Source organism: Streptomyces sp. NPDC034043 (assembly GCF_055575675.1).
Genome location: NZ_JBVISF010000009.1, coordinates 230,178 through 285,128, shown reverse-complemented (window position 1 = coordinate 285,128; position 54,951 = coordinate 230,178). Strand labels below are relative to the sequence as shown.

Sequence of the window (54,951 nt, the reverse complement as noted above, 5' to 3'; positions counted from 1 at the left end):
CCTACCTGACCGACGCCGACGGGCGCGAGTACGTCGACCTGGTCTGCTCGTGGGGGCCGATGATCCTCGGCCACTCCCACCCCGAGGTGATCGAGGCGGTGCAGGCGGCGGTCGCCCGCGGCACCTCCTTCGGCACGCCCGGCGAGGGCGAGGTCGCCCTCGCCGAGGAGATCGTCGCCCGCATCGAGCCCGTCGAGCAGGTGCGCCTGGTGTCCTCCGGCACCGAGGCGACCATGTCGGCGATCCGGCTGGCCCGCGGCTTCACCGGTCGCGCCAAGGTCGTCAAGTTCGCCGGCTGCTACCACGGACACGTCGACGCGCTGCTGGCCGCCGCCGGTTCCGGCCTGGCCACCTTCGCGCTGCCCGACACCCCCGGTGTCACGGGCGCGCAGGCCGGCGACACGATCGTGCTCCCCTACAACGACCTCGACGCGGTCCGGGCGGCCTTCGCCGCGCACCCGGGCGAGATCGCCTGCGTGATCACGGAGGCAGCGCCCGGCAACATGGGCGTCGTCACCCCGGGCGAGGGCTTCAACCAGGGCCTCGCCGACCTGTGCCGCGAGAACGGCGCGCTGTACGTCTCCGACGAGGTAATGACCGGATTCCGTACCTCCCGCGCCGGCTGGTACGGGGTGGACGGGGTCAAGCCCGACCTGATGACCTTCGGCAAGGTCATGGGCGGCGGCTTCCCGGCGGCGGCGTTCGGCGGCCGCGCCGACGTCATGGGCCACCTGGCCCCGGCCGGCCCGGTCTACCAGGCGGGCACGCTCTCCGGTAACCCGATCGCCACCGCCGCCGGCCTCGCGCAGCTGCGGCTGCTGGACGAGGCGGCGTACGACAAGGTCGACGCGGTCTCGAAGGAGATCCAGGACCTGGTGACGGCGGCGCTGAGCAAGGAGGGCGTGGTGCACCGGCTGCAGACCGCGTCCAACATGTTCTCGGTGTTCTTCACCGCGGACCCGGTCCGCGACTACGACGACGCGAAGAAGCAGGAAGGGTTCCGCTTCAACGCGTTCTTCCACTCGATGCTGGCGCAGGGCGTCTACCTGCCGCCGTCGGCGTTCGAGTCGTGGTTCGTGTCCACGGCCCACGACGAGCGGGCGGTCGAGCGGATCGCGGCCGCGCTGCCGGCCGCCGCGCGGGCCGCCGCGGAGGCGACGGCATGAGCGACATCACCGTCGTCCACGTGGTGCGGCACGGCGAGGTGGAGAACCCGGAGGGCGTTCTGTACGGACGCCGGGCCGGCTACCACCTCTCCGAACTGGGCCGGCGGATGGCCGACCGGGTCGCCGAGCACCTCCAGGAGCGGGACGTCACCTACGTGGTGGCCTCGCCGCTGGAGCGGGCACAGGAGACGGCCGCGCCGATCGCGAAGGTGCACGGCCTGGAGCTGAGCACCGACGGCCGGCTGATCGAGGCGGGCAACGTCTTCGAGGGCAAGACCTTCGGCGTCGGCGACGGCGCGCTGCGCAGGCCGGGCAACTGGAAGCACCTGACGAACCCGTTCAAGCCGTCGTGGGGCGAGCCGTACGTCGAGCAGGTCGTACGGATGATGAGCGCGATCGAGTCGGCGCGGGACGCGGCGCGCGGGCACGAGGCGGTGGCGGTCAGCCACCAGCTGCCGATCTGGATCGTACGGAGCTTCGCGGAACGGCGCCGGCTGTGGCACGACCCGCGGCGGCGGCAGTGCACGCTCGCCTCGCTGACGTCGTTCACGTACCAGGGCGACAAGCTGGTGTCGGTGGGCTACAGCGAGCCGGCGCGCGACCTGGTCCCGGCGCATCTCCTCGCGGGGGCGAAGCCGGTGAAGGGCAAGTCGAAGGCCTTCGGCGCCTGACCCCTCCGGGGGGTGGGGGCGCCGCTGCGCGGAGCGGCTCCCCTCCCCACCCTTCGCCCGTTCCCCGGGGCTGTGCCCCGACCCCCTCGGGGCTGCGCCCCGAACCGCCCCCCGGGCTGTGCCCCGGACTGCCTCGGGGCTGCGCCCCGGTCCCGTCCTCGGGGCTCGGCCCCGGCCCCCGCGCCCGGGGGCTCGGGTCGCCGGGGCGCCGCTGCGCGGGGCGGATCCCCTACCCACCCTTCGCCCGTTCCCCGGGGCTGTGCCCCGAACCCCGTCCGGGGCTGCGCCCCGACCCCCTCGGGGCTGTGCCCCGAACCCCGTCCGGGGCTGCGCCCCGGCCCCCTCGGGGCTGTGCCCCGAACCCCGTCCGGGGCTGCGCCCCGGCCCCCTCGGGGCTGTGCCCCGAACCCCGCGGGGCTGCGCCCCGAACCCCGCCCGGGGTTGCGCCCCGAACCCCGCCCGGGGTTGCGCCCCGAACCCCGCCCGGGGTTGCGCCCCGAACCCTTCGGGGCTGCGCCCCGAACCCTTCGGGGCTGCGCCCCGAACCCTTCGGGGCTGCGCCCCGAACCCCGTCCCGGACGCGGGCCGGCCTGGCTTCGCCGTCGGGTGCGCAGCGCCCGTAAGGGATCGAGCCCGTCCGGGGGCTCCGCCCCCGCGCCGGTCCTCGTCGCCCGGCGGGCAGCGCGCGTGCGGGGTCCGGGGCGGAGCCCCGGGGAACGGTGGAAGGGTGGGGAGGGGACGGCCCCGCAGGGCGCCGCTCACGCGCAGCCCCCCGCCCCGGTCACCGTTGAGGTGGTTTCGGGCCGTCCCCCGTGTCGGGGCACCGGTAGCCCTGGGATGTCCGTTTATATGACATTTCATGAGCGATGTACCCGACGCCAGCAGGCGGACCGCGCTCGGCCTCGGGCTCGGCGCCGTCGCCGCCACCGTCGCGGCCGCCGCCGCCTCTCCGTTCACCCTCGCCGGCTGCGGCGCCGGCCACGGCCCCGCCGTGCAGGGCCCCATGGCCTCCGGCGGAGCCCCCGGCGGCAAGCCCATCGGCGACGGCTCCACCGCCGACGCCGGTCCGCAGCCGCACCAGCCGCCCCCGCCCGTGCCGCTCCAGCCCGGCGAGACGCCGCCGCAGTTCGTCGTGTTCAGCTGGGACGGCGCCGGCGAGATCGGCAACGGCCTCTTCCCGCGCTTCCTCAAGCTCGCCAAGGACCACGGCGCGGCCATGACGTTCTTCCTCTCCGGCCTCTACCTCCTCCCCGAGTCGAAGCGGGACCTCTACCGCCCCCCGAACAACCCCGTCGGCGCCTCCGACATCGGCTACCTCAAGGACGAGAACGTCCGCAACACCCTGCGCCACGTCCGCCAGGCCTGGCTCGACGGCCATGAGATCGGCACCCACTTCAACGGCCACTTCTGCTCCGGCCCCGGCTCCGTCGCCCACTGGACCCCCGAGGACTGGCGCGCCGAGATCGACCAGGCGGTCTCCTTCGTCACCCGCTGGCGGACCAACACCGGCTTCGCCGACCTCGAACCGCTGCCCTTCGACTACCGCAAGGAGCTCACCGGCGCCCGCACCCCCTGCCTCCTCGGGCAGGACGCGCTGCTCCCCACCGCCCGGGACCTCGGCTGGCGCTACGACTCCAGCTCGCCCGGCGGCCTCCAGCGCTGGCCGGTGAAGAAGGGGGGCGTCTGGGACCTGCCGCTGCAGTCGCTGCCCTTCCCGGGGCACTCCTTCGAGGTGCTGTCCATGGACTACAACATCCTCGCCAACCAGTCGCGGAACAGTACGAGGGGAATGCCGGGCAACTACCCGAACTGGCGCGCCCAGGCCACCGCCACCTACCTCGGCGGTTTCCGGCGGGCGTACGAGACCAACCGCGCCCCCCTCTTCATCGGGAACCACTTCGAGGAGTGGAACGGCGGGATCTACATGGACGCCGTCGAGGAGGCCCTCAAGGCCATGGCGGACAAAAAGGACGTACGCCTCGTATCCTTCCGGCAGTTCACCGACTGGCTGGACGTCCAGGACCCCCAGGTGCTGGCCGCACTGCGCACCCTCGGGCCGGGGCAGTCCCCCTCCGGCGGCTGGCGCGGGCTGTTCTCCGCCGCCTGAGCGGGCCTGACCAGGGCCTTAACACCCCGTCGGGGGGTGCGGAAGATCCGCAAATCGGTCATGCGAAACTTTTCACATGAGCCTTAGCCGCGCGCGTGTCCGTCGAAGTAACCGCCGCTCTGCCAGCGGCCGCGCCGTCCTGCTGACCGCGATCACCGTCGCGAGTGCCCTGACCCTGTCCGCGTGCGGCGATTCCGGCAGCGGCGGCAAGCCGGCCGGTTCCGCCGGCGGCAACTACGTCACCGGCCCCAGCGGCATCTCCACCGTCGCCAAGGCCGACCGCGTCGACGCCCCGAAGCTCGACGGGGAGACCGTCGACAGCAAGACGCTCGACACCACCACCCTCAAGGGCAAGGTCGTCGTCCTCAACGTCTGGGGCTCCTGGTGCCCGCCCTGCCGCGCCGAGGCCCCGTACTTCGCGAAGGTCTCCAAGGAGATGGCCGAGGGCGGCAAGGACGTCGCCTTCGTCGGCATCAACACCCGCGACAACACCAAGCAGAACGCCGCCGCCTTCGAGGAGAACTTCGGGATCACCTACCCGAGCCTCTACGACCCGGACGGCAAGCTGATGCTCCGCTTCCCCAAGGGCACGCTGAACGCGCAGTCCATTCCCTCCACGATCGTCCTCGACAAGCAGGGCAAGATCGCCGCCCGCACCCTCGTCGCGGTCAACGAGGAGCAGCTGCGCTCGATGATCGACCCGCTCCTCGCGGAGCAGTGACCTCGTGACCCCGCACCTCCTGCTGGCCGCCGGGGCGACCGGCGTGAACACCACGGTCCTCAACGGCGCGCTGCTGCTGGCCCTGCCGATCGCGCTGCTCGCCGGGCTGGTCTCCTTCTTCTCCCCGTGCGTGCTCCCGCTGGTCCCCGGCTACCTCTCCTACGTGACCGGCGTGAGCGGTGCCGACCTCGCCGAGGCCCGGCGCGGACGGATGCTGGCGGGCGCGAGCCTGTTCGTCCTCGGCTTCTCCGCCGTCTTCATCTCGACCGGCGCGCTCTTCGGCCAGTTCGGCGACGTCTTCCAGGGCGAGAACAAGGAGATCATCACCCGCGTCATGGGCGGCCTGGTGATCCTCCTCGGCCTCTTCTTCATGGGGGCGATCCCGGGCCTGACCATGCGGGAGTTCCGCTTCCACAAGAAGCCGACGGCCGGTCTGATCGGCGCGCCCGTGCTGGGCGTGCTCTTCGGCGTCGGCTGGACGCCGTGCATGGGTCCCACCCTCGCCGCCGTCCAGACGCTCTCCATCGACCAGGCCACCGCCGGGCGCGGCGCCCTCCTGACGGCCGTCTACTGCCTCGGGCTCGGCCTGCCCTTCATCCTCGCCGCGCTCGCCTTCCGCAAGGCGCTCGGTGCTTTCGGCTGGGTGAAGAAGCACTATGCATGGGTGATGCGGATCGGCGGCGCCATGCTGATCCTGACCGGCCTGCTGCTCGTCACGGGGATGTGGGCCGGCATCGTGAACGAGATGCAGAGCTGGACCGACGGTTTCACGGTGGGGATCTGAGGACTACACGGACATGAGTACGACCGACAAGGCGCCCGCCGAGGCGCCGCACGACCCCGCCGCCCGGGCGGGCGCGGACCCCGCCTCCCGGGCGGACTCCGACGCCGTCACCGACGCCGCCGCCGGAGCGCAGCTCTCCACCGCCCCCGTCGAGGACGGCGCCGCCGGCCCCGTCGGCATCGGGGTGATCGGCTGGGCCCGCTGGTTCTGGCGCCAGCTCACCTCCATGCGGGTGGCGCTGATCCTGCTGTTCCTGCTCTCCCTCGGCTCCATCCCCGGTTCCCTGGTCCCCCAGACGCAGGTCGACCCGATGAAGGTCGCCCAGTGGAAGAAGGACCACGCGTTCTGGGTGCCGGCCGCCGAGAAGCTCCAGCTCTTCGACGTCTACAGCTCGGTGTGGTTCTCCGCGATCTACATCCTGCTGTTCCTGTCGCTGATCGGCTGCATCATCCCGCGCACCTGGCAGTTCGTCGGCCAGCTCACCGGCCGTCCGCCGGGCGCGCCGCGCCGCCTGAAGCGGCTGCCGGCGTACGCGACGTGGCGTACGGAGGCCTCCCCCGAGGAGGTGCTCTCCCAGGCGAGGAACCTGCTCGGCAAGCGGCGCTTCCGCACGGAGTCGGCCGGTGACGCCGTCGCCGCCGAGAAGGGTTATCTGCGCGAGGCCGGGAATCTGGCCTTCCACATCGCCCTGATCGTGCTGCTCGTCGCCTTCGCGGCGGGCCAGCTCTTCAAGTCCGAGGGCGGCAAGCTCGTCCTGCGCGGCAAGGGCTTCGCGAACACGCTCACCCAGTACGACGACTTCAAGTCCGGCAGCCTCTTCTCCTCCGACGACCTGCCGCCGTTCTCGTTCACCCTCGACAGGTTCGACGCGAGCTACGAGAAGACCGGCCCGCAGAAGGGCACCCCGCGCGACTTCAAGGCGTACGTCACCTACAGCGAGGGCGCGCACGGGGAGCCGAAGAAGGCCGAGATCGAGGTCAACAAGCCGCTGGAGATCGACGGTTCCAAGGTCTTCCTGCTGGGCCACGGCTACGCGCCGGTCATCTCGGTGGCCGATCCCACCGGCAAGGTGGTCTACAAGGACGCCGTGCCGATGCTGCCCTTCGACGCCAACCTGAGCTCCTCGGGCGCGGTCAAGGTCCCGGACGGCTACCGCGACAAGAACGGCAAGAAGGAGCAGCTCGGCTTCAACGCCATGTTCGTGCCGACCTTCGCGGGCGAGGGCAAGGGCACGATGCTCTCGCAGTTCCCGGCCCTGGACTTCCCCGTCCTCGCCCTCAGCGCCTACCACGGCAGCCTGGGCGTGGACGCGGGCCTGCCGCAGAACGTGTACCAGCTGAACACCTCCAAGATGCAGGAGTTCAAGAACCCCGAGGGCGAGCTCTTCAAGCAGCGGCTGCTGCCGGGCGAGACGATGACGCTGCCCGACGGCGCGGGCACCGTGAAGTTCGAGGGCATCGAGCGCTGGGCCACCTTCTCGGTCACCCAGCAGCCCGGCAACGGGCTGGCCCTCGCGGGCGCGGTCATCGCCATCGGCGGTCTCGCCGCGTCCCTGTTCATCCAGCGCCGCCGGATCTGGGTCCGCGCGGTCCGGGGCGAGGACGGCCTGACCGTCGTGGAGCTGGCGGGTCTGGGCCGCAGCGAGTCGGCGAAGCTGCCGGAGGAGCTGTCGGTGCTCTGCGCCGCCCTGTACGAACGGGCGCCGAGTCCGGCGCAAGCACTGACCACAGAGGAAGAAGAGGGGGAGCGCGCATGACGACGCTGCTCGCGGCGGCGGCGAACGAGAGCCTCGCCGATCTCAGCAACAAGCTGGTCTACGCGTCGATGGCGGTCTACACGCTCGCCTTCCTCGCGCACATCACCGAGTGGGTCTTCGGCAGCCGCAGCAAGGTGGGCCGTACGGCCGCCGCGCTGACGGCGCAGAAGGCGGCGGCCGGCGCGGCTCCCGCCGTCCAGGTGCGCACCAAGGGCGGGGGCACGGCCGTCCTCGACAAGCCGGAGGTGGTCACCCGCTCCGCGTCGGGCACCCGGGACGTCCCGGACGGTCCCGGCGCGGCGGGCGGCACCGAGCAGGGCGACCTGTACGGGCGGATCGCGGTCTCGCTGACCGTGCTCGGCTTCCTCATCGAGGCGGCGGGCGTGGTCGCCCGCGCGCTGTCGGTGCAGCGGGCCCCCTGGGGCAACATGTACGAGTTCTCGGTGACCTTCTCCACGGTCGCGGTCGGCGCGTACCTGCTGCTGCTGGCGCTGAAGAAGAACGTCCGCTGGCTCGGGCTGATCCTGGTCACGACGGTCCTGCTGGACCTGGGCATCGCCACCACCTGGCTCTACACCGAGAGCGACCAGCTGGTCCCGGCCCTGCACTCGTACTGGCTGTGGATCCACGTCTCCACCGCCATCTTCTGCGGCGCCGTCTTCTACATCGGCGCGGCGGGCGCGGTGCTCTACCTGTTCCGCGACAGCTACGAGAGCCACCTGGAGGCCGGCCGCACCCCGGGCCGGTTCCGCACCTCGGTGCTGGAGCGGCTGCCCTCGGCGGCCTCCCTCGACAAGTTCTCCTACCGGATCAACGCGGCGGTCTTCCCGCTGTGGACCTTCACCATCGTCGCGGGCGCCATCTGGGCGGGCGACGCGTGGGGCCGCTACTGGGGCTGGGACCCCAAGGAGGTCTGGTCGTTCGTCACCTGGGTGGCGTACGCCTGCTACCTGCACGCGCGGGCCACGGCGGGCTGGAAGGGCCGCAAGGCCGCCTACCTGGCGCTCTTCGCCTTCGCCTGCTGGATCTGGAACTACTACGGCGTGAACATCCTGCTCAGCGGCAAGCACTCGTACGCGGGCGTCTGACCCCGCGGAGTGGGACGCTGGTGGTATGTCTCCTGTGAGCCATGCCACCAGCGAGCCGCGCGGCCCCGGCCGCTGGACCATCCGCTTCGAGATGCACCTGCCGTACGGGTACGAGGCCCTGTGGCCCGCCCTGACCACGGCCGAGGGGCTGCTCGGCTGGCTGGCGGCGGCGGAGGTGCTGGAACGCCGTCTCGGCGGTGCCGTCACGCTGCGCTGGCCGAACACCGGCACCACCGCGTCCGGGCAGGTCACGGCCTGGGACACGGAGCGGGTCGCCGAATACACGCTCTCGGGGCAGGGGCGGATCCGCTTCCACCTGGAGGCGGTGGGCACCGACTCGACGGTGATCCGCTTCCTGAACGAGCGCGCCGGCTCCGAGGAGGAGCGCCTGGACTGCCTGGCCGGCTGGCACGACCACTTCGAGCGGCTGGAGGCCGCGATGGCCGGGCACCCGACCGACTGGGCGGCCTGGACGGACGCCCGCCGGTCGGAGCTGCGCGCCTCCTACGCGTCCTTCTCCCGGACGTAGGCGCGCTCGTCCCTCACAGCAGCGGCCCGTCCCTCACGGCAGCCCCCGTCCCTCCCTCACTCACCACACCGGCCGCAGCGGCGGCAGGCCCTCGCCTCCGTGCAGGGCGCGGATGACGTGCGCCAGCTCCCCGCGCAGCACGCCGAGGTCGGCCCGCTCGGCCAGCTCCGCCTCCAGCGCGTGCAGGACGCGTCCGGCGGTGGCGAGGTGCTCGACCGCGGCCGGGGTCAGGACGACCAGCTTGCGGCGCCCGCCGCCGGGGTGCGGCTCGCGCCGGACGTAGCCGCGCTTCTCCAGGTCGTCGACGATCTGCCCGGCGGCCTGTTTGGTCACCCCGAGCCGCTCGGCCAGCTCGCTGGCGGTGGCGCCGGGGCCCTTGAGGGCCTGGAAGGCCATGCCGTGCAGGGGGCGCAGGTCGGCGTAGCCCGCGTCGGCGAGGCGCCGGGTGAACTCGCCGAGCATCAGCTGGAAGCCGATCCCGAGGAGGAAGGTCAGCTCGACGCCGGAGGTCTCTTCGTGGGAAGTCACGCGGACCATGGTGGCACAGGCGAGTAAAGCCCCTTGACTCACTTGAGTAAAGAAGCTTTACTCATGCGAGTCGCCGCGCACCCCAACCCGAAGAAGAGGACCCGCCTTGCACGTGATCAGCGTTTCCCCCGAGAACGTCACCGCCTCGCCCAACGCCACCATGACGGGCCTCGCCGCCCCCAGCCGCGGCAGCCGCGAACTCTCCACCTGGCACGTGGACATGCCCGCCGGATCCACCGGCCCCGAGCACTCCGTCAGCCGCGAACAGGTCTGGCAGCTCACCGCCGGCTCCCTGGAGGTCACCTGCGACGGCCGTACCGAGAAGGTGTCCGCCGGCCAGACGCTCGTCCTGCCGCCGGACGTCCCGCGCCGGATCCACGCCCCCGAGACCTTCGAGGCGTACGTGGTCATGCGCGCGGACGGCGTCGCCTCGGTGCCCGGCACCGAGGGCACCCGGGTCCTGCCCTGGGCGCAGTGACCCGTACGCGCTACTCCTTGCCCGGCCCGCCCTTGCCCTGGTCGCCCTCGGCGTCGCCCTGGTCGTTCCCGTCCGTCTTCTTGTTCCGTTCCTGCTCCTCGCGCAGGGACTTCAGGAACTCCGGGTTGTCGTCGGGCGCCACCCACTGCTGCCGGCGCGCCCGGCCGCCGCCACCACCGCCGACGGCGGAGCGCTGACGGCCCGCGAAGAGCCACACCACCGGGCCGACGATCGAGAACAGCAGGATGATCAGCACCCAGATCGTCTTCGGCAGGTGCTTGACCTCCTCCTCCGGGGTGTTCAGGCAGTCGATGAAGGCGTAGATGGTCAGCGCCAGGATCAGCAGGAACGGCAGATAGCGCAGCACGGTGTGGGACCGACTCCCAGGCAGTGGCGGCAGGGCCTCACAGGGCCCCGGTGACACTCCCAGCGTAGTTGGTGGCGGATACTGGGCCCCATGGCTTACGACGATCTCCGCTCGCTGCTCCGGGCTCTGGAGCGGGAGGGCGACCTCAAGCGCATCAAGGCCGAAGTCGACCCGTATCTGGAAATCGGGGAGATCGTCGACAGAGTGAACAAGGCGGGGGGCCCGGCGCTCCTCTTCGAGAACGTCAAGGGCTCGGCGATGCCGCTGGCCATGAACGTCTTCGGCACCGACCGCCGCCTGCTGAAGGCCCTCGGCCTGAAGTCCTACGGCGAGATCAGCGAGAAGATCGGCGGCCTGCTCAAGCCCGAACTGCCGCAGGGCTTCATCGGCGTCCGCGAGGCCTTCGGCAAGCTCGGCTCGATGGTCCACGTGCCGCCGAAGAAGGTGAAGGGCGACTCCGCGCCCGTCCAGGAGGTCGTCCTCACCGGCGACGACGTCGACCTCGACCAGCTCCCGGCCCTCTTCACCTGGCCCAAGGACGGCGGCTCCTTCTTCAACCTGGGCCTCACCCACACGAAGCACCCCGAGACCGGCGTCCGCAACCTCGGCCTCTACCGCCTCCAGCGCCACGACAAGCGCACCATCGGCATGCACTGGCAGATCCACAAGGACAGCCGCAACCACTACGCCGTCGCCGCCGCGCGCGGCGAGCGGCTGCCGGTCGCGATCGCCTTCGGCTGCCCGCCCGCCGTCACCTACGCCTCCACCGCGCCGCTGCCGGGCGACATCGACGAGTACCTCTTCGCCGGGTTCGTCGCGGGCAAGCGGATCGAGATGGTCGACTGCAAGACGGTCCCGCTCCAGGTCCCGGCCAACGCCGAGGTCGTCATCGAGGGCTGGCTGGAGCCGGGGGAGATGCTCCCCGAGGGCCCCTTCGGCGACCACACCGGCTTCTACACCCCGCAGGAGCCCTTCCCCGCGCTGAAGATCGACTGTGTGACGATGCGCAAGCGTCCGCTGCTCCAGTCGATCGTGGTCGGCCGCCCCCCGACGGAGGACGGCCCGCTGGGCCGCGCGACGGAACGCTTCTTCCTGCCCCTCCTCAAGATCATCGTGCCGGACATCGTGGACTACCACCTCCCCGAGTCGGGCGGCTTCCACAACTGCGCGATCGTCTCGATCGACAAGAAGTACCCCAAGCACGCGCAGAAGGTCATGCACGCCATCTGGGGCGCGCACATGATGTCGCTGACCAAGCTGATCATCGTGGTCGACAAGGACTGCGACGTCCACGACCTGCACGAGGTCTCCTGGCGGGCCCTCGGCAACACCGACTACTCCCGCGACCTGACCGTGGTCGAGGGACCGGTGGACCACCTGGACCACGCCTCGTACCAGCAGTTCTGGGGCGGCAAGGCGGGCATCGACGCGACCAAGAAGCTGCCGGAGGAGGGCTACACCCGCGACGGCGGCTGGCCCGACATGGTCGAGTCCGACCCGGCGACCGCCGCCCTCGTGGACCGGCGCTGGAAGGAGTACGGACTGTGAGCCCGATCGCAGTGGAAGGCCCGGAGCTCTTCCTCGGCACCGAGGCGGCGTACGTGGCCCTGGCGCGCCCCGAGATCGACCCGACGCAGCCCGGTGTGGTCATCGCCGCCCGGGAGGCGGGCGTGAGCCCCGAGGAGTTCGCGGGCGCCGGCGACACCTGGGCCGTCATGTTCGACGGGGACTTCGACGGGGACGACGAGGGCGGCGGCTTCGAACTGCCCGGCGCGCGGGACGTGGAGGCGGACGACTTCGCCGAGCGGCTCCAGCACGCCCTGGCGGCCGGTGAGCCGTTCACGGTGGAGGCCGGGAACTTCCTGCGCCTCGACGGCCGCCCGTCCGGCGGGGCCTGGGTGGTCACCGCCCACGTCACCCCGCCGGAAGAGGGCGCCGCGGAGCGGACCCTGGAGCTGGGCGCGCTCCCGGCGGCGGAGTTGCTGGCCGGCCTCGAAGCGTTCCGCGGGAGCCTCGCATGATGACCACCGCCGACGACGTCGTGGGACCCGGCTCCGGCCCCGCGCCGCAGGCCACCGGCAAGGTCAAGGCCTTCCTGCGCCTGGTGATGATCGAGCACTCGGTCTTCGCGCTGCCCTTCGCCTACATCGCCGCGCTGACGGCCATGTACCGGCTCGACGGGCGCATGCACTGGACCGAGCTGCTGCTCGTCACCGTCTGCATGGTGGGCCTGCGGACCTTCGCGATGGCCGCCAACCGGATCATCGACCGGGAGATCGACGCCCGTAACCCGCGCACCGCCGGGCGCGAGCTCGTCACCGGCGCGGTCTCGGTGCGCTCCGCCTGGACCGGCGCGGGGATCGCGCTGGTGGTCTTCCTCGGCGCCGCCGCCCTGCTGAACCCGCTGTGCCTGATGCTGGCGCCGGTCGCCGTCGTCCCGATGGTGGTCTACCCGTACGGCAAGCGCTTCACGGACTTCCCGCACGCCATCCTGGGCCTGGCCCAGGCGATGGGCCCGGTCGGGGCCTGGCTGGCGGTCACGGGGGAGTGGTCCTGGGAGGCGGTCGTCCTGGGCCTGGCCGTGGGCGTGTGGATCGGCGGCTTCGACCTGATCTTCGCCTGCCAGGACGTGGCGGCCGACCGCGCGGAGGGCGTCCGCTCTGTCCCGGCCCGCTTCGGCGTCCCGGCGGCCCTGTGGGGGGCCCGCGGCGCGCACGTCGTCACCACCGGCCTGCTGGCCTGGTACGGCGTGATGACGGAGGCGGGCGCGCTGTTCTGGTGCGGCCTGCTGGTGGTCGTGGCGGCGTTCCTCTACGAACACACCATCGTCAAGCCGCACGACCTGTCCCGCCTGAACCGGGCGTTCTTCACGGTCAACGGCTTCATCGGAATCGCCCTTTTCGTGTGCGCGCTGGCGGATCTGGCGGTGCGGGGTCTGACGGTCTAGTCACCGTGCGGCCTTGATCTTCGACCCCTACAAGGCGCACCGCTTCACCCTGTGGAACCCGGGCCCCGACGGCTACCGCGGCCGGGACGTGATCCCGTACGGGGACGAGGTCGCGGTGGAGACCGGGATCGGCAAGCTGACCGTCGACACCTCGGGCCTGCCCGTGGACCCCGGTTCGGCCGTCAGCTGAGCAGGGCCGCCCGCCGGGGCGCCGGACGGCGGAAGTACAGCGCCGTCAGGACCCCGCCCACCAGCCCGCACAGGTGGCCCTGCCAGCTGATGGTCGGGTCCAGCGGCAGCAGGCCGAGGAAGAACCCGCCGCCCCAGTACGCGGCGACGGCCACGCCCACCAGGGCGCCGAGCACCTTCCGCTCGACGAACCCGCGCACCACCACGTAGCCGAAGAGTCCGTAGACGACGCCCGAGGCACCCAGGGTCATGCCGTCCGACGGGGCGATCAGCCAGGTGCCGATGCCGTCCACCAGGACGATCAGCGCGCACACCGCCAGGAAGCGCCGGATCCCGGACAGGGCGGCCACGAAGCCGAGGACCAGCAGGGGGACGCTGTTGGAGGCCACGTGGTCGAAGCCGAAGTGCAGGAAGGACCCGGTGAGCACACCGGTGAGGCTGTCCGGGTCGCGGCCGACGATCCCGTACGCGTCCAGCGCGTGGCCCATGGCGTGGTCGACGACCTCGATCAGCCACAGCAGGGCCACCCAGCCCAGCATCAGCTTGGCGGCGGCCTTCGCACGGTCCGTCCGGCTCCGGGCCGGCTCGGCCGTCGTCGTCGTCGTCGCGCTCATGGTGTTCCCCCTCGTGCTGTCCCACCCCCTGGGACGTGCGGACACCTTACCGAGTGCCGCCGCGCCGTGGCCGGATAGTCTCGGAGGTATGACTGACGGCAAGCGCACCCCGTGGGTGGTCGGGGTTTCCGGGGCGTCCGGGACGCCGTACGCGGCGGCGGTGGTCCGGGGGCTGCTGGCGGCGGGCGAGAGTGTGGACCTGGTGGTCAGCCGGGCCTCGCGGCTCACCCTGCTGGACGAGACCGGGATCGCGTTCCGCGACGCGCACTGGCGCGCGGACCTGGAGGAGTGGCTGGGGCGCGGCGCCGACGGCAAGCCGGGGACCTTCGCTGGGTTCGACCTCGACGGGGTGCGGTACTGGGGTGCCGGGGACCTGGCGGCCGGGCCGAGTTCGGGTTCGTACCCCGTCAAGGGGATGCTGATCGTCCCGGCGTCCACCGCCTGCGTGGCGGGCGTGGCGCTCGGGCTGTCGAAGGACCTGCTCCAACGCGTCGCGAGCGTGACGCTCAAGGAGCGGCGCAGGCTGGTGGTCGCGGTGCGGGAGACCCCGCTGAACGGACAGACGCTGAGGCATCTGGTGGCGCTGGACGAAGCGGGCGCGGTCGTGCTGCCCGCCTCTCCGGCGTTCTACGCGGGCGCGACGCACATCCAGGACCTGGTGGACTTCGTCGCGGGGCGGGTGCTCGACGCCGCAGGGGTGCCGCACCGGCTGTACCGCCGTTGGGAGGGGGAGCTTGGCAGCGCCCGCCCCCGTGACTAGCGCTTCTTCTGGGTGCGCGGCTTGCGGGTCCGGTCCACGCGGTGGGCGGCGGCGGGCTGGTCGGTGCGGGATCGGTTGGCCAGCTCCTGGAGCTGTCGCATGTGCGCGTAGGCCGCCTCGATCGTGTACACGGTGAACCACTCCTGAAGATCGTCATTGATCTGTTGAAAGATTCACAGGGTGTTGACCCTGTGTGCCTTTGATTCTATACCTAAACTTGCAGGATCGCCGAATAATGGAAGGCTCCACGTAATGGACACGGTGGACAGGCAGCTCATCCAGGCACTCCGTGAGAACGGTCGTGCCTCGTACGCGGAGCTGGGCCGTCTCGTGGGCCTCTCCGGCCCCAGCGTCACCGACCGCATCAACCGGCTGGAGACGGCCGGCGTCATCACCGGCTACCGCGCGACGGTGGCCGCCGCCGAGCTCGGCCTCGGCGTCACCGCGCTGATCGGCATCTCCCTCTCCGACGCCGCCGACCACGAGGACGTGGCGCGCCGGCTGCGCGACCTCGCGGAGATCGAGGACTGCTGGTTCATCGCCGGCGACGACTCCTTCATGCTCAAGGTCCGCGCCAGCGACGTCGACGGCCTGGAGAAGATCATCCGCAAGCTCTCCGGCACCAAGGGCGTCTCGCGCACCCGCACCACCATCGTGCTCTCCACCAAGTGGGAGAACCGGGTCGGCGAGCTGCCCGAGGACGCCTGAGAGTACGGTGGGTGGCGGTTGCAGACAGGTCTGGACAGGGACAGGTAGAGGAGACACCGGCATGGACGCGGGGCTCAAGCGCGAGCTGGAGGAGAAGGTCCGCTCCGGCGAGCGGCTGACGCGTGAGGACGGCATCGCCCTCTACGCATCGGACGACCTGGCCTGGCTGGGCGGTCTCGCCCACGAGGTGCGCACGCGCAAGAACGGCGACGTGGTCCACTTCAACGTCAACCGCCACCTCAACATGACGAACGTGTGCACCGCCTCCTGCGCGTACTGCTCGTTCCAGCGCAAGCCGGGCGAGAAGGACGCGTACACGATGCGCATCGAGGAGGCCGTCCGCCTGGCCAAGGCCATGGAGAACGAGAACCTCACCGAGCTGCACATCGTCAACGGCCTGCACCCCACCCTCCCGTGGCGGTACTACCCGCGCTCCCTGTCCGCCCTCAAGGAGGCGCTGCCGAACGTCTCGCTGAAGGCGTTCACGGCCACCGAGATCCACCACTTCGAGAAGATCTCCGGCCTCACGGCCTCCGAGATCCTCGACGAGCTGATCGAGGCCGGTCTCGAATCGCTCACCGGCGGCGGCGCGGAGATCTTCGACTGGGAGGTCCGCCAGCACATCGTCGACCACGACACCCACTGGGAGGACTGGTCGCGCATCCACCGCCTGGCGCACGCGAAGGGCCTCAAGACCCCGAGCACCATGCTCTACGGGCACATCGAGGAGCCGCGCCACCGGGTGGACCACGTGCTGCGGCTGCGCGAGCTCCAGGACGAGACCGGCGGCTTCCAGGTCTTCATCCCGCTGCGCTACCAGCACGACTTCGTGGACATGAAGGACGGCAAGGTCCGCAACCGGCTCCAGGCGCGCACCACGATGGCCACGGGCGCCGAGGCCCTGAAGACCTTCGCGGTCTCGCGCCTCCTGTTCGACAACGTGCCGCACGTGAAGGTCTTCTGGGTGATGCACGGCGTCCAGACCGCCCAGCTCGCGCTCCAGCACGGCGCGGACGACATGGACGGCTCGGTCGTCGAGTACAAGATCACGCACGACGCGGACAACTACGGCACCCCGAACAAGCTGGGCCGCGACGACCTCCTGGAGCTCATCCGCGAGGCGGGCTTCCGCCCGGTCGAGCGCAACACGCGCTACGAGATCATCCGCGAGTACCCCGGCCCGGACGCCTCCCTGCGCGAGTCCCCGCAGGCGATGCGCGTCTGACCGAGCGACGCCGCGCCGACGGGAGCCCCGGTCCCCACCGGACCGGGGCTCCCGCGCGTCCGGAGGCCTCCGGAAACCCGTTGCCCACCGCCTTCGGTAATAGATATTCTGCATCAATGACCCTTACCTTCACCTTCGATCCGGTCGTGGACCCCGCCCTGCGCGAAGGCGTCGCGCAGCTGTGGACCGAGGTCACCAACGCCGACGGCGCGGTCGGCTTCGTCCCGCCCGTCACCGTCGACGACATCCGGCCCGCGCTGGTCAAGCACCTCGTCGCGCTGGCCGAGGGCCGTCACCGGCTGCTGGTCGGGCAGGACGCCGAGGGGGCGGTCCAGGCCGTCGCGTTCCTCGCCTTCGAGGCGCACCCGTTGCGGAAGCACTGGGTCTGGGCTTTCACGGTGATGGTCGCCCCCGCCCTCCAGGGCCGGGGCGCGGGACGGGAGCTGATGGCCGCCCTCGCGGACGCGGCGCGCTCGCTGGAGGGGATCGAGGCCATCCGCCTGGAGTGCCGCGGCGGGGTGGGCCTGGAGCACTTCTACGCGGCCTGCGGCTACAAGGAGGTCGGCCGGGTGCCCGGCGCCATCCGCGTGGCCCCCGGCGACGACCGCGACGACATCACGATGCTGCTGCCCTTGCACTGACCCCACCGGGCCGCAGCCGGGCCCCGGCGTGCTTCACTGGACGGGCACGTGCCGACGTAGAAGAGAGGGAGGGGTCACCGTGGCCCTCAAGCCGAGCGCGACGATCCGCTACACCGCGATGCGCCTGGGCATCTTCGTCGGGTGCCTGGTGATCGTGGCCGTCCTGGTCAACCTGGGCTGGGTGCCCGCCGGTCTGGGCGACGCCAACTTCGCCTGGGTCGTGCTGCTCGCCCTGGTGATCTCCGCCCCGCTCTCCTTCGTCCTGCTGCGCAAGCAGCGCGACGAGATGTCCGCGCAGATCTCCGGCCGCGTCGCGGATGCGAAGCAGAAGCTCGCCGCGAACCGCAGCCAGGAGGACGCGGCCGACGACGCCGCACGCGCGTGAGCCGAGCTCGGCGGAGTCCGAGCTGAACTGAGCTGAGCTGAACTGAGCTGAGCTGAGCTGACGCCGGGCCGGCGCGGAGCCGGTTGGCTTCGTCACAGCCGCGCCGCGGTCTTCCGTCCGCCGATGCGCCCCAGCGCCGGGAACTCCCCCCGCCACGCTGGGGCTTCGTCGTTCCCGGGGTCCGGCGCTCCCCGGCGGGCCCACTGCCGCACGATCAGTTCTCAAAGCATCTCTTTGAGATTCTCAAAGCAGGGGTGTTAGCGTGTTCACCATGTTGACCGCAGCCGCGCACCCGATGAGCCAGAGCGTCCTGCTCGTGGCGCGCCTGCACGTCGACTTCTGCCGCCGCGTGTCCGCGGCCTGTTGCTGTTGCCGCTGAGGCTCCGCCAGCAGCGGTCCCCGGCCGGCCCGGCCCCTTTTCCGGCTGCCGCCGTACCGCACCCCTTGCAGAAACCTTCCGCCGTACGTCCGTGCGTCCCCCGGAGAGTGTCGTGTCCGCGTCCCCCCAGGCCCAGGCTCCCGCCAAGGCCCCCTCCACGTCCTTCAAGTTCCCCTTCTGGGCCCAGATCGTCACCGGCCTCGTGCTCGGCGTCCTCTTCGGCTGGCTCGCCCGCAGCCAGGACGTCGGCTGGCTGAAGACCACGCTGGAGCAGGTCGGCGACATCTTCATCCAGCTCCTCAAGCTGGCCGTCGCCCCGCTCGTCTTCTTCGCCATCCTGGTGTCCATCACCAACCTCCGGAAGGTGAACAACGCCGCGCGGCTCGCCTCCCGCACCCTGCTCTGGTTCATGATCACCTCGCTGATCTCGGTCGGCATCGGCCTCGCGATAGGCCTGCTGACCAACCCGGGCGCCGGCACCGGCCTCACCCCGGCCGACGGCAAGGAGCCCAAGCGGCACGGCTCCTGGATCGACTTCCTGACCGGCATCGTGCCGAAGGACATCGTCACGCCCTTCACCGAGCTGAACGTCCTCCAGATCGTCTTCCTGGCCGCCGTCGCCGGTATCGCCGCCCTCCAGCTCGGCAGCAAGGCCCAGCCCGTGCTGAACCTCGCCGAGTCCGTCCTGGAGCTCCTCCAGAAGGCCCTGTGGTGGGTCATCCGCCTCGCCCCCGTCGGCACCGTCGGCCTCATCGGCACCGCCATCGCCAGCTACGGCTGGGACCTCATCGGCAAGTACGCCACCTTCACCGCCGACATCTACATCGGCTCGGCGCTCGTCATGTTCGGCGTGTACCCGCTGCTCCTCGCGACCGTCGCCAAGGTCAACCCGGTCCAGTTCTTCAAGGGCGCCTGGCCCGCGATCCAGCTGGCCTTCGTCTCCCGCTCCTCCGTCGGCACCATGCCGGTCACCCAGAAGGTCACCGAGCGCCTCGGCGTCCCGAAGGAGTACGCCTCCTTCGCCGTCCCGTTCGGCGCCACCACCAAGATGGACGGCTGCGCCGCGATCTACCCGGCACTCGCCGCGATCTTCATCGCGAACATCTTCGACGTGCAGCTCGGCATCAAGGAGTACCTGCTCATCGCCTTCGTCTCGGTGGTCGGCTCCGCCGCCACCGCCGGTCTGACCGGCGCGACCGTGATGCTGACGCTGACCCTCTCCACGCTCGGCCTGCCGCTGGCCGGCGTCGGCCTGCTGATGGCGATCGACCCGATCCTGGACATGATGCGCACGGCCACCAACGTGGCCGGCCAGGCCGTCGTCCCGGTGATCGTCTCCGCCCGCGAGGGGATCCTCGACAAGGAGGCCTACGCCTCCGCCTCGTCCTCCCCGCTGGACGAGCCGGCCGCCGCCTCCGCCGCGGCCCCGGTGCCCGTCGCCGCCTGAGCCGGCGCACGAGGCGCGACGCACGCCGAACGGGCGGGGGCGCCCCGGATCATCGAGATCCGGGGCGCCCCCGCGCATGCCGCGGCCGGGGGACCGTGCCGCCTTACGCTTCCCGGCCGCCGGGGCCGGTCGCGAACGCCAGCGGTGGCGCTATCGCCTGCGCGTCCGCTCCCTCGCCCACCCACAGACCGATGAACAGCGCGGCCGTCGCCTCCAGGAGCCCCGCCCGGTCGAGACCGCCGCCGGACACCGGTTCACAGCCCACGTCCCGCACCAGCCCGTGTACGAGCGCGAGGGCCGCCTCGTCGTCCCCGCAGACCGGTACGGCCAGCGGCCGCGTGCCGAAGACGGGCGGCCGCATCCGCCACACGTCCTCGTGGCAGAGGTTGAAGGCCTTGACCACGTGGGCCCCCGGAGCCGCCGCGGCCAGTCGCCGCGCGGCCGAGGGGCCCTCCCCGGTCAGCAGCCGGAAACCCGCCCCGATCGGGTTGGAGCAGTCCAGCAGCACCTTCCCCTCCAGGACCCCGCTCAGCTCCCGCACCACCTCGGCCCCCGCCCCGAAGGGCAGCGCGGCCAGCACCACCCGACCGGACCCGGCCGCCGTACGCAGGTCCGCGGACCGCGCTCCGCCCCCGATGCGCGCCGCGAGCCGCTCCGCCTTGTGCGCGTCCCGTCCCCCGATGACCACCTCGTGCCCGGCCCGCACCCAGTGGGTGGCGAGCGCGTCGGCCATGTTGCCCGTGCCCAGTACGCCGATTCTCATCACGTGTTGCCCTTCGTGCCTGTTCGGACCGTTCGCATCGACGCTAGAAGGCCGTTCGGGCACCATTCGGTACGTGACGACCGAAGCCTTCCTCGCCGACTGCCGCGCCCGCCTCGGCTTCGACCTGCTCTCCAACACCTGGAACGCCGTGGTGATCTGGGGACTGCGCGACGGCCCGAGCCGGCACGGCGACCTGCGGGAGCGGATCGGGGGCATCAGCTCCAAGGTCCTCACCGAGACCCTGCGGCGGCTGCAGTCCAACGGACTGGTCGACCGGCGGGTGCGCCCCGACGCCGGCTCACGGGTCGAGTACCGGCTCACCGACCTGGGCCGCACCCTGCTGGCGCCCATCGAAGCGGTCGGCGCCTGGGGGTTCGCCTACGGCGACGAGGTCATGGCCGCCCAGCACCCCGCCACGGACCCCGACTGACCCCCGGATTCGCTCCGTCAGGCCAGTTTCCACACCCGGACGGTGGCGTCCTCGCTGCCGCTGGCCAGGGTCGTGCCGTTCGGGCTGAACCCGACCGAGCCCACGGCGGCCGCGTGTCCGTTGAGGGTCGCCCGGTGGGCGCGGGTGGCGACGTCCCACAGCCGGACGGTACGGCCACCGCCGCTGGCCAGTGTCCTGCCGTCCGGACTGAACACCACCGACCGGACGGCGCTGTTGTGGCCGCTGAGGGTGGCGGCGGCGCTGCCGGTGCGGATGACCGGGTCCCAGAGGCGGATCGTGCCGTCGGCGCTGCCGCTGGCCAGGAGCCCGCCGTCGGGGCTGAAGGCCACCGAGGCCACGGGTTGGGTGTGACCGGTGAGGGTGGCGGTGGCTTTGCGGCTCGGGAGGTTCCACAAACGGATGGTGCCGTCCTCGCTGCCGCTGGCGATGGTCTTCGCGTCGGGGCTGAACACGACCGAGGTGACCGGCCGGGGGTGACCGGCGAGGGTCACGGCCGGCTGCAAGCGGTCCACGAAGTCCCAGAGGCGGATGGTGCCGTCCTCTCCCGCACTGGCCAAGGTGGTGCCGTCCACGCTGAACGCCACCGCCCGGACCGGGGCCGTGTGGCCGGTCAGGACGCCCGCTTCGGCGAGGCCGCCGACGTCGTAGAGGTGCAGGAGACGGTCGCTCCCGGCCACCAGGGTGGTGCCGTCGTTGCTGAAGGCCAGGCAGGCGACGGGCTTCTCGAAGCCGGGGAAGGGGTCGCTGCCCCGCCAGCTGAGGGCGTCCCACAACCGCAGGCTGCGGTCGCCGCCGCCACTGGCCAGGATCCTGTTGTCGGGGCTGAACGCCACCGCCCCCACGGGACCGGTGTGGCCGGTGAGGCTGCGCGCCAGCCGCACCCCGCCCGCGCCGGGCGCGCCCGCGTCCTCGCCGCCGCCGGTCAGCCGGAGCAGGGCGTACGTCCCGCCGCCCGCCCCCGCCAGCAGCCCGAGCCCGAGCCCGCCGAACAGGACGCTCCGGCGGCCCGGCCGGGCGCCCGGGGGCCGCAGGTCCAGGGTGGGTACGTCGGGCACCCCGGCGGGGGCGGCCGTGCCCCTCAGCATCGCGCGCAGCCGCTCGGCGACGGCCGGGGCGTCCGGCCGGTCGGCGGGCTCCTTGGCCAGCAGCGAGGCCGCCAGCTCCACGAGCGCGGGCGGCACGTCCGCCCGTACGGAGTCCAGGGGCGGGGGTTCCTCTTCCAGGTGCATCCGCATCAGCACCCAGGCGTGGTCGGTGCCGGAGAACGGCGGCGCACCGGTCAGCAGCGCGTACAGCACGCACCCGAGGGCGTACACGTCGCAGCGCCCGTCGGCCTGCTCGCCCCGCCACTGCTCCGGGGCCATGTAGTGCGGCGTCCCGAACACCTTGCCGGTCGTGGTCAGCCCGCTCGTGGTGTCGGCGGTGCGGGCGATGCCGAAGTCGCAGATCTTGAGCCGGCCGTCGCTGAGGAGGAAGAGGTTCCCGGGCTTCAGGTCCCGGTGCACCACCTTCTGCGCGTGCGCGGCGGCCAGCGCCTCCGCCGTCTGGAGCGCGAGATCGAGCGCCTCGGCGAGGGCGAGGCCTTCGCCGGGCGAGGCGGCCAGGCGGTGGGCGAGGTCCTGGCCGTCGAGCAGCTCCATCACGAGGAAGAGCCGGTCGTCGTGGTGGCCGATGTCGTGCACGACGGTGATGCCGGGATGCTGGAGCCGCGCCCCGATGGCCGCCTCGCGGCGGAACCGGCCCAGCTGCTGCTCGGACGCGTCGAAGGCCAGCAGCACCTTCACCGCCACGGCCCGGCCCAGCTCGACGTCGAAGGCCCGCCAGACCTCGCCGAAGCCGCCCTGCCCGAGCGGCACGTCCAGCCGGTACCGCCCGGCCAACTGCTCCCCCGGCTGCATCCCGCCCCCTGGGCCCCGTTCAGCTACTGCGCGTGCGAGGGGTCATTGTGCCGCAAGGAACCCCGCCCAGGCGGTGGCGCCGAAGGTGAGGTGGGGGAGGGCGGTGTCCTTGGAGTCGCGGACGTGGATGGCGGCGGCAGTGGTGGCCACCTCGACGCAGTCGTCGCCCTCGCTGCTGTCGCTGTAGCTGCTCTTGAACCAGTCGTGGGCCACCTCGACGCAGTCGTTGATGTCACCGCTGTCGCTGTAGCTGCTCTTGAACCAGTCCAGGTCGGCATTGCGGGTCATGTCTCTCCTAGCAGTTCCTCGATGAACGCCATCGACTCTCGCGGAGTGAGCGCCTGAGCTCGGATGATGCCATAGCGCAGTTCGAGGATCCTGAGCTGCTTCGGGTCTGAGACGGGACGCCCGTGAAATGCCCCGTCCGACCGGCCGACTGCGCTGCCGTCCGGGAACTTCAGCACCTGGATACGTCCGCCCATACCGGCGTGCTCCTCGACGTCGGTCGGCATGATCTGGAAATCCACGTTCGGCAAGTGGCTGACCGCAAGCATGTGTTCGAGCTGTCGACGCAGAACCATTGTGCCCCCGATGCGACGGCGAAGGGTGACCTCTTCCTGGACGAAGCTGAGAGTCGGTCCGGGGCTGCGGTCGTATATCGAATGGCGTGCCATGCGGGCGGTCAGGATCTGATCCATCTCGTCTGGCGAATAGGCCGGCCGTCGCATCCCGAACAGCGCCGACGCGTACTCGGATGTCTGAAGCAGCCCGTGGATGTTGTGGCTGCTGTACACGTTGATCTCGACCGCCTTGGCCTCCAGCTTGGCCAGATCCCGCACCTTCTTCGGGTAGCGGACCTGCTCCATGTCCGCCTTCATCGCGGCGATCTGGCCGCCCGCGCTCAGGACCTCGTCCGCCCTGTCCAGGTACTCCGAGCGCGGGATCCGCTTGCCCGACTCGACCTTGCGGACCAGGTCCTCCCCGTACCCGATCTCCACCCCGAAGGCGGCGGCCTTCATTCCCGCCTTCTCCCGCCAGGTCCGCAGCTGGCGGCCAAGCGCCGCCAGGACCGCCGCTCCCTGTTCGTCCTCGGGGTCGACCTCCCAGCCCGCGTCTTCCGTACCGTCGTTGTCCACCGTCATGCGTGCCCCACCTCCGACGCACCGAATACCTCAACGCCCCCTGCCCAAGCGGCCGTCAGGACAGCCGGGACAGCGCCGGACAAGCGCGGGACAAACCCCGGACGCACCGGCGGTACCGCTTCTCACGGTAGTCACGGCGGCCCACGCTGGGTGATGTGACGACTCAAATCTGGTGCTCTGCACATCAGTTCGGTGTCCGGCTGCCCGCCACGCCCCGGGGTGCCCGACAGGCGCGGCAGCTCGTGGTGGAGATGCTGCACGGGTGGGGGCTGCCCACGGAGGATCCCGGGCTGATCGTGGCCGAGCTGGCGGCCAACGCCGTGACCCACGGGCGGGTGCCGGGGCGGGACTTCATGGTGGTGCTCAGCCTGGAGGGCGGGACCCTCCGGATCGCGGTGGCGGACACCTGCCGCGACCGGATCCCGGTTCTCCGGGAGGCGGACGCGAGCGCTGAGGGCGGCCGGGGTCTGGCCGTGGTGGAGGCGCTGGCCGACCGGTGGGGGGTGGAGCAGGGGCCGCCACCGCGCAAGGCGGTGTGGGCGGAGGTGGACCTGCCTACAGGCGGCACGCCAGCAGGATCGTGACCGGAGCCGGGATCACCGCGATCCAGCCCGCCCAGCGTCCGGCGGCGGCCAGCGCCGGGCGCCGGCGGAGCAGCAGGCCGGCGAGGGCGAGCAGCGGGGCGGCCGTCCAGGAGGCCAGCCAGAACACCTTGACGACCGCCACGGTCCCGGGGTGGACCTGCTCGGCCATCCCGGCCAGGGCCCCGAAGAGGAACGCCACCGGGATCAGGGCCATGGCCAGGGCCGTGGCCCACGCCAGTGCCGTGCCGGACGCGGGGGAGCCGGGGGTCTGGGTCTCGTGCATGGGGTCCAGCCAAGCGGCCGCGGGGGGCGGGGCGCCTGCGCCCGCGTACTCAGGATCCGTGGTCCGCGTACTCATCCGGGACGCGGCCCGACGGGACCCGGCGACCCTCGACGTAACCACCTAAGTACCGGGTAAATCCACCCAACCCCCCCTCCGGCCCCCCGCTCACTCACTCGGGTGAACTCTGCCAACTCGGCTGGCTTTCGGGACGGTTGGCGGGCATATGCTCGCCGCACAACAACAGACATGAGACGGCCCCCGCCGGGACTGGCATCCCGGGCGAGGGCCTGACCAACTAGGAAGAAGCCCCTTCCCGATGGTGTTCAAGAAGCCTAACGCGCCTGTGCGCGCGTCGTCCCGCGTTCGCGCCGGGACCGTCCCATCGGGTGTCGTCCACGTCAACGTGCGGCACACCGAGAACTACGTCGTGATCGGCAATCACCTCGCCCAGCACGGCGCCCTGTCGCTGGTGGCGATCGGACTCGCGGTGTACATCCAGTCGCTGCCCGCCGGTACCAGGATCGGCATCAAGGAGCTCGCGGCGCGCTTCCCGGAGGGGGAGGTGCGGATCGCCGCCGCGCTGCGGGAGCTGGAAGCCGCCGGGTACCTGGAACGGACAGCCGTACGGACACCCGAGGGCAGGCTCGTGACCCGGACCGTGTCCTACAACCACCCGCGCGGCACCGTCCCGCCGCAGGACGATCCGCCGCCCCCGCCGCCGGCCGGACGGGCCCCCGAGCCGGATCCGGAGCCGGAGCCAGTGGCCGCGACGGCCGCCGAACCGGAGCCGGAGCCCGCCCCCGCGCCCGTACCCGTACCGGACCCGGAGCCGGCACCCGCGCCGCCCCCGGCGGCGACGGCCCACCGGGACGCCGCCGACCTGCTCGCCCGGCTGCGCGATGACGACCCCCGGCTGCTGCTCTCCGAGCGCGACGTACAGCGGCTCGCGCCCGACCTGGCCGCCTGGCTGGAACGGGGCGCCGAACCGCAGGCCGTACGCCTCGCCCTGGCCGCCGACCTGCCCCACGACCTCCGCAGCGCGGCCGCGCTCATCGCGTACCGGCTCAAGGCGGGGATCCCGCCGCACCTGCCGGTCGCACCGCCGCCCACCCTCCAGGCCGTCCGGCGGCCCGACCCGATGCAGAACTGCGACGGCTGCGACCGCGGCTTCCGCGCCCCCGCCCCCGGCCGGTGCCGGGACTGCCCGCCGGAAGCGGCCCTCGCCGCGTAGCGGCCCGCGCGCCGCGTCAACCCAGCGCTGTCGTAGGCGCGTTGAGGTGCGAGGATGGCGGCAGGTTCCGAACGGTGGGAGGCGGCATGGCCAAGGAATTCCAGGTGACGTACGACTGCGCCGACCCGGGCGCCCAGGCGGTGTTCTGGGCCGAGGCGCTGGGCTACCGCGTCCAGCCGCCGCCCGAGGGGTTCGCCGACTGGCCGGAGGCGCTGACGGCGTGGGGCGTGCCGCCCGAGCGGCACAACGACCGGTCCGCGATCACCGACCCGGAGGGCAAGGGGCCGCGGGTGTTCTTCCAGAAGGTCCCGGAGGGAAAGACGGTCAAGAACCGCATGCACCTGGACGTCCGCGCCGCCCCCGGCCTGACCGGCGCCGAGCGGATGGACGTGCTGGAGGTGGAGGCCACCCGGCTGGAGGGGCTGGGGGCGAAGCGGCTGTACCGGCTCGAACCCAACGGCGTGGACGAAGGGATGATCGCCATGGCCGACCCGGAGGGCAACGAATTCTGCCTGGACTGAGGGGCAGCGGCTGACCCTCCGGGCCGGCCCGGCCCGGGGGATCAGCCGTTCCCGTCCCGGGGCGGCGCGTAGTCGAGGGAGCGCCAGATCCGCTGGGCCCAGGCCAGGTCGGCGGCGTCCTCGTGGGTGCAGAAGACCCGGGCCGCGCTGCCGGAGGCGTGGACGGCGAAGCCGTAGAACTCGTGGCGCTCGCGGCCGTGGTCCTGCGGGGTCATCCAGAACGCGTACCGGACGCCGTCGGCCGTCGCCTCGCGGGCGCGCTGGACGGGCCGGGTGTCGGGGGCGCCCGAGAGCAGGGCGGTCAGGAAGTCCTCCGGGGCGCGGCCCGGGACGTCGTCCAGCATCAGGTTGACGGCCGCGGTGCGGTGCGGGCCGGTGAAACGGTCCGTGCCGTCGGCGAAGGAGGCGGTGAGCCCGGCGGTGCGCAGCACCGACCAGTGGTCGCCGAGGTCGGTGCGCACGTCGACGGGGAGCTGGTACGGGAAGCGGCTGAGGACCTCGTCCCGGTCCCAGACCTCCGTCACCACGCGGGTGGCCACGGGGTGGTGCACGGCGGTGACGACGGGCAGTTCGTCCGGGTCGGCGACCGCGGCGGTGACCGCGGCGCCCATCAGGTCGTCGCCCCACGGCTGGACCAGGTTGGCGTACGTGCCCCGGAAGGAGAAGTCAGCGTAGCCGGGCTCCTCCCACAGCTCGTGGGCCCGCCGCAGGGTGGCGTCCTCCACCTCCACCCAGGTCCCGAGGACCAGCTCGGTGTCGTGGGTCAGCCGCACGGGCAGCAGGCAGCGTATGTAGGAGCCGACGCCGTCCACCCGGAGCAGGGCGCGCACGCCGAGCCGGTGGAAGGCCTCCTCGGGCAGGCCGAACGCGGCGTCGGGCAGGTGGTAGCCGAAGTCGAGGCGCCGCTCGTCGGAGAGGGCGTCACCGCAGCAGGAGCAGGCGGGAAGGTGCGTCGTCACCCGTTCAGCCTAGGGGTGGGGGGCCGGTATCAAGCGGCCGCTGCCTGGCGGAGCTTTTCCGTGGCCTGCGCGGTGACGGCTTCCACCAGCTTCGACGAAGATGACCGGTCAGGTGATCCGGGCCCCGGCTCGTGCCGGAAGGGGCCTGGCCGCCCGCTCGCACCCGAGGTGGCGGGCCGGGCCCGCACTCGTGCGGGCCCGGCCCGGCGTTCAGGAGCCGTGGGGAGCGGGTCAGTCGGTGCAGTACCTCTTGATCGCGGAGTCGAACGCGGCGGTGTAGGCCTTTGTGTAGGCCTCGTCCGCCTTCTTCTTGGCCTCGTTGTCGGCGGTCAGGCCCTGGAAGTTCTTCAGCTTCGGCTTCGGCGCGGCGTCGCAGGCACCGGACTTTGCCAGCGCCTGGCCATCGGTGAAGCCCTCACGGCTGCCGCGCTGGCGCTCGTTGTCGATGAAGTTCTTGTTGACCGCGTCCTGTGCCTCCTGGCCGCCCAGGCAGGTCGTCTCGGCCCCACCGGTCTGGGAGGCCTTGTACTTGCCGAGGGGCAGGTCGGCGGCGCTGAACTTGCCGTCGGCGCCCGCCGTGACGAGAGCCCCGCCGTCGCCGTCGGTCTGGTCGACGGTCACCTTTCCCTTGGCCTTGTCGAAGCCTTCACCGGTGACGATCACCTTGGTCGCGTCGCCGGCTTTGGCCTCGACGAAGCACTGGGCCGTGGGTGCGGCCTGCGGGGCCGTGGCCCATGCGGCGGTGACCGGCCCGACGGCGAGCGAACAGGCCACGAGGGGGATGAAGAGAGTGGTACGGGTGCGCTGGTTCATGTCGTTCCTCACCTTGGGGGGCGGGAGAGGGGGCGTGAACCGGGGCGGGGTCGGCACCGCGAAGGGGGGCGCCCAACGGCACGCGGTCCACACGAGGGAGCGGCGGGGCGGGTGCGCTCCAGGCGCGACGACCGGCCCCGGAGGCAGTCCGTCCCTTCCATGCTGCCCCTTCCGCCCGGACCTGTCGACCGGAGGCCACGACACCCCGCCGGTGGCCGCTCGCACCGCCAAGAACCCGCTGAACCGCCCTACGGGCCAGTGCCGTTGCGCCACACCTCCGCCCGGGCGCGTCGGCGCGCGGGCGCATAAACTGGTGTCGTCACGCCCTGCGCCCGTCCCGGGTTCCGGCACCCGCCCACGGGCCTGGGTACCGCCCGTGGGCCGCGCCCGGGTCGAGACATCCGGGCCGGGCCGGATCCACCCGTCCGAGAGGACGACCATGACCGGCCACCTCCGGCGGCGGGCGTTCGGCCCGCTTGCCATGTTGTCCGCACCCGCGCTGGTGCTGCTGGCCGTCGCGCCCGCCGGCGCCCTGCCAATGGCCGCCACGGCGACCACCACGACCACGGCGACCACCACGACCACGACGGTGAGTGCGCCGACGGTTTGCCACGGGCTGTCACAGGGTCAGGACCCGTACCACCGTGGCTGCCGCGAGGGCTACCTCCAGGGCTCCAGCTCCGGCAACCGCGACGGCAAACCGCCCATCTGCCAAAAGATCCTGCCGCCCTTGGTCCCGCCCAACCCCACGCCGTACGTACAGGGCAAGGCCGCGGGCTACGCGTACGGGTACAACCAGGCCTACGCGAAGTCGGCGGCCGCCAACAAGGCCGCGTGCGCCGCGATGAACAACCCCCAGCCCCCCAAGCCCCCACCGCAGCCGCAGCAGCAGACCCAGGAGAGCATGTTCGCCGCGGGGAAGTCGTCCGGCGAGGCATGGGGACGTGACGAGGGGAAGGCGTGCCTCCTCGCACGCACCCACGCCCGGCTGATGCCGCCCAAACAGCCCGACCCGCTGGTCCTCGCCTTCCAGAACGGCTACGCACTGGGCTACGACACCGCCTTCGACGAGGCGTACCGCCAGAACTGCCTGAACAGGTGACCGTGTGGTGATTGCGAGGTAGGACGATGACGATGCGACGCGCTGCCGTCGTGACGGCGGTGGTACCGCTGACCCTGCTGTGCGTGTGGACCGCCCCGCCCGCCGCGGCGGCCAGCACCCACACCATCACCGTGAGCGGAAGCCTGACGGTGTCGGACGCGCCGGGCATCACGACGAACCGCACCACGAGGACCATCCCCTTCACCAGAATCGCCAAGTTGAGCCACGACAGAACGAACGACACGCTGACCGCGGAGTCGTGCGTGGGCGGCGAGACCAGGGGTGTGCTGAGCGTCCAGATCCAGATCAGGGAGGACGAGACGGCGGTGATTTCCCCCACGCTCCGGCTCTACGAGGGCTCGGACTGTCGCACCAACGACCTCGACGGCGAGGACCAGGGCATTCAGCAGGGCTTGAGGCCGGGGAGGAGCCTGACCAACTGGGGGCTGTCCGCCGAGAACGGTGAGGCCGGCTCCGACGACTACGCCCGGGTGAACTTCAACGTGAAGCACCAGGGCGGCACCGGTATCGGCGTCGGCAGTCCGGCCGAGCCGTCGAACGTGGTCGCCACCAGGGAGGCCGACCCCACGAGCGTGCGGGTGGAGTGGAGCGACGCCGCGACCGACGAGACGCGGTACGAGATCTTCAACAGCAGCCTCCAGCAGGCCAAGGGAGTGTCCGCGAACGCCACCTCGTTCGTCTGGACGGGGCTGCCGCTGGGCAAGCAGTGCTTCCAGGTACGGGCGGTCAACGACGTCGGTCCGTCGGACTGGACCCCGGTCAGTGCCAGGTCCGAGTGCGTCTGACCCCGCAACGGTGGGAGTCGGTACGAGGGGCGGCTGAGGATTCCGGTCGGCGGTGGGGGTCCTCAGCCGCCGGTCCGGCTTGTCACGGTCCTGTCACAAGGGTGAGTTGAATGTGTTCAAAAGCTGGTGGTGTGCCCCTACGCTGAGCCCTCCGCAACAGGGGAGGGACCGATGTCCGAGAACGCCGAGAACGCCGGACAGGCGAAACCGGGCGGGCCCGCCCAGGCTCCGCTTCCGCCGGCTCCGACTCCGGCTCCAGCTCCGACTCCGGCTCCGCAGCCGCCCATCGCCCCGGGCCTGCCCCGGCACGACCCGGCCGCCTGGCACGCCTGGCGGATGCAGCAGTTCCAACTGCAACAGCAGCAGGCCCGGGAGGCGGCCGCCGCGCGGGCGGCGAACTCGATGTGGCGGCGGATCCGGCCCGCCGAGGCCGCCCCGATCGACACGGCCACCCTGGTCGCCGTGCTCGCGGCCGGACTCACCACCGCCGTCGCCCTCGGGGACGGCATGGGCCCCGGGCTGCTGCTCGCCGCGCTGCCCGCCATGGTGGCCGCGTACGCCTCCGCCCGCGCGGCCGGGCGCAAGGCCCGCCCCTGGAGCCTGCTGTGGGCCGCCGGCTGCGTGGCGCTGCTGGTGGTTCCGGCGCTGCGGGACTCCGCCTGGCCGTCCACGCTGGCGATCCTCGCCGCCGTACTGCTCGCCGCGCTGGCCCTGCACGGAGCCGGCCGGTGGCCCGGCGTACTGCTCGCCCCGCTCGGGTTCCTCGACAGCGCCGTCAGCGGCGTCGGCTGGGCCTGGGCGGGCGTGCGGGCCCGCGGCGGCGGCGCGCGCCGCGGGCGCTGGCTGCCGGTGCTGAAGGCGGCCCTGGTGGCGGTGGCCCTGCTGCTCGTCTTCGGGACGCTGTTCGCCTCCGCCGACGCGGCCTTCGCGGACCTACTCGGCGGGCTGGTCCCCGAGGTGTCGGTCGGGGACGGCCCGCTGCGGTTCCTGCTCTTCCTGGCCGGCGCGGTCCTCGCGCTCGCCGCCGCCCGCACGGCGGCGGCCCCGCACCGCTGGGACCGGGTCAAGACCAGTCAGTGGAAGGCGCGTTCGCGGGTGGAGTGGAGCCTGCCGCTGATCGTGCTCAACCTGCTCTTCGCCGGGTTCAACGCGGTACAGCTGGCCGTGCTGTTCGGCGGCTACGACAAGGTGCTGGAGAGCACGGGCCTCACGTACGCCGAGTACGCGCGCCAGGGCTTCTGGCAGCTGCTCTGGGCCACCGTGTTCGTGCTCGGGGTGATCGCGCTCGCGCTGCGCTGGGCACCGCGCGGCGGGGCGGGCGACCGGCGCCTGGTCCGCTCGGTGCTGGGGACGCTGTGCCTGCTGACGCTGGTGGTGGTCGCGTCGGCGGTGCGCCGGATGGACCTGTACGTGGACGCGTACGGGCTGACCCGGCTGCGGCTGTCCGTCGTCACGATGGAACTGTGGCTGGGCCTGGTGCTCGTGCTGCTGATGGCGGCCGGGGCGGTCGGCGGGCGGTGGCTGGCCCGCGCGGTGGTCGGCAGCGCGGCCGCGACCGTACTGGCCTTCGGGCTGCTCTCGCCGGACGGGATCATCGCGGAGAGCAACGTGACCCGGTACGAACAGGACGGCAAGCTCGACCTGAACTACCTCCGCGACCTGTCGGCGGACGCGGCCCCCGCTCTGGACCGGCTGCCCGAACCCCAGCGCTCCTGCGCCCTGACCGGGATCCGGGACGAGCTGCGGCGCGCCGGCGACGCCCCCTGGTACGCCACGAGCCTCGGCGAGTACCGCGCCCGCGAGATCCTGCGCGAGCGCCCGGTGACCACCACCTACCAGGAGTGCAGGGTGCTCGGGGTGTACAGCGGCCCCAACCCGTGACCGGATGACGGGACTTCGGGGTGAGCTGGCCGTGGACATGCCATGATGACGGCCGGTTCGCCCCGTCCCGCCCCAGGAGTACCCCGTCGTGCGGATATCCCGGTTCCTCGCCCCCGTCGCCGTCCTCGGCGTCCTCGCCCTCACCGGCTGCGGGGGTGGTGCGCGGGCCGACGCGAAGGCGACCCCGGCCGCCGCCTCCCTGCCGCCGGCCACCGCGACGCCCACACCGTCGACGACCACGGCCGCGCCGGATCCGGTCATGCCCGGCCTGACCGGCCGGACCGTGCGGGACGCGCGCCAGGCGCTGGCGGCGCTGGACGCGGTCAAGGGGCGGATCACGGACGCCGCCCTGCACAAGGACGTCACCCTCCCCCGGGATCACGACGGCTGGTACGTCTGCGAGACCGGCCCGGCGAGCGGTGCGCCGCTCCAGGCGGGCACCACGGTGACCCTCAGGCTGGCGCAGAAGTCCGGCGACTGCTCCGTCGGCTTCCACGGCTACCTGGACGAGAAGAACGACCCGGCGTACACCCCGCCCAGGACCGCCGCCCCCACGCCGGAGCCGGAGCCGGCGCCCGCGAGGACCAAGCCCGCGGCGGGCGGCAGCGGCGGAGGGGCGATGACCGCCTGCCCCGACGGCAAGAGCGGCTACGCCTGCACCTCCAACGGCCACCCGGTGGTGGACGGCCAGTTCTGCCCGAACGCCGACCGCGGCCGCACCGCCCGCGCCACCAACGGCACCACGGTGACCTGCTCCTACGACCCCAGCGTCAAGCCGTACCGCTGGCAGTAGGCACCCGGAGGGCCGGTGGAGCCCGTCAGGCGCGGGAGTAGGAGCCGATGCCGACCAGGCAGTACACGTACTCGTTGATGACGCTGCCGTTGATCGTGTACTGGTACGAGAAGCCGTACTCCGTACGCGGGTTCTCGTCGCAGCGGCTCATGTCGCTGGTGCCGGGGAAGCGCTGGATGACCCGGTAGTGGGCGTCGGGGGCCGAGCAGGAGACCTCGTCGACGTCGACGGACTGGGCGACGGTGGAGTCCGGGAGCCGGCCGTTGAGGCAGGTGCCCGTCTCGAAGGGGCGGGGGGCCCGCGTGGTCGGGGTGGGGGCCGGCTCGGAGGTCTCCTCGTCCGCCGACGGGGTGGAGGCGGGCGGGCGGTACGTCGGCGGGCGGTAGGTCGGCGCGGTGTACGTCGGCCAGGGGTCCGGGGTGTCCGTCGGGGAGGCCGTCGGGGCCGTGGACGCCGTGTGGGAGGAGTCGTCGTCGCCGACCGCGAGGGAGACGCCGACGATCAGCGCCGCCGCGGCCCCGAGCAGCACCAGCCACCCGACGGCACCGCCCTTGCGCGCCGGGACGGCCGGGACGGCCGGGGCCGCGGCCGGCGGCGGTGCCGGCGGCCCGGAAACCCGTATGCGCAGCAGGACTTCGGCCCCGGCGACACGGGCCCGGATGAGGTCGCCGTTGCGGGCCGGGGGTATGCGCAGCCGCTGGGGGCCGTCCGGCAGTGGGACGGAGACGAGGACGCCCGCGGCGGCCTGGGCGGGGGTGAGCGTCAACTCGATTTCCTGGGACGGCGGCACGGCTGCTCCTCGGGGTGGGGGCGGACCCACCGCGATTCTGCCCCTTCACCTCCCGGGGACGCAGGCGTTCCGCGATGCGGGGCCGTCCCGGGGCCGGTGGCCCGCGGGTTGGCGTGTGCGCGCCTCGGGGGCATCCCGTCGACGTGGTGTGGAGCCGGCGGGGAGATGGCGTACGAGGGGTGTTCGCGGGAGGCGGCCGTGCGTAGATTACCGGCGGTAACCCGCGCCGACCGAGGAGAACGCCGTGGACGCAGCCGCGCCGAAGCCCGTCGAGCCCGTCGAGCCCGTCAAGACGATCGTGGGCGGGGTGGTGCGGGAGGTGTCCGTGCCGGCGCTCGTCGGGCCGGCGACGAGCGGCTCCCTCGGGGACATACCGTTCCAGAACGCCCGCGAGGCCCCCCGCGAGGCCGTGCTCGCCCGCAAGGAACCCGACGGCACCTGGCGCGACGTCACCGCAGCCGAGTTCGCGCGCGAGGTCCTCGCCGTCGCCAAGGGGCTGATCGCCGAGGGGCTCGCCGAGGGCGACCGGCTCGCCATCATGGCCCGGACCACCTACGAGTGGACCCTGCTCGACTTCGCCGGCTGGGCCGCCGGGCTGGTCACCGTACCCATCTACCCGACCTCCTCCGCCCTCCAGGCCCGCTGGATCATCCACGACTCCGGGGCCGTGGCCTGCGCCGTCGAGGACACCGTCCAGGCGCGGCTCATCAGCGCCGAGCGCGCCCACCTCCCCGGCCTCGCGCACCTGTGGGAGTTCGACACCGGCGCGCTGGCCCGGCTCGCCAAGGCCGGGGAGCACCTGCCCGACGCGATCGTGCACGCGCGCAGGGCCGCCCGTACCCCCGAATCCGTCGCCACCCTCGTCTACACCTCCGGCACCACGGGCAGGCCCAAGGGCTGCGTGCTGACCCACGGCAACTTCCACGCCGAGGTCGACAACGCCGTGGAGCTGCTGCACCCCGTCTTCCGGTCCGTCAGCAGGGACCCGGCCTCCACGCTGCTCTTCCTGCCGCTCTCGCACGTGTTCGGGCGGATGGTCGCCGTCGGCTGCCTGCGCGCCCGGGTGAAGCTGGGGCACGCGCCGAGCATCAGCACCGACGAACTCCTCGCCGACCTCGCCGGCTTCCGGCCGACCTTCCTGCTCGCCATCCCCTACGTCCTGGAGAAGGTCTACAACACCGCCCGCGCCACCGCCGAGCGGATGGGCCGCGCCTCCTCCTTCGACCGGGCCGCCCGCATCGCCCAGCGATACGGGGAAGCCGCCGAGGGCAACCCGCCCGGGCTGGGCCTGCGGGCCGCCCGGGCCCTGTACGACCCGCTCGTCTACCGGCGGATCCGGGCCGCGCTCGGCGGCCGGGTGCGCTACGTCCTCAGCGGCGGCTCACCCCTCGGGCGGCGCCTCGCCGCCTTCTACACCGGCGCGGGCATCGACGTCTTCGAGGGCTACGGCCTGACGGAGACGACCGCGGCCTCGACCGTCACCCCGCCCCAGCGCCCCCGGCTCGGCACCGTCGGCTGGCCCCTGCCCGGGACGGCGGTGCGCATCGCCGACGACGGGGAGGTGCTGCTGCGCGGCCGGCACGTCTTCGCCGGGTACTGGAACGCGGCCGCCCACCAGCCCGGGCAGTGGCTGGCCACCGGGGACATCGGCGAGCTGGACGCCGACGGGTACCTGACCATCACCGGCCGGAAGAAGGACCTGATCATCACCTCCGGCGGCAAGAACGTCGCCCCCGCGCCCCTGGAGGACTGGCTGCGCGCCCACCCCCTGGTCGGGCAGTGCCTGGTGATCGGCGACAACCGGCCCTACGTCGCCGCCCTCATCACCCTGGAGCCCGACGGTCTCGCCCACTGGCGGCAGATGCGCAAGAAGCAGGGAGTGCCCCTGCGCGAGCTGGTCACCGACCCGGAGCTGCTGGCGGAGCTCCAGCGGGCGGTCGACGAGGCGAACAAGCTGGTCTCGCGGGCCGAGTCCATCCGCCGCTTCACCGTCCTGCCGGCGGGGTTCACCGAGGAACGCGGCCACCTGACGCCCTCGCTGAAGCTCAGGCGCGCCGCCATCGCCCGCGACTACGAGCGCGAGATCGACGAGCTGTACCGGGCGCCCCGCACGGCCTGACGGGGGTGCCCGGCGCCGCCTGACCGGGCGCCCCGCACCGCCTGACGCGGGCGCCCCGCACCCGGTGCCCCGGCGGGCGGCTCCGGGGGGCGGGGGCGGCGCGGCCCGCTTATGGTGGGCTGGGCCGACCGGTCCGGGGGGCGACCCGAGGAGGGCGCATGCCCCGTCACCGCCTCCGCCCCCGTACCGCCGCCGGCGCGGCCTGCGCACTGGTCCTGGCCGCCTCCCTCGCGGCCGTCCCCGGACCGCCCCAGGGCCCCGCCCGGAGCCCCGCGCCCACCGCCGGACCGCGCATACGGTGGGGGGACTGCCCCCTCGAACGCGTCCCCGCGGCGATGCGGTGCGCGGAGGTGACCGTCCCCCTCGACCACGCCGACCCCGCCAAGGGCACCACCCGGGTGGCGGTGGCCCGCATCCCCGCCACCGCGCCCGGCCGCAGCCCCCTCGGCTCCCTGCTGCTGAACTTCGGCGGCCCCGGCGGCCCCGGGATCGCCGCCCTGGCCGCCGACCCCGAGCTCTTCGCCCGCCTGGGCCAGCGCTACGACCTCGTCACCTTCGACCCCCGCGGCGTCGGCCTGAGCTCGCCCGTCTCCTGCGGCGGCTCCCAGGAGGCCGGCGACGAGGTGCCGGGCGACGCCGCCTCCCAGCTGGCCGCCCTGCGCGCCGTGGCCGAACGGTGCGCGCTGCACTCCGGGCCCGTGCTCCCGTACGTCGGCACCGTCAACGTCTCCCGCGACCTGGACCGCATCCGCCACGCCCTCGGCGACAAGAAGCTCAACTACCTCGGCTTCTCCTACGGCACCCGGCTCGGCGCCGTCTACGCCGCGCAGTTCCCGAAGAGGACCGGCCGGATGGTCCTCGACGGGGTCGACACCCTCACCGAACCGCTCACGGAGCAGGCCCTGGTCTCCGCCCGCGGCCAGCAACGGGCCCTGGACCACTTCCTCGTCTGGTGCGCCCACCGGCGCGACTGCGTCTACGGCAGCAACACCCGCACCGCCCGGGAGAAGGTCGAGGCCCTGGTCGAACGGCTCGACCAGCACCCGCTGGTCGGGGACGACGGCTCGCACTTCACCGGACAGGACGTGGTGGGCGCCATCGCGGCCGCCCTGTACTCCAAGAGCCAGTGGCCCGACCTCGCCGAGGCCCTCGCCCGCGTGGAGCGCGACCGCGACCCCGTCGCCCTGATGGAACTGGGCGGCCCGGCCGAGACACCGCCCGACGACGGCCCCACCCGGATCCCCGACGACAACGCCTCGGCCGCCCGCACCGCCGTGAACTGCGCCGACGACCCGGACCGGAGCAACGACGAGGCCACCCCCGAGGCCATCGCACAGGAGATCGGCGACCTCCGGGCCGACTTCCAGCGGACCTCGCCGATCTTCGGGCCGGGCCAGCTGATGACCGTGCTGTCCTGCTACGGCCGCCCCGCCGGCACCGACTTCATCCGCCGGATCGACCGCCCCGGCGCGCCCCGCATGCTCCTCGTCGGCACGCGCGGGGACCCGGCGACCCCGTACGAGTGGACCGAGGAGACGGCCCGCCGGCTCGGTTCGGCGGTGGTGATCGACCACAGGGGCGACGGGCACACCGGCTACGCCGCCTCGCCCTGCGTCCGTGACTACGTCGACGACTTCCTCACCGGCGGGAAGCTGCCGGGCGGGACGCGCTCCTGCCCCGCCGGGGAGTGAACCGGCGGGGCGGGCACGGCGGGGCGAGCACGGCGGTGCGGTCCCGGCGGGTGGTCCAGCGGGTCGGGGCGGTTCAGCAGTCGGGGCGGGTGGCCCGGCCCGCGAAACGGTCCGCCAGCCAGTCCCCGACGGCCGGGGAGTGGGTGATGACCCCGCTGACGTGCTCACCGAGCACGATGGTGTCGAACTGGACGTCCGCGCCCCGCGCGCACCACTCGGAGCGCAGCCGCCGCCCCACCGCGTACGGGATCAGCTCGTCGCCGAGCGCGTGGTACTGGAGCACGGGCGCGGCCGGGGCCTTCCCGCCCAGCCGGCTCTGGTTCAGGCGGGCCCGCCAGTCGGGCTGCGCGAGCGGGTCGCGGGTGGTCAGGTCGGAGATCCGCTTGAAGGAGCCGGCGATCGCGTCGACCGCCACGCAGTGCTCCTTCATCCCGGCCACCAGCGCCCGGCCCGCCGGGTTGAGGTACGAGTCGAGCCGCAGCTCCGGGAAGGCCGCGTCCTGGCCGGCGGCCGCCATGAAGATCAGCCCGGAGCCGAAGGAGCCGTCGTTGAAGGCGGCCACCTCCAGCAGGTCGGCGGGGACCCCGCCCGTCGCCGTGCCCTTCACCTTCAGCTCCGGCGCGTACGAACCGTGCAGCTCGGCGGCCCAGCTGCTGGCCTGGCCGCCCTGGGAGTAGCCCATGATGCCGACCGGGGTGTCCGCCGTCAGCCCGGTCCCGGGCAGCCGGATCGCGGCGCGCGCGGCGTCGAGCATGGCGTGGCCCGCCGAGGGCCCCACCGTGTAGGTGTGGACCCCGGGGGTGCCGAGGCCCTCGTAGTCGGTGACGACCACGGCCCAGCCGCGCCGGGTGTACTGCTGGATCAGGTTGGCCTCCATGGCGGTGCCGTACGGGAGGTTGTTGCTCGGCGCGCAGGAGTCGCCCATGCCCACGGTCCCGACGGCGTACGTGATCAGGGGGCGCGGGCCGGTGCGGCCGTCCTGCGGGACGATGACGGTGCCCGAGACCACGTTCGGGGCGCCGTCGGCGGTGGTCGAGCGGTAGTGCACCTTCCAGGCCCTGGTGCCGGTCGGCTGGCCGGGCAGCGGGTGGAAGGCGGACGGGGCGCTGCTGACGATGTCGCCGGGGCGGCCGGTGGCCCCGCCGTCGGCGGCGGTGGCGGAGGGGGTCACGGCCGGGAAGGCCAGGGCGGTCAGTGCGGCCGCGGCGGCCAGGGCGGTGCTGCGCAAACGCATGGGCGGAACTCCCAACGTGCGTGAGGGTGGGGGCAGGTGAGGCGAAGGTAGTGACCGACCGGTCGGCATGTCGCTGACCGGACAGCTCACCTTTCCTGACCGCGCCTCCCACCCCCGGCCCGGCACGCCGCCTTGATGCCCGCCCGCCGCGCCCGGCCGTGCCGCCGTGTCACCCGCCGCGCCCCGCCGTCACCCGCCGTCCGCACCCGCCCGCGCCCCGCCGCCCGCCCCGCCGCCTCGTCACCCGCCCGAGGAGATCCGGTACGCCCCCGGCGTCGTCCCCGTCCAGCGGCGGAACGCGCGGTGGAAGGCGGTGTCCTCCGAGAAACCGAGCCGGGCGGCGAGTTCCGCGATCGGCTCCCGGCCCTCGGCCAGCCCCGCGATCGCCGCGTCCCGCCGCACCTGGTCCTTGAGCTGCTGGAAGGAGGTCCCCTCCTGCCGGAGCCGGCGCCGCAGCGTCGCCGGGGACACCGCCAGGCACGCCGCCACCTCCCCGAGCTCGGGCAGCCGGGGCGAGCCGCGCAGCCGCCGCGTCAGGGTCCGGCGTACCTGCTCGGCGACCGTGGTCCCGTACTCCGGGCGCGACAGCAGGTCGAAGGGGGCCCGGCGCAGCATCGCGTCGAGCGCGGCTTCGTCCCGCACCAGCGGCGCGGTCAGCCACCGCGCGTCGAAGACGGCCTCGGTGCGCCCGGCCCCGAAGCGCACCGGGCAGTCGAAGAGGGTGTCGTACTCGTCGTGGTGCGGCGGCGGGGGATAAGCGAAGGCGGCGTGGACCAGCGGGATCCGCCGTCCGACGAGCCAGCTGCTGAGCCGGTGCCAGATCGCGAGCACGCACTCGGTGAGGAAGCGTTCCTCGTCCCCGTCGAAATCGTTGCGCACGCCGAACCGCGCCCGCCCGCCCGCCGTCTCCAGCACCAGCTCCGGCCCGCCGGGGAACAACCCGTAGAACACGGCCGCCCGCTCCACGGCCGCACCCAGGTCCCGGCAGCCCAGGCAGGCGTGGCACATCATCGCGAAGGTGCCCGGCCGGCTCGGGACGGCCGACAGCCCGAGGAACTCGTCCTGCGTGGTCCGGTACAGGGCGCGGAAGAGGCGCGCGAACTGCGCGGGCGTGATCCGCGCCCGGTCGTCACCCAGCAGCAGCGGCGGGATCTGCGCCTCCTGGAGCAACGGCACCAGGTCGCAGCCGGCGCGCCGCGCCCCCGCGAGCACGGCGCGCACGTGGTGCACGGTGACCGTCCGCCTCCTCATGGCTCCGAAGGTAACCCCAATGAGCGCTGCGGTCAGCGGGGGTGACGCTTCCGGTCATGCCGGGCGGGCCCCGGCCGGGCCCACCATCGGGGGTCACCTACCCCCGGGAGGGCATGCCATGGACGGTCGGCCGAGCACGCTGGCGGTGTTCACCCAGTGGACCGAGGAGCGGTACGGGCCGCACCCGGCGCTCCGCTTCCGCGCACCGGACGGCACCTGGCGAACCCGCAGCCACGCCCAACTCGCCGCGGCCGTACGGGAGACCGGGCGCGCCCTCCTCGGCCTGGGCGTCGGGGCCGGCGAGCGGGTGGCGGTCCTCGCCGAGACCCGGCCCGAGTGGACGTACACCCACCTCGGCATCCTCGCGGCGGGCGCGGTCCTGGTGCCCGTGTACCCGACGGCGGGGGAGGAGGAGCTGGCCTGGGTGCTGTCCGACTCCGAGGCGGTGACCGCCGTCTGCGAGGACGCCGCCCAGGCCGCCCGGGTGGAGGCGCTGCGGCCGGTACTGCCCGCGCTGCGGGCGGTCGTACGCATGGACGAGGAGGTCCCGGCCACGGCACCGCAGGCCGAACTCGCCGCTCGGGCCGCCTCGGTCACCCCCGACGCGGACGCCGCGATCGTCTACACCTCGGGCACTACGGGCCCGCCCAAGGGCTGCCGGCTCACGCACGGCAACCTCGGGGCCGTCCAGGACGCCACCCTCCCGCTGCTCCCGGGCGGGCCCGGCTCCTCGACGTACCTGTACCTGCCGCTGGCGCACCTGCTGGCGCAGCTGATCCAGTTCACCACCCTGCTGGAGGGCGGCGAGCTGTGCTACTTCGGGGGCCGGGTGGAGGACGTCGTCGCCGAGCTGGCCCAGGCGCGGCCGACGCATCTGCCGTCGGTGCCCCGGCTGTTCGAGAAGGTGCACGCGATGGTGCTCGGGCTGGCGGAGGGGCGCGAGGGCGGCCGGGAGCGCTTCGAGGAGGCGGTCCGGCTGGGCGTCCTGGCGGCGGACGGCACCCTGCCGGAGGAACTGCGTCCGGCGTGGGAGGCGGCCGAGGAGTCCCTCTACGCCCCCGTCCGGGCGGCCTTCGGGGGCCGGCTCACCTGGGCCCTGACCGGCGGCGCCCCGATCGCCCCCGCCACCCTCGACTTCCTGCGCGCCTGCGGGATCCGGGTGTTCGAGGGCTACGGGATGACCGAGTCCGCCGGGGTGATCAGCCTCAACCACCCGGACGCCGTCCGGTACGGCACGGTGGGCCGGCCGGTGGCGGGCTGCGAGGTGCGGATCGCCCCGGACGGGGAGGTGCTCGCCCGGGGCCCGATGGTCTTCCCCGGCTACCACGCCAACCCCGGCGCCACCGCCGAGGCCCTCGACGCGGACGGCTGGCTGCACACCGGTGACCTGGGCGCCCTGGACGGCGACGGCTTCCTGACCATCACCGGCCGCAAGAAGGAGCTGATCATCACCTCGGCCGGCAAGAACATCACCCCGATCGAGGTGGAGTTCGCCGTGCGGGCCGCCTCCCGCTTCGTCTCCCGCGCCGTCCTGATCGGCGACCGGCGCCCCCACCCGGTGGCCCTGATCACCCTGGACACCGAGGAGGTCACCGCCTGGGCGGCCCGCGAAGCCCTCGACCTCGGCCCGGTCCCGGCCGCCCACCCGGCGGTCCGGGAGCTGGTGGCCGCGGCCGTCGCCGCCGCCAACGCCACCGTCTCCCGCCCGGCCCGCATCCGCGCCTTCCGCGTCCTGGACGAGGAGCTCTCGGTCGGCGCCGGCACCCTCACCCCGACCCTCAAACCCCGCCGCGCCGAGGTGGCCCGGCGCTACGCCGCCGAGATCGAGGAGCTGTACGCCGCCCGGTAGGCGCCGGCCGGGACCTTGGCGGCAGGGCTTACGACAGGGCGAGCCGGAGCCGGTCCAGGCCCTCGGTGATCTCCCGCGGGGTGTGCGTGGTGAAGGACAGCCGCAGCGTGCGCGGGTCCGGGGTGCCCGTGAAGAAGGGGGCGCCGGGGACGTACGCCACGTCGTGCCCGACCGCGGACTTCAGCAGGGCCCCCGCGTCCCGGCCCTCGGGGAGGCGCGCCCACACGAACATGCCGCCCTCGGGGCGGTTCCACTCCGAGCCCGCCGGGAGCGCCCCGCCGAGTCCCGCCAGGAGGGCGTCGCGCCGGGCCCGGTAGGCGTCCCGGACCCGGGCGACGTGGGCGTCGAGGTCGTGGGCGCCGAGGTAGTGGGCGGCGGCCAGCTGGTCCACCGTCGAGGTGTGCAGGTCCGCCGCCTGCTTGGCGACCACCGCCGCGCGGCGCAGGGCGGCGGGCGCGCGCAGCCAGCCCAGGCGCAGCCCCGGGGCCATGACCTTGGAGAAGCTGCCGAGCAGGGCGGTGCGGTCCTCGGCGCCCGGGTGGGCGGCGATCCAGGGCTCGTGGGCGCCCTCGTAGCGGAGCTCGCCGTACGGGTCGTCCTCCACCAGCCACAGCCCGAGCCGGGCCGCGATCCGGGCCACCTCCGCCCGGCGGTCCCCGGGCAGGGTGCGCCCGGTCGGGTTCTGGAAGGTGGGGATGGTGTAGAGCAGCTTCGGCCGCTCCCGGGCGGTGATCTCGGCGAGGGCGTCGGGGAGCAGGCCCTGCCCGTCGCAGGGCACCGGTATGACCCGGGCCCCGGCCAGGCCGAAGCACTGCAGGGCCGCCAGGTAGGTGGGGTTCTCGACGAGCACCGTGTCGCCGGGCTCCAGGAGGGTGGCGGCGAGGAGGGTCAGCCCCTGCTGGGAGCCGGTGGTGACCAGCACGTCCTGCGCCGAGGTGGGCAGGCCCCGGGCGGCGGCCCGGGCGGCGACGGCCGCGCGCAGTTCGGGGGCGCCCTCGGTGGTGGAGTACTGGAGGGCCCGGGCGGCTCCGGCGCCGGTCAGGACGGTGTCGTACGCCGCCCTCAGGCCCTCGGTGTCGAAGAGTTCGGGCGCGGGCAGGCCCCCGGCGAAGGAGATCACCCCGGGGCGTTCGGTGAGCGCGAGGATCTCGCGCACGGGCGAACCGCCCACGGCGGCCGCGCGGGCGGCGAAGCCGGGCGGAGCGGCGGCGGGCAGGGCGTCGGGCGTGACGGCGGCAGCGGTGCTCGGGCGCATGGGGGCGGCTCCTTCGGTGGCGGGTGGCGGCAGCCTAACGCCGAAAGGTGCAGCGCACACCTACCATTCCGGAGGGTGAACAGCGGTAGCACTCTCCACAACTGACGTGGCATCAGATAAACCGGTGCCATGACGAGAGACGAGCGGGAACGAGAGGACACCCGGGCCGGGGACTACGCGGAGCTCGCGGCCGTCGGCCCGTACGGGGTCCGCCCCGGCCACGCCCTGATCACCATGGTGGAACCGCACCCGGGCCACGAGTACGCGTACAACCGCTGGTACGAGGACGACCACTACTACGCCGGCGCCATGGCCATGCCCTGGATGTACGCCGGCCGCCGCTGGGTGGCCACCCGCGAGCTCCAGGAGCTGCGGTACCCCGAGAAGTCGGCCGTCGCCCAGCCCGTCACCGCCGGCTGCTACCTCTCGACGTACTGGGTGACCGAGGGCCGCTATGACGAGCACATGAAGTGGACCGTCGGCATCAACAAGCGGCTGAACCGCGACGGGCGCGTCTACCAGGACCGCACCCACGTCTTCACGGCCTTCCAGGACCACGAGGCCACCGTCTACCGCGACGGCGCCGCCGGCCCCCGGGACTACCACGCCCTCGACCACCCGTACGCCGGGCTCGTCCTCCAGGTCGTCGACACCGACGGGCCCGGACGGCGGGAGGAGCTGCGGGAGTGGCTGCGTTCCCGGGCCCTGCCGCGGCGGCTGCACGGCTCACCCGCGGCGATGGTCACGCTCTTCCGGCCGACACCGCTGCCCGGCGACCGGATGACCTACGTCAAGCAGGTCGAGGGGATCGGAACCCGGCTCACGCTGTTGTGGTTCCTGGAGGCCGACCCGCGCACCTGCTGGGACCGCTTCCGGGGGCTGGACGCGGAGGTCGCGGAGTCGGGGCTGGGCCGGGTCGAGCTGGTGGCGCCGTTCGTCCCGACCGTGCCGGGGACCGACCGGTACGTCGACCAGCTGCGCTGAGGCGGCCGACGGGGGCCGGGGCGGGGAGGTGCCGGGCACGGCCAGCCCCCTCGGCCAGGACGGCGGGCCGGTCGAGAGGGCTCCGTACGGGGTGTTCGGTGTGGGGGGTGGAGACGTTCAGGCGAGGCGCCCGGGTCCGTCGCCGACCACACCGGTGACGAAGGAGGTCCAGGAACCCGGCGCGAAGGTGAGGGACGGACCGTCCTGAACCTTCGAGTCGCGGACGGCGACGGCGTGGCTGACGGGCGACTTGACCTCGACGCAGGCGCCGTTTCCGCCGGAGTAGGAGGACTTGGTCCAGTTTTCCGTACCGCCCTGACGAATAGCCATGTTTCTTCTCCGGTTCAGCGAGTAGTTCCGGTTGCGTGCCGGCCGGGGATTTCCCCGGCCGACGTGATCGACGCTACCGGCAGCTCTCGATGGCCGAAGGAGGCATTCACTCGACCGGGTGGCATATTCCATTCAGGCCTTCTGTGGCCGGGGACCGACGGTGTACCGTGCTGGCCCCCCTCACCACTTCCGTCCGCTTCCTCCCGCTCTGCGCAGTTCGCGTTCAGTTCGCCTTGGCCGCGTATTGCTCGATGATCTCGGAGATGAACTGCCTGGTCTGGTCGACGTTGAGGGCCTGGGCCCGCAGGTGCTCGTACATCACGCTGTATTTCTGAACGTCGTTGGCCTTCTCCAGGTACAAATCGCTCGTGACGCCCTCGATGTAGACGACCGTCGAGTCCGAGGCGTCCGGGAATTCCAGAATCGCGTACTGGCCGTTCACCCCCGGATGGGCGCCCATCGTGAAGGGCATCACCTGCACCGTGATGTACGGCTGCTGGGACTGCTCTATCAAGTACTCCAGCTGCCGGACCATCAACTGCGGATCCCCCACGTGCCGGCGCAGCGCCGCCTCGTCGATCACCGCCCACAGGCGCAGCGGCCCCACGTCCGGATTGTTGTTCTCCGTCTCGGACAACCGTTTCTGGCGGTGCATGCGCACCTGGACGCGCTTCTCCACATCGGCGGGGGCCGTCTCCGGCAGCGCGCCGCGGATCAGTGCCTGGGCGTACTCGGGCGTCTGGAGCAGGCCCGGGACCATCTGCGGCTCGTAGGTGCGCAGGCTGGCCGCGTCCGTCTCCAGGCCGATGTACACGCTGTACGGGATGTCCCCGAAGGCGTGCCACCAGCCCTGCTGGCGGGAGTCCTTCGCCATCTGCATGAGGGAGTCCACCAGGCGGGGGTCCTCGACCTCGTAGACCTCGCACAGGTCGCGGACGTCGCGCTGGCTGATGGAGCGGCGGCCGTTCTCCAGACGGCTGATCTTGGACTGGGAGACGAGGAGGCGCTCGGCGACCTGCTCGGCCGTCATGCCCTTGTCCTCGCGGAGCTTGCGCAACTCCATGCCCAGTCGGCGGCGTCGGACGGTGGGATTGACATTGGACGCCACGTGAACGGCACCTCCGCCTTCTTCTGTCGCTGTCTCGCTGAGTGTCTGGTGTTCAGCAGACTGCCACCGAAGGGTGCGACGGCGCTGGGGAACGAGGGAAAGCGGCACGCGGGGTGGCGAAGCCGTCTCGTCGGCCTCGCCACCCCGCGCGGGCGGCTCCGGGACCGGGTCTTGGGGGACCTCCGGCCGCGGTGTCGGTGGATCGGTGGATCGGTGAACCGGTGGATCTGAGCCCCGCTGGGGGATCAAGGGGTGTCGCGGGTGGTTCGGGTGGTGCGGGTCGTTCCGTCATGCGGTGATGCGGTCGTACGGGTCGTACGGGTGGTGCGGGTGGTGCGGGTGGTGCGGTCGTACGGGTGCCGCCGGTGGCCGTGCTCAGTGCGCGGCCACGCGGGCCATCGCACCTGTCCGGCGCGGCTGCAGCGGAACACCGCCGGTCGCCGTGGCCCGGACGGCCGGCTGCGGCTGCGCCTGCGGCTGCACGGCGCGGTCACGGCGCGGCTGTGCGGCCACACCGTTCTGGACGTCCATCACGGCGTGCGCGACGAGACCGCCCATCGGGTCGTGCCGGATCAGGTCCCGCAGCCGGGACCTGGACGACCGCCCCTCGTTGCCGGGGTACAGGTGCTTGCCGAGTCCGACCGCGTGGGCCAGTGCGGCGAGCGCCGCGGTCCGCGGGTCCGGCGGTACGCCGGTGCGGATCGCACTGTCGAGCCGGGCACGGATCTCCCGGCTGATCGCCGTGTCGGTCGCCTGGTAGCGAGTCGTCGGCAGCACCCCGCACATCTGTCCCGCGACGGCATGGACCATGCCGCAGCGCTCCAGGTGCGCGAGGTAAATCTGGCGGAGCCCCAGCCGGGGTCCGCCGATCCAGTGGACGGCCCGTACCGGGCTGCCGCGCCTGCGCAGCAGTTCCAGTGCGGAGTCCAGAGTCGGATCTCCTGTCGGCCGTGGCATCACCACGGCGATACGATCCCCGTCAGGGGCTATCCGTCCTGCCAGAGCCAGCTCCACTAGCTGTGCCCCGGCCAGGCCGAGGTCGAGCGACTGCGGCTGCGCCGTGGTACCCGTGGCCGGGTCCAAAGCGAGCAGCAGAAGCTCCTCCGGAATTGTTCTGCGGCTCCTGCCCATCCATGCCTCCCCGCGTGGATGAGTGACAGGGTGACGCCTCTCACATTCATCTGTCGAGAGCGCCTGGACGCTTTGGGCGGGAACCAGTAGCTATGTCGTTCTCGTCTAGCGGTTGGGCGATGCCCCCTAGACGGGACACTGTTAGACGGTTCGGACAGTGACCGGACAGCGATCGAGGAGGAACGGTGGCGGGCGAGTCCCCCGACAAGTCGGTAGATGAAGGAGCGTCCGGGGAGCAGGACCCGAGGCTGTCGGTCTTCCAGCCGCGAGACCCGCTGAAGCGTCCGGCCGCGGCGGCCCGGGTCGCCGGGACCGGGCCGGACGGACAGGCGCAGGACGCGGGCGCGGAGACCGAAGCCGCCGCCCCCTCGCGGCCGTCCCCGGGACGGGTGGACCCGAAGACCCCGGTGGCGGGCGTGGTTCGCCAGGCCCCGTCCCGTGAGCCGGATTCCGGTCAGGCGGACGCGGACGCGGACGCGGATGACGCCGATGCCGACGCGGGCGCTGACGCGGGCTCGGATCCCGGGGAGCCGGCGGACGAGTCCCGTTCCGAGTCCGTGAAGCCGCGTTCCGCTTCGGCTTCCGCTTCGGCTCCGGCGGAGGCCGGTCCGCGTGCCGAGAAGCCGTCGGGCGAAGCCGGTTCCGGGTCCGCCGAGCCGGCCGGCGCGGAGGCGGAGAAGCCGTCCCGGGACCCGCGTACGGCCGCCGCCGACAGCGAGCGCACCGCCGTCTTCCGTACCGTGAAGCCGGGTTCCGCTTCGGCGGACGCCGAGAAGGACGCGAAGCCGGCCGGGAAGCCGTCCGGGGACGTCCGTACCACCGCGTTCGGTGTCGTGAAGCCGGACGCCGACGCGACGGGCGCCGCGGACGGCAAGGACGCCGACGCCGAGCGCACGGCCGTGTTCCGTGCGGTGAAGCCGGGTTCCGCTTCGGCGGACGCCGAGAAGGAGGCGAAGCCGGCCGGGAAGTCGTCCGGGGACGTGCGCACCACCGCGTTCGGTGTCGTGAAGCCGGACGCCGACGCGAAGGGCGCCGCGGACGGCAAGGACGCCGACGCCGAGCGCACGGCCGTGTTCCGTGCGGTGAAGCCGGGTTCCGCTTCGGCGGGCGCCGAGAAGGAGGCGAAGCCGGCCGGGAAGCCGTCCGGGGACGTCCGTACTACCGCGTTCGGTGTCGTGAAGCCGGACGCCGACGCGAAGGGCGCCGAGAAGGACGCGAAGTCCGGCGCGGGGTCGGCGGACGCCGAGAAGGAGGCGAAGCCGGCCGGGAGGCCGTCCGGGGACGTCCGTACCACCGCGTTCGGGGTGGTGAAGCCGAACGCCGACGCGAAGGACGCCGAGGACGGCAAGGAGGCCGACAGCGAGCGCACCGCCGTCTTCCGCGCGGTCAAGCCCGGCTCGGCCCCCGCCGATGCCGAGAAGCCGGCCACGCCCCCCGAGGACTCCGACAGCGAGCGCACCGCCGTCTTCCGCGCCGTGAAGCCCGGCTCGGCCCCCGCCGACGCCGAGAAGCCGGCGACCGGCAAGCCCGCTGACAAGCCCACGGACAAGCCCGCCGGGAAGCCGTCCGGGGACGCCCGTACCACCGCGTTCGGTGTCGTGAAGCCGGACGCCGGCGGCAAGGGCGCCGAGAAGCCCGCCACGCCCCCGGCCGCGCCCGGAAAGCCCTCCCAGGACCCCGGCTCCGCGAAGCCCGGCTCCGCGAAGCCCGCCGCGGCGAAGCCCGGCACCGAGAGCGACCGCCGTGTCAGCACCTTCGTACCGCTGCGCGGCGAGGGCGAGTCCGGTCCCGCCGGGAAGCCCGCGGCCGGGCCCACCCCGCCGCCCCCGCCGCGCCTGGACCCGAGCGAGCGGACCACCCAGCAGCCGCTGCCCCCCAGGCCGCCGCTCGACATGCTGGCGGACCTCACCAACAACCCGCCCCCGCCGCCCACCCCGATGCGGAACGTCATCCGGCGGGTCAAGATCTACGCGCCGATCGTGCTGCTCCTGGCCATCGTGATCGCCGTCGTGCAGCTGGTGCGCCCGCTGCCCGCGCCGAAGCTCAAGCTGACCGCGAAGGCCACGTACACCTTCCCCGGCGGGGCGCCCAGCCTGCCCTGGCCCACCGAGGGACAGGCCTCCATGGCCGCCGCGGGCCTCGGCACGATCGGCAGCTCCGGGGAGCAGAAGCCGGTGCCGATCGCCAGCGTCACGAAGTCGATGACGGCGTACATCATCATGCGCGACCACCCCTTCAAGAAGGGGGAGAAGGGCGCGATGATCGACGTCGACAAGACCGCCGAGGTCGAGGGCCAGAAGGACAAGTCGGACAACGAGTCCACCCTCAACACGGTCAGGGAGGGCAACAAGATCTCGGAGTACGACGCGATCGCCGCCCTGATGATCCCGTCGGCCAACAACATCGCCCGGCTGCTCGCGCGCTGGGATTCCGGTTCCCAGGAGGCGTTCGTCAAGAAGATGAACGACACCGCCAAGGAACTCGGCATGACCAACACCACCTACACCGACCCCTCGGGCCTGGACGCCACCACGGTCAGCACCGCCGAGGACCAGGTGAAGCTCGGACTGAAGATCGTCGAGATCCCGGCGCTGGTCGACATCACCCGCATGCCCAGCTGGACCGACCAGACGGGCAAGACCTGGCCCAACTGGAACCGCCTGGTCCCGTTCCACGACTCCCTCGGCATCAAGACCGGTACGACGACCAAGGCCGGCGGAAATCTCCTCTTCGCGGCCCAGAAGAAGGTCGGCGACACCAACCAGCTGCTCGTCGGCGCGGTCCTCGGCCAGCACAAGCCGCCGATCATCGACAGCGTCATCGCCGCGAGCCGGTCGCTCCTGATCGCCACCCAGAAGGAGGTCCAGGGCGCGCCCGTCGTGAAGAAGGGCCAGGTCGTGGGCTACGTGGACGACGGGCTCGGCGGTCACACGCCGGTCGTCGCCACCGCCGACGTCCAGGCGGTCGGCTGGTCCTCGCTGACCGTGGACATCAAGCTCGGCGACGGCGGCACCGCCATTCCGGAGTCGGCGAAGGCCGGGACCCAGGTCGGCGTGCTGACCGTCGGCGACGGCGCCAGCCAGGTCAAGGTGCCGGTCGCGCTCCAGCGCGCTCTGGACACCCCGGGCTTCGGCAGCAAGCTGACCCGGATCGGCTGATCCGGCGGGCGCGGCGCCCCGGGCGGACCCGGGGCGCCGCGCCGTGTCCGGGGAGCCGTGTCGGGAGGGAGCGTCGTTCGTGACCACAGCCGAGCAGCAGCAGGGGCCGTCGGGCCGGGCGGACCAGCCCCGCCCGGGGGCCGTCGTACCCGCAGCCGTGCCCGCAGCCGCAGCCGCAGCCGTGCCCGCAGCTGCGCCCGCGCCCGCCGCCGCGTCCATGGCCTCCCGCGCCCTCGGCCGGGCGCACCGGCACCCCGTCCTCCTGGCCACCATCACGGCGGCGGTCCTGCACGTGGTCTGGTTCTTCTGCTTCGCCAACAGCGGCGGGGACCTGGCCGCGCAGGACGCCTGGGCGGAGTTCGTCGGCCGGCACCCCGACACGGCGTACAACCTCGCCTGGTACGGGGGGATGCACCCGGTCTCGTACAGCGTCGTGTCCCCGTACGTGATGCACGTGCTCGGCGTCCGGACCACGATGATGATCGCCGGCACCGCCTCGGCCGGGCTCCTCGCACTGATCCTCACCCGCTGCCGAGGCGCCGTCCGGCGCCCGCTGTGGCCGGCCCTGGCCGGGGTCTACGGGCTGCTGTGCAACGCGCTCTCCGGCCGGGTCACCTTCGGCCTCGGCACGCTCTTCGCGCTCGGCGCCGTCGCCGCCGTCTTCTGCTGGCCCCGCAAGTGGGCCGAGCGGCGCTGGGCGAAGGCGGCCGTCGCCGCGCCGCTGGCGGGGCTGGCCACCGCCGCCAGCCCGGTGGCGGGGCTCTTCCTCGGGGTGGTCGCGGCCGCCCTGTTCCTGAGCCGGCGGCGCCCGGGCGCGTACGCCCTCGGGCTGGCCCCGGTGGCGGTCGTGGGGCTCTCGGCCTGGCTGTTCCCCTTCTCGGGGACGCAGCCGATGAAGATCGGCTCGGCCGCGCTGCCCTTCGTCCTCGGGCTGGCCGTCGCCCTCCTCGTGCCCAAGGCGTGGAGGACGGTCCGGGCGGCCGCCGCCGTCTACGCCCTCGGGGTGTTCCTGACCTGGGCGGTCGACTCCCAGGTCGGCTCGAACGTCACCCGGCTGGTCATGCTCTTCGGGGGAGCGGTGCTGCTCGCCGCCCTGCCGTACACGGCCCGGCGCACCCGGCACCGGTACGCGGTGCTGCTGGCCTTCGCGGTGCTCACCGCCTGGATCACCACCAACAGCGTCACCGACATCGTCCGCACCACCCCGGTGGCCGCCTGGAACCGTGAGCTGGCTCCGCTGGTCGACCAGCTCCGGAAGGCGGGCGCCGACCGCGGCCGGGTCGAGGTGGTCCCCGCCAGCAGCCACCGGGAGTCCTCCGCCTTCCCCTCGTACGTGAACCTCGCGCGCGGCTGGAACCGGCAGGCCGACCTGGAGCGCAACCCGCTCTTCTACGACGACACCCTCACCGCCGAGAGCTACCGGGCCTGGCTGGACCGCTGGGCCGTGCACTACGTGGTGCTGCCCGCCGACCGGCCCGACTCGGGCGGGGAGGCCGAGGCGGCGCTCGTGCGCGGGGGCCTGCCGTACCTGAGCCAGGTGTGGGCCGACCAGAACTGGCGGCTGCTGCGGGTGGACGCCCCCACGGACCTGGTGTCGGGCCCCGCGAAGACGGTCCGGGCGGGCGCGGACCAGCTGGTGGTCGAGGTCTCGGCGCCGGGCCGGGTGCTGGTGCGGATCCCGCACTCGCCGTGGCTGGGGCTGGTGGACGGCACGGGCCGGGCGGTGGAGCCCCCGCGGGAGACGCCCGGATCGAGGACGGCGGCCGTGAAGGCGTACGAGAACCCGTCCGGGTGCCTCTTCAAGGCGGCCCCGGACGCCGCCGGGGACGTATGGACGGAGCTCCTGGCCCCGGCGCCGGGCGAGTACCGGGTCTCGGCGAAGTACCAGCTCCCGCGCGGCACGCCCTGCCCGGCGGAACTGATCCACCGCACCCCGGGCACCCCGCCCGGGCCGTGACCCGGTGCGCGCGGCGGAATCTTTGCCCACCGGTCCGGGTGCATCCGTCCGTATATGTGCATACGATCCCAGTAGTCCGACTGGGTGCTTCCCGAGGGAGTTGACGACGGGATGAGCAAAGAGCAGAAGCGGGACGTCCGCACGGCGGTCGCGAAGGCGACGGAAGGACTCCAGCCACCGCGGGCCCAGGGCCACGGCTTCGAGGGCCCGGTCCGCAGCAAGGTGAAGGGCGGGGCACACACCAAGGCGGACCTCAAGCGCGCCGGCACCCCGCAGGGTGACCGCATCGGCGAACGCAGCAGAGGCCTCAGCTGACGTACCCCCGCCACCCCGACCAGGACGCAACCCGCCCTCCCGGTCCCCGGGAGGGCTTTCCACGCTCGCGCGCCACCGAAAAAACTTCAATGCACGAGCGCTTCCGGAATGTCCTCGGAGTAAACCTCGAACTCGAGCCTGGCTACGGGGTGAATGGCGAGCTGCGCCCCATGCTCTTCGGTTTCATGTGTGAACACCTTTTGGGGGATGCGCCGCACCGGCCGATTCCGCCGGGCTGAAGGGTGCGGAGGCCGCCGCTCGCGCCCTGGGAGCCGTGAAAGACAATGGGGCGGTGATTCGCACCGAGTACTACGTCCAAGACGCCTTCGGAGTGCCGGACTTCGCCGGGCCCGCCGAGCTGAGCGTCCTGGGACAGTGGGTGACGGCCGACATCCAGCTCTCACCGCTGTCCGTCCTGGAGGCGATTGACCTGGTGACCGAGGCCAAGGGCAACGCGGTCTTCGCGCCGGAGGACCTGGACGGGAACGCGCACACCGTCACCATCAGCCGACAGGGCGTGAGGGTGGAGAACCACTTCGTCGAGCACGTCCAGGGTGACTACACCCTGGACGAGGCGTTCCGGGTACTCGTCGACTTCTGGGACTATTGCTGCCTGGCGAATCCCCCAAAGGCCGCCGCGCGCCGCCGCGAATATGCCGAGGAACACGGCCGCGACCCGCTGACCGGAGTCCGCGAAGAACCGGGGTCATAACGCCCTGGACCAAGCCACCCGCGCCGCTTGGCAGCGCGTCCGGGTTTTGGTGGGGTTTAAAGGTGGCATTTGAAGGTGTAAAGAATCGTCCTCGTTATCACTGGTATCGGGGATGGCGTGGCGGTCCTCCGACCGGTATCCCCGGGGCCCCGCTGCCGTCGGGAAGCCGAGCCCTTGCGCGGCCTACGTTCCCAGTAGGGGGTCGGTCGACCTGCGGGCAGGAAACCGGTGGTGGTCCGGGAGGCCGTGGGCGGATAGTGGCCGCATGCCTCACCGTTCTGCGTACGTGTGCCTCTCGTGCCGGGTTTCCTTCAAGCACTCTGAGCACCGGACGTACCACTGCAGCACACACCAGCGGCCTGAAGGTGCTGGACGGGCGAGGCGGTCGCCGCGAGTGTGGCGGCAAGGTGCAGGTCAAAGGTTGAATACCCCATGGGCTTGATCTCCGCATGTGGCGGAACCTCGGTCAAGCGGGATTCGTGTACACGCATGTCGTCCAGGACACGCAGCGCGAGGTGATCATGCACATGGACCAGGCGTTGATGTCAGCCGTAGATGTCGAAGACCCCCAGCCGTGATCGGCTGAGGGTCTTCGCCCTTGTGCCCCCGGCAGGATTCGAACCTGCGACACCCGCTTTAGGAGAGCGGTGCTCTATCCCCTGAGCTACGAAGGCGGGGTGGAAAAACGTGTAGGAAATCGGGGTGTACCCCGCGTTGCCAGACACGTCGTCCCGGGATCTTGCGCGGTGCGCAGTCAGGGGTGCGCACCCGCGCCAGTGTAGCGGGTGGGGGCCGTAGGTTGCTGTCGGATTAGGAGGATGTGATCTTGCGGCTGCCCGGTGAGGCCCGGGGCCCGGGGCGAGCTCTGCCGGTGGGGCCGCGCTCCTCGGCTCCGGCTCCCCTCGGCCGACTACCGGGCAAGTCGCGATGCCAACCGCCAGCTGATCGCGAACGCCCTCAACGGCACGGTCTGGCCGGACGCGCTGACCGTGGTCGATCTGAGGGGCGCGCTCTCAAACGCGCCCTCACGTCGGATTAGGTGTCCACGCGGTAGACGATCTTCCCGTCGAACTCCGCGAACCCCAACGACTTGTAGAAGGCACGCGCGTCCGGGTTGTTGCGGTCCGTCATCCACTCGACCCGGCTGCATCCGGGACGTGCTGAGGCCAGGGCGCGGAGCTCGTCCATGAGGCGGGCGCCGACGCCCTGGCGGCGGAGGGTGCCGCGGACATAGAGCTCCTTCAGGAAGAGAGAGTGGGAGGAACCAGCCGCCGGCCAGAGGAACGAGTAGGCGGCGAGACCGACAAGATCACCCGCCTCGTCCTCGACCAAGAGAGCGGAAGCCAATGGCGGGGAGCCGAAGAGCGCCTCCTCCACCTGGGAGAGGCGCTCCTCGAACGGCTGGATCTCGGTCGATCCGTAGAACCGTTCGATCTCCTCGATCAGATCGGCCACTGCCGCGGTGTCGCGCCTTTCGGCGGGGCGGATCGTCACGGTCATCGACATCTCCTGTGGCTTTTCCATAGGTTCCCTCGTTCGTTTCCATGCGTGATCCTGGTGTGCGGCACGGCTCGTGGCTACGGGAGCGTCAGTGCCTGAGGAGCCCAGCCGTGCCGGCGCAGCGAGCCCTGAACATGCCGGATGAGGTACTCCAGATCCGCGCAGTAGACGGAGGGGTTCCGGTAGCCGCGGTCGGTGCTGAAGCGGTGCGGTAGATAGCCCCCACCGCACACCTCCACCAGAGGACAGCTCTGGCACTGATCGGCGAGCGCGGTCTTCCCGTTCTGCCGGTGCAGGAGCTTCGGATGGTGAAGGACCTCATCGAAGGACTGGCTGAAGACGTCGCGCCCCAGCCAGGAGGCGCCTTCCTCGACGGACCGCAGGGTGTCAACGCCCTCGATCGTGCCGTCCGACTCGATCACGATGCTCGTCGGCGGGGCCAGGCCGAGGGACTCCACCGAGCCGCGCACCCCGGAGCTCAGCGCCACGATGTCCTCCAGCATCCGCACGCTGTGCCGCTGCTCCGGCCGGGCGAGCCAGGCGTCGTAGACGCGGCTCATCCACAACCCGTACTCGGGCACACTCGGGTCGACGCGGTGCGGCGGCTCGTCGTGAGTTCCGTGCGGCAGGCCGAAGTCGATCACAGGCGGCTCGAACGACGCCAGGTAGTCATGGACCTCGACCGGGTCGTTGGCCAGGTCGACGACGGCGAGCAGCCCCGCGAACAGGTGCGGCCGGGACCGCAGGAGTTCGATGCCTCGTACAGCCGAGGCGGCGCTCGATCGAGAGGAGATCGTCAGCCTATGCCGGTCATTGGCGGTCGGCGGTCCGTCGAGGCTGACGCCCACGA

At 72.6% G+C, this 54,951-nt stretch carries 55 protein-coding genes and 1 tRNA gene (2 of these 56 running past the window's edge); 35 read left to right on the top strand and 21 right to left on the bottom strand.

All coding sequences use genetic code 11. The features are described 5' to 3' along the window. The 8 genes from hemL to ACZ51S_RS22875 form a co-directional block, all read left to right on the top strand. Positions 1-1,166, top strand: the 3' portion of a protein-coding gene (gene hemL, locus ACZ51S_RS22910) for a glutamate-1-semialdehyde 2,1-aminomutase (RefSeq protein ID WP_468478507.1). The gene continues 157 nt to the left of window position 1, outside the view; only the last 1,166 of its 1,323 coding nucleotides appear in the window; its start codon lies beyond the left edge, outside the window; its stop codon occupies positions 1,164-1,166. Then, positions 1,163-1,837 (top strand): histidine phosphatase family protein, encoded by a 675-nt coding sequence (locus ACZ51S_RS22905; protein WP_388939481.1) that lies wholly within the window; start codon positions 1,163-1,165, stop codon positions 1,835-1,837. The genes hemL and ACZ51S_RS22905 overlap by 4 nt, the downstream gene beginning before the upstream one ends. Before the next feature lie 859 nt (positions 1,838-2,696). Continuing rightward, positions 2,697-3,944, top strand: a complete 1,248-nt coding sequence (locus tag ACZ51S_RS22900) for a polysaccharide deacetylase family protein (RefSeq protein WP_468961832.1) — start codon at positions 2,697-2,699, stop codon at positions 3,942-3,944. A 76-nt stretch (positions 3,945-4,020) separates the two neighbouring features. Continuing rightward, the gene (locus ACZ51S_RS22895; protein WP_388939478.1) at positions 4,021-4,665 is read left to right on the top strand and encodes a TlpA family protein disulfide reductase; all 645 of its coding nucleotides are present in this window, start codon (positions 4,021-4,023) and stop codon (positions 4,663-4,665) included. Between the two features lie 19 nt (positions 4,666-4,684). Continuing rightward, the gene (locus ACZ51S_RS22890; RefSeq protein WP_388939578.1) at positions 4,685-5,449 is read left to right on the top strand and encodes a cytochrome c biogenesis CcdA family protein; all 765 of its coding nucleotides are present in this window, start codon (positions 4,685-4,687) and stop codon (positions 5,447-5,449) included. Between the two features lie 13 nt (positions 5,450-5,462). After that, positions 5,463-7,205: a cytochrome c biogenesis protein ResB gene (resB, locus tag ACZ51S_RS22885; protein ID WP_468478509.1), complete on the top strand. Its 1,743-nt coding sequence runs from the start codon at positions 5,463-5,465 to the stop codon at positions 7,203-7,205. Continuing rightward, the gene (gene ccsB, locus ACZ51S_RS22880; protein WP_468478510.1) at positions 7,202-8,293 is read left to right on the top strand and encodes a c-type cytochrome biogenesis protein CcsB; all 1,092 of its coding nucleotides are present in this window, start codon (positions 7,202-7,204) and stop codon (positions 8,291-8,293) included. Before resB ends, ccsB begins: the two co-directional genes overlap by 4 nt. Before the next feature lie 25 nt (positions 8,294-8,318). Next, a complete protein-coding gene (locus tag ACZ51S_RS22875; protein WP_468478511.1) occupies positions 8,319-8,822 on the top strand; it encodes an SRPBCC domain-containing protein in 504 nt (167 codons plus the stop codon). A 60-nt stretch (positions 8,823-8,882) separates the two neighbouring features. On the opposite strand, the gene ACZ51S_RS22870 is transcribed toward ACZ51S_RS22875, so the two are convergent. Beyond that, entirely contained in the window at positions 8,883-9,359 is a 477-nt protein-coding gene (locus ACZ51S_RS22870; protein ID WP_468961829.1) for a MarR family winged helix-turn-helix transcriptional regulator, read from the bottom strand. A 103-nt stretch (positions 9,360-9,462) separates the two neighbouring features. Here ACZ51S_RS22870 and ACZ51S_RS22865 point away from each other — a divergent pair, with 103 nt between their 5' ends. After that, positions 9,463-9,828 carry a cupin domain-containing protein gene (locus ACZ51S_RS22865; RefSeq protein ID WP_388939468.1) on the top strand — a complete coding sequence of 122 codons (366 nt, stop codon included), beginning with the start codon at positions 9,463-9,465 and terminating at the stop codon, positions 9,826-9,828. Between the two features lie 10 nt (positions 9,829-9,838). On the opposite strand, the gene ACZ51S_RS22860 is transcribed toward ACZ51S_RS22865, so the two are convergent. After that, on the bottom strand, positions 9,839-10,195 hold the full coding sequence (locus ACZ51S_RS22860; protein ID WP_468478512.1) for a PLD nuclease N-terminal domain-containing protein: 357 nt from the start codon (positions 10,193-10,195) through the stop codon (positions 9,839-9,841). Positions 10,196-10,285: 90 nt separating this feature from the next. Between ACZ51S_RS22860 and ACZ51S_RS22855 the strand changes: the two genes are divergently transcribed. From ACZ51S_RS22855 to ACZ51S_RS22840, 4 genes are read left to right on the top strand one after another with little or no spacing between them, the layout of a single operon-like run. Beyond that, a complete protein-coding gene (locus tag ACZ51S_RS22855; RefSeq protein WP_468478513.1) occupies positions 10,286-11,743 on the top strand; it encodes a menaquinone biosynthesis decarboxylase in 1,458 nt (485 codons plus the stop codon). Next, complete coding sequence (locus ACZ51S_RS22850) at positions 11,740-12,216, top strand: hypothetical protein (protein ID WP_468478514.1); 477 nt, start codon at positions 11,740-11,742, stop codon at positions 12,214-12,216. The genes ACZ51S_RS22855 and ACZ51S_RS22850 overlap by 4 nt, the downstream gene beginning before the upstream one ends. After that, complete coding sequence (gene mqnP, locus ACZ51S_RS22845; RefSeq protein WP_468961862.1) at positions 12,216-13,142, top strand: menaquinone biosynthesis prenyltransferase MqnP; 927 nt, start codon at positions 12,216-12,218, stop codon at positions 13,140-13,142. The genes ACZ51S_RS22850 and mqnP overlap by 1 nt, the downstream gene beginning before the upstream one ends. 13 nt (positions 13,143-13,155) lie before the next feature. Next, positions 13,156-13,332, top strand: coding sequence for a hypothetical protein (locus ACZ51S_RS22840; RefSeq protein ID WP_468803844.1), 177 nt, complete (start codon positions 13,156-13,158; stop codon positions 13,330-13,332). On the opposite strand, the gene ACZ51S_RS22835 is transcribed toward ACZ51S_RS22840, so the two are convergent. Next, a complete protein-coding gene (locus ACZ51S_RS22835) occupies positions 13,325-13,945 on the bottom strand; it encodes a rhomboid family intramembrane serine protease (protein ID WP_468961828.1) in 621 nt (206 codons plus the stop codon). The genes ACZ51S_RS22840 and ACZ51S_RS22835 overlap by 8 nt on opposite strands. 88 nt (positions 13,946-14,033) lie before the next feature. Here ACZ51S_RS22835 and ACZ51S_RS22830 point away from each other — a divergent pair, with 88 nt between their 5' ends. After that, the gene (locus ACZ51S_RS22830; protein WP_468478517.1) at positions 14,034-14,705 is read left to right on the top strand and encodes a UbiX family flavin prenyltransferase; all 672 of its coding nucleotides are present in this window, start codon (positions 14,034-14,036) and stop codon (positions 14,703-14,705) included. Here the strand turns inward: ACZ51S_RS22830 and ACZ51S_RS22825 are convergent. Beyond that, positions 14,702-14,836, bottom strand: coding sequence for a hypothetical protein (locus ACZ51S_RS22825; RefSeq protein ID WP_388939455.1), 135 nt, complete (start codon positions 14,834-14,836; stop codon positions 14,702-14,704). The genes ACZ51S_RS22830 and ACZ51S_RS22825 overlap by 4 nt on opposite strands. 121 nt (positions 14,837-14,957) lie before the next feature. Between ACZ51S_RS22825 and ACZ51S_RS22820 the strand changes: the two genes are divergently transcribed. From ACZ51S_RS22820 to ACZ51S_RS22800, 5 genes are all read left to right on the top strand, one after another. After that, positions 14,958-15,413, top strand: a complete 456-nt coding sequence (locus ACZ51S_RS22820; RefSeq protein ID WP_042811055.1) for an Lrp/AsnC family transcriptional regulator — start codon at positions 14,958-14,960, stop codon at positions 15,411-15,413. 61 nt (positions 15,414-15,474) lie between these two features. Beyond that, positions 15,475-16,638, top strand: coding sequence for an aminofutalosine synthase MqnE (mqnE, locus tag ACZ51S_RS22815; RefSeq protein ID WP_468478518.1), 1,164 nt, complete (start codon positions 15,475-15,477; stop codon positions 16,636-16,638). A gap of 116 nt (positions 16,639-16,754) precedes the next feature. Further along, positions 16,755-17,279 carry a GNAT family N-acetyltransferase gene (locus tag ACZ51S_RS22810; RefSeq protein WP_468961826.1) on the top strand — a complete coding sequence of 175 codons (525 nt, stop codon included), beginning with the start codon at positions 16,755-16,757 and terminating at the stop codon, positions 17,277-17,279. A 118-nt stretch (positions 17,280-17,397) separates the two neighbouring features. Further along, a complete protein-coding gene (locus tag ACZ51S_RS22805) occupies positions 17,398-17,664 on the top strand; it encodes a DUF4229 domain-containing protein (RefSeq protein WP_388939574.1) in 267 nt (88 codons plus the stop codon). Positions 17,665-18,155: 491 nt separating this feature from the next. Continuing rightward, on the top strand, positions 18,156-19,490 hold the full coding sequence (locus tag ACZ51S_RS22800; RefSeq protein WP_468803842.1) for a dicarboxylate/amino acid:cation symporter: 1,335 nt from the start codon (positions 18,156-18,158) through the stop codon (positions 19,488-19,490). A 103-nt stretch (positions 19,491-19,593) separates the two neighbouring features. On the opposite strand, the gene ACZ51S_RS22795 is transcribed toward ACZ51S_RS22800, so the two are convergent. Then, positions 19,594-20,253: an NADPH-dependent F420 reductase gene (locus ACZ51S_RS22795; protein ID WP_468480120.1), complete on the bottom strand. Its 660-nt coding sequence runs from the start codon at positions 20,251-20,253 to the stop codon at positions 19,594-19,596. Positions 20,254-20,326: 73 nt separating this feature from the next. On the opposite strand from ACZ51S_RS22795, the gene ACZ51S_RS22790 reads away from it, so the two are divergent. Further along, positions 20,327-20,683, top strand: a complete 357-nt coding sequence (locus ACZ51S_RS22790) for a winged helix-turn-helix transcriptional regulator (RefSeq protein ID WP_468889141.1) — start codon at positions 20,327-20,329, stop codon at positions 20,681-20,683. A 17-nt stretch (positions 20,684-20,700) separates the two neighbouring features. Here ACZ51S_RS22790 and ACZ51S_RS22785 read toward each other — a convergent pair whose 3' ends face one another. Genes ACZ51S_RS22785 through ACZ51S_RS22775 form a run of 3 tightly spaced genes read right to left on the bottom strand, consistent with a single transcriptional unit; the run spans position 20,701 to position 23,744 of the window. Beyond that, positions 20,701-22,602 (bottom strand): WD40 repeat domain-containing serine/threonine protein kinase, encoded by a 1,902-nt coding sequence (locus ACZ51S_RS22785; RefSeq protein WP_468961824.1) that lies wholly within the window; start codon positions 22,600-22,602, stop codon positions 20,701-20,703. A 42-nt stretch (positions 22,603-22,644) separates the two neighbouring features. Continuing rightward, complete coding sequence (locus tag ACZ51S_RS22780) at positions 22,645-22,890, bottom strand: DUF397 domain-containing protein (protein ID WP_468961822.1); 246 nt, start codon at positions 22,888-22,890, stop codon at positions 22,645-22,647. Further along, positions 22,887-23,744 (bottom strand): helix-turn-helix domain-containing protein, encoded by an 858-nt coding sequence (locus ACZ51S_RS22775; protein WP_468961821.1) that lies wholly within the window; start codon positions 23,742-23,744, stop codon positions 22,887-22,889. Before ACZ51S_RS22775 ends, ACZ51S_RS22780 begins: the two co-directional genes overlap by 4 nt. A gap of 155 nt (positions 23,745-23,899) precedes the next feature. On the opposite strand from ACZ51S_RS22775, the gene ACZ51S_RS22770 reads away from it, so the two are divergent. Then, positions 23,900-24,328: an ATP-binding protein gene (locus ACZ51S_RS22770; protein WP_468480115.1), complete on the top strand. Its 429-nt coding sequence runs from the start codon at positions 23,900-23,902 to the stop codon at positions 24,326-24,328. Here the strand turns inward: ACZ51S_RS22770 and ACZ51S_RS22765 are convergent. Next, positions 24,300-24,611, bottom strand: coding sequence for a hypothetical protein (locus tag ACZ51S_RS22765; protein WP_468480114.1), 312 nt, complete (start codon positions 24,609-24,611; stop codon positions 24,300-24,302). The genes ACZ51S_RS22770 and ACZ51S_RS22765 overlap by 29 nt on opposite strands. A gap of 403 nt (positions 24,612-25,014) precedes the next feature. Here ACZ51S_RS22765 and ACZ51S_RS22760 point away from each other — a divergent pair, with 403 nt between their 5' ends. Together ACZ51S_RS22760 and ACZ51S_RS22755 are read left to right on the top strand one after the other, a co-directional pair. Beyond that, positions 25,015-25,842 carry a helix-turn-helix domain-containing protein gene (locus tag ACZ51S_RS22760; protein WP_468961819.1) on the top strand — a complete coding sequence of 276 codons (828 nt, stop codon included), beginning with the start codon at positions 25,015-25,017 and terminating at the stop codon, positions 25,840-25,842. A gap of 86 nt (positions 25,843-25,928) precedes the next feature. After that, entirely contained in the window at positions 25,929-26,363 is a 435-nt protein-coding gene (locus ACZ51S_RS22755) for a VOC family protein (protein ID WP_468480112.1), read from the top strand. A gap of 41 nt (positions 26,364-26,404) precedes the next feature. Here ACZ51S_RS22755 and ACZ51S_RS22750 read toward each other — a convergent pair whose 3' ends face one another. Both ACZ51S_RS22750 and ACZ51S_RS22745 read right to left on the bottom strand, forming a co-directional pair. Further along, positions 26,405-27,322 (bottom strand): DUF2199 domain-containing protein, encoded by a 918-nt coding sequence (locus ACZ51S_RS22750; RefSeq protein WP_468961817.1) that lies wholly within the window; start codon positions 27,320-27,322, stop codon positions 26,405-26,407. Positions 27,323-27,553: 231 nt separating this feature from the next. Then, entirely contained in the window at positions 27,554-28,135 is a 582-nt protein-coding gene (locus ACZ51S_RS22745; RefSeq protein WP_468479788.1) for a hypothetical protein, read from the bottom strand. A 439-nt stretch (positions 28,136-28,574) separates the two neighbouring features. Here ACZ51S_RS22745 and ACZ51S_RS22740 point away from each other — a divergent pair, with 439 nt between their 5' ends. From ACZ51S_RS22740 to ACZ51S_RS22725, 4 genes are all read left to right on the top strand, one after another. Continuing rightward, complete coding sequence (locus tag ACZ51S_RS22740) at positions 28,575-29,237, top strand: hypothetical protein (RefSeq protein WP_468803834.1); 663 nt, start codon at positions 28,575-28,577, stop codon at positions 29,235-29,237. A gap of 26 nt (positions 29,238-29,263) precedes the next feature. Then, the gene (locus ACZ51S_RS22735) at positions 29,264-30,043 is read left to right on the top strand and encodes a fibronectin type III domain-containing protein (protein ID WP_468479786.1); all 780 of its coding nucleotides are present in this window, start codon (positions 29,264-29,266) and stop codon (positions 30,041-30,043) included. A gap of 171 nt (positions 30,044-30,214) precedes the next feature. After that, positions 30,215-31,924: a DUF4153 domain-containing protein gene (locus ACZ51S_RS22730; protein ID WP_468479785.1), complete on the top strand. Its 1,710-nt coding sequence runs from the start codon at positions 30,215-30,217 to the stop codon at positions 31,922-31,924. An 88-nt stretch (positions 31,925-32,012) separates the two neighbouring features. After that, a complete protein-coding gene (locus ACZ51S_RS22725; protein ID WP_468803833.1) occupies positions 32,013-32,717 on the top strand; it encodes a PASTA domain-containing protein in 705 nt (234 codons plus the stop codon). 25 nt (positions 32,718-32,742) lie between these two features. Here the strand turns inward: ACZ51S_RS22725 and ACZ51S_RS22720 are convergent, their stop codons facing one another. Beyond that, positions 32,743-33,507 (bottom strand): LppU/SCO3897 family protein, encoded by a 765-nt coding sequence (locus ACZ51S_RS22720; protein WP_468479783.1) that lies wholly within the window; start codon positions 33,505-33,507, stop codon positions 32,743-32,745. Positions 33,508-33,751: 244 nt separating this feature from the next. Between ACZ51S_RS22720 and ACZ51S_RS22715 the strand changes: the two genes are divergently transcribed. Together ACZ51S_RS22715 and ACZ51S_RS22710 are read left to right on the top strand one after the other, a co-directional pair. After that, positions 33,752-35,626, top strand: coding sequence for an AMP-dependent synthetase/ligase (locus ACZ51S_RS22715; RefSeq protein WP_468479782.1), 1,875 nt, complete (start codon positions 33,752-33,754; stop codon positions 35,624-35,626). 158 nt (positions 35,627-35,784) lie between these two features. Continuing rightward, the gene (locus ACZ51S_RS22710; protein ID WP_468961816.1) at positions 35,785-37,317 is read left to right on the top strand and encodes an alpha/beta hydrolase; all 1,533 of its coding nucleotides are present in this window, start codon (positions 35,785-35,787) and stop codon (positions 37,315-37,317) included. A gap of 73 nt (positions 37,318-37,390) precedes the next feature. On the opposite strand, the gene ACZ51S_RS22705 is transcribed toward ACZ51S_RS22710, so the two are convergent. Then, positions 37,391-38,551, bottom strand: a complete 1,161-nt coding sequence (locus tag ACZ51S_RS22705) for a lipase family protein (RefSeq protein WP_468803830.1) — start codon at positions 38,549-38,551, stop codon at positions 37,391-37,393. A 240-nt stretch (positions 38,552-38,791) separates the two neighbouring features. Beyond that, positions 38,792-39,802 (bottom strand): AraC family transcriptional regulator, encoded by a 1,011-nt coding sequence (locus ACZ51S_RS22700; RefSeq protein WP_468961814.1) that lies wholly within the window; start codon positions 39,800-39,802, stop codon positions 38,792-38,794. A gap of 118 nt (positions 39,803-39,920) precedes the next feature. Here ACZ51S_RS22700 and ACZ51S_RS22695 point away from each other — a divergent pair, with 118 nt between their 5' ends. Further along, entirely contained in the window at positions 39,921-41,651 is a 1,731-nt protein-coding gene (locus ACZ51S_RS22695; protein ID WP_468961812.1) for an AMP-dependent synthetase/ligase, read from the top strand. Between the two features lie 28 nt (positions 41,652-41,679). On the opposite strand, the gene ACZ51S_RS22690 is transcribed toward ACZ51S_RS22695, so the two are convergent. Continuing rightward, complete coding sequence (locus ACZ51S_RS22690; RefSeq protein ID WP_468479777.1) at positions 41,680-42,906, bottom strand: aminotransferase-like domain-containing protein; 1,227 nt, start codon at positions 42,904-42,906, stop codon at positions 41,680-41,682. Between the two features lie 129 nt (positions 42,907-43,035). On the opposite strand from ACZ51S_RS22690, the gene ACZ51S_RS22685 reads away from it, so the two are divergent. Then, positions 43,036-43,890, top strand: a complete 855-nt coding sequence (locus ACZ51S_RS22685) for a hypothetical protein (protein ID WP_468479776.1) — start codon at positions 43,036-43,038, stop codon at positions 43,888-43,890. A gap of 117 nt (positions 43,891-44,007) precedes the next feature. On the opposite strand, the gene ACZ51S_RS22680 is transcribed toward ACZ51S_RS22685, so the two are convergent. From ACZ51S_RS22680 to ACZ51S_RS22670, 3 genes are all read right to left on the bottom strand, one after another. After that, entirely contained in the window at positions 44,008-44,220 is a 213-nt protein-coding gene (locus tag ACZ51S_RS22680) for a DUF397 domain-containing protein (protein WP_388939408.1), read from the bottom strand. A 223-nt stretch (positions 44,221-44,443) separates the two neighbouring features. Continuing rightward, positions 44,444-45,328, bottom strand: a complete 885-nt coding sequence (locus ACZ51S_RS22675; RefSeq protein ID WP_388939406.1) for a helix-turn-helix domain-containing protein — start codon at positions 45,326-45,328, stop codon at positions 44,444-44,446. Positions 45,329-45,703: 375 nt separating this feature from the next. After that, entirely contained in the window at positions 45,704-46,459 is a 756-nt protein-coding gene (locus ACZ51S_RS22670) for a GOLPH3/VPS74 family protein (RefSeq protein ID WP_468803827.1), read from the bottom strand. Positions 46,460-46,644: 185 nt separating this feature from the next. Here ACZ51S_RS22670 and ACZ51S_RS22665 point away from each other — a divergent pair, with 185 nt between their 5' ends. The 4 genes from ACZ51S_RS22665 to ACZ51S_RS22650 all read left to right on the top strand — a co-directional run bounded on the left by ACZ51S_RS22665 (position 46,645) and on the right by ACZ51S_RS22650 (position 52,601). Then, complete coding sequence (locus ACZ51S_RS22665) at positions 46,645-49,617, top strand: D-alanyl-D-alanine carboxypeptidase (RefSeq protein WP_468803826.1); 2,973 nt, start codon at positions 46,645-46,647, stop codon at positions 49,615-49,617. A gap of 79 nt (positions 49,618-49,696) precedes the next feature. Further along, entirely contained in the window at positions 49,697-51,574 is a 1,878-nt protein-coding gene (locus tag ACZ51S_RS22660; RefSeq protein ID WP_468803541.1) for an MFS transporter, read from the top strand. 111 nt (positions 51,575-51,685) lie between these two features. Further along, a complete protein-coding gene (locus ACZ51S_RS22655; RefSeq protein WP_388939400.1) occupies positions 51,686-51,889 on the top strand; it encodes a hypothetical protein in 204 nt (67 codons plus the stop codon). 292 nt (positions 51,890-52,181) lie between these two features. Further along, positions 52,182-52,601 (top strand): hypothetical protein, encoded by a 420-nt coding sequence (locus ACZ51S_RS22650; protein WP_468886325.1) that lies wholly within the window; start codon positions 52,182-52,184, stop codon positions 52,599-52,601. A 601-nt stretch (positions 52,602-53,202) separates the two neighbouring features. On the opposite strand, the gene ACZ51S_RS22645 is transcribed toward ACZ51S_RS22650, so the two are convergent. From ACZ51S_RS22645 to ACZ51S_RS22635, 3 genes are all read right to left on the bottom strand, one after another. Beyond that, positions 53,203-53,275: transfer RNA gene (locus ACZ51S_RS22645), tRNA-Arg, on the bottom strand. Positions 53,276-53,636: 361 nt separating this feature from the next. After that, the gene (haaN, locus tag ACZ51S_RS22640; protein WP_468803544.1) at positions 53,637-54,101 is read right to left on the bottom strand and encodes a cyclophane-containing RiPP N-acetyltransferase HaaN; all 465 of its coding nucleotides are present in this window, start codon (positions 54,099-54,101) and stop codon (positions 53,637-53,639) included. Positions 54,102-54,178: 77 nt separating this feature from the next. Continuing rightward, positions 54,179-54,951 carry the 3' portion of an FxsB family cyclophane-forming radical SAM/SPASM peptide maturase gene (locus ACZ51S_RS22635; RefSeq protein WP_468803546.1) on the bottom strand. 382 nt of this gene lie beyond the right edge of the window, so 773 of the gene's 1,155 nt are visible here — the last part of the coding sequence; the start codon falls outside the window, past its right edge — the gene reads right to left on this strand; the stop codon is at positions 54,179-54,181.

Excerpts from the sequence above, each read along its gene's own strand:
- ACZ51S_RS22905 (WP_388939481.1), top strand. The coding sequence starts at position 1,163 with ATGAGCGACATCACCGTCGTCCACGTGGTGCGGCACGGCGAGGTGGAG.
- ACZ51S_RS22900 (WP_468961832.1), top strand. The coding sequence starts at position 2,697 with ATGAGCGATGTACCCGACGCCAGCAGGCGGACCGCGCTCGGCCTCGGG.
- ACZ51S_RS22895 (WP_388939478.1), top strand. The coding sequence starts at position 4,021 with ATGAGCCTTAGCCGCGCGCGTGTCCGTCGAAGTAACCGCCGCTCTGCC.
- resB (WP_468478509.1), top strand. The coding sequence starts at position 5,463 with ATGAGTACGACCGACAAGGCGCCCGCCGAGGCGCCGCACGACCCCGCC.
- ccsB (WP_468478510.1), top strand. The coding sequence starts at position 7,202 with ATGACGACGCTGCTCGCGGCGGCGGCGAACGAGAGCCTCGCCGATCTC.
- ACZ51S_RS22875 (WP_468478511.1), top strand. The coding sequence starts at position 8,319 with ATGTCTCCTGTGAGCCATGCCACCAGCGAGCCGCGCGGCCCCGGCCGC.
- ACZ51S_RS22870 (WP_468961829.1), bottom strand. The coding sequence starts at position 9,359 with ATGGTCCGCGTGACTTCCCACGAAGAGACCTCCGGCGTCGAGCTGACC.
- ACZ51S_RS22855 (WP_468478513.1), top strand. The coding sequence starts at position 10,286 with ATGGCTTACGACGATCTCCGCTCGCTGCTCCGGGCTCTGGAGCGGGAG.
- mqnP (WP_468961862.1), top strand. The coding sequence starts at position 12,216 with ATGACCACCGCCGACGACGTCGTGGGACCCGGCTCCGGCCCCGCGCCG.
- ACZ51S_RS22835 (WP_468961828.1), bottom strand. The coding sequence starts at position 13,945 with ATGAGCGCGACGACGACGACGACGGCCGAGCCGGCCCGGAGCCGGACG.
- ACZ51S_RS22830 (WP_468478517.1), top strand. The coding sequence starts at position 14,034 with ATGACTGACGGCAAGCGCACCCCGTGGGTGGTCGGGGTTTCCGGGGCG.
- ACZ51S_RS22820 (WP_042811055.1), top strand. The coding sequence starts at position 14,958 with ATGGACACGGTGGACAGGCAGCTCATCCAGGCACTCCGTGAGAACGGT.
- mqnE (WP_468478518.1), top strand. The coding sequence starts at position 15,475 with ATGGACGCGGGGCTCAAGCGCGAGCTGGAGGAGAAGGTCCGCTCCGGC.
- ACZ51S_RS22810 (WP_468961826.1), top strand. The coding sequence starts at position 16,755 with ATGACCCTTACCTTCACCTTCGATCCGGTCGTGGACCCCGCCCTGCGC.
- ACZ51S_RS22805 (WP_388939574.1), top strand. The coding sequence starts at position 17,398 with ATGCGCCTGGGCATCTTCGTCGGGTGCCTGGTGATCGTGGCCGTCCTG.
- ACZ51S_RS22795 (WP_468480120.1), bottom strand. The coding sequence starts at position 20,253 with ATGAGAATCGGCGTACTGGGCACGGGCAACATGGCCGACGCGCTCGCC.
- ACZ51S_RS22785 (WP_468961824.1), bottom strand. The coding sequence starts at position 22,602 with ATGCAGCCGGGGGAGCAGTTGGCCGGGCGGTACCGGCTGGACGTGCCG.
- ACZ51S_RS22780 (WP_468961822.1), bottom strand. The coding sequence starts at position 22,890 with ATGACCCGCAATGCCGACCTGGACTGGTTCAAGAGCAGCTACAGCGAC.
- ACZ51S_RS22775 (WP_468961821.1), bottom strand. The coding sequence starts at position 23,744 with ATGACGGTGGACAACGACGGTACGGAAGACGCGGGCTGGGAGGTCGAC.
- ACZ51S_RS22765 (WP_468480114.1), bottom strand. The coding sequence starts at position 24,611 with ATGCACGAGACCCAGACCCCCGGCTCCCCCGCGTCCGGCACGGCACTG.
- ACZ51S_RS22755 (WP_468480112.1), top strand. The coding sequence starts at position 25,929 with ATGGCCAAGGAATTCCAGGTGACGTACGACTGCGCCGACCCGGGCGCC.
- ACZ51S_RS22745 (WP_468479788.1), bottom strand. The coding sequence starts at position 28,135 with ATGAACCAGCGCACCCGTACCACTCTCTTCATCCCCCTCGTGGCCTGT.
- ACZ51S_RS22740 (WP_468803834.1), top strand. The coding sequence starts at position 28,575 with ATGACCGGCCACCTCCGGCGGCGGGCGTTCGGCCCGCTTGCCATGTTG.
- ACZ51S_RS22735 (WP_468479786.1), top strand. The coding sequence starts at position 29,264 with ATGACGATGCGACGCGCTGCCGTCGTGACGGCGGTGGTACCGCTGACC.
- ACZ51S_RS22730 (WP_468479785.1), top strand. The coding sequence starts at position 30,215 with ATGTCCGAGAACGCCGAGAACGCCGGACAGGCGAAACCGGGCGGGCCC.
- ACZ51S_RS22710 (WP_468961816.1), top strand. The coding sequence starts at position 35,785 with ATGCCCCGTCACCGCCTCCGCCCCCGTACCGCCGCCGGCGCGGCCTGC.
- ACZ51S_RS22705 (WP_468803830.1), bottom strand. The coding sequence starts at position 38,551 with ATGCGTTTGCGCAGCACCGCCCTGGCCGCCGCGGCCGCACTGACCGCC.
- ACZ51S_RS22700 (WP_468961814.1), bottom strand. The coding sequence starts at position 39,802 with ATGAGGAGGCGGACGGTCACCGTGCACCACGTGCGCGCCGTGCTCGCG.
- ACZ51S_RS22695 (WP_468961812.1), top strand. The coding sequence starts at position 39,921 with ATGGACGGTCGGCCGAGCACGCTGGCGGTGTTCACCCAGTGGACCGAG.
- ACZ51S_RS22690 (WP_468479777.1), bottom strand. The coding sequence starts at position 42,906 with ATGCGCCCGAGCACCGCTGCCGCCGTCACGCCCGACGCCCTGCCCGCC.
- ACZ51S_RS22685 (WP_468479776.1), top strand. The coding sequence starts at position 43,036 with ATGACGAGAGACGAGCGGGAACGAGAGGACACCCGGGCCGGGGACTAC.
- ACZ51S_RS22680 (WP_388939408.1), bottom strand. The coding sequence starts at position 44,220 with ATGGCTATTCGTCAGGGCGGTACGGAAAACTGGACCAAGTCCTCCTAC.
- ACZ51S_RS22670 (WP_468803827.1), bottom strand. The coding sequence starts at position 46,459 with ATGGGCAGGAGCCGCAGAACAATTCCGGAGGAGCTTCTGCTGCTCGCT.
- ACZ51S_RS22655 (WP_388939400.1), top strand. The coding sequence starts at position 51,686 with ATGAGCAAAGAGCAGAAGCGGGACGTCCGCACGGCGGTCGCGAAGGCG.
- haaN (WP_468803544.1), bottom strand. The coding sequence starts at position 54,101 with ATGACCGTGACGATCCGCCCCGCCGAAAGGCGCGACACCGCGGCAGTG.